The following is a 54970-nucleotide window of genomic DNA, read 5'->3' as shown; positions in this document are numbered from 1 at the left end:
AGACATCGTGCGCGAGGTGCTGACCCGCGTCACAGCCGAGCGGCGCACCAATCGAGACCCGGTCAACCAGCCCAGCCGCCGCAAGGTCGAATCCTTATGCTATGCGCTGATTTCGGATGACCCGGGCGAAGGGGCAGCCTTCGTGCAGGAGGTCAAGGACGACGGCGCCGCGCTCGAGTCGATCTATCTCAATTACCTTGCCGAAGCCGCGGCGATCCTCGGCGAGTGGTGGGACGACGACCATGTCAGTTTTCACGAGGTCACGATCGCCAGCAGCCGGATCTACGCGATTCTGCGCGAATACAGCTATCTCTTCGTCCCGCATCATCCGGTCGAGGTGAAGTCCGCGATCTTTGCGACGGTGCCCGGCGAAATTCATACCTTGGGCGTGCATATGGCGGCCGACCTCTTCGGCCAGGACGGCTGGAATGTGGACGTGCTGACGGGGCGCAGCCACGAGGAGCTGATGGCGGACATCACCGCGAGTCCCTGCCGGATCCTTGGCCTTTCGGCGGGCGGAGTGCATTCCGCCGCAGCGCTTGCACGCCTGGTCATGGCCCTGCGCGTCAGCCGGCCCGATCTGCGCATCGTTCTCAGCGGGCAGATCACGCGCGTCGCCGCCGATCTCGTGGCTATGATGGGGCTCGACGGAGTGGCGGCGGATATGCCGGAGGCTCAGCGGACACTGGAAGACCTCTGGTCCGACTTGAGCGCACCGGTCGGCCCGACCTGAGCGCCGAGACATAATCCGGACACGGCGCGCAGCCCTGCGCTGCGCGGCATCACTCTGGAACAGAGGCGCTCACTCCGGCGTTGCCTTCCTGATTTCGGGGACGATTGGCACGCATGTTCCAGGACAGCGACGAAAGTGACGGCGCCGAGCAAACCGAGACCGGCAAGCCGCGCAGCCTGCGCGCCCGCACGATCCGGCTGCGCGCCGCGCTCTTGCACACCACGCCGGCCCGTCTGTTGCTGCTGGGGTATCTGAGTTACATCCTGCTGGGCTGGCTTCTGCTCAGCCTGCCCTTCCCGCAGGACACAGCGATCAGTGCCGTCGACACCCTTTTCATCGCCACCTCGGCGGCCTCCACCACCGGGCTCGTTTCGGTCGATCCCGGCAGCAGCTATACGTTTTTCGGCGAGCTGGTGATCCTGCTCCTGATCCAGTTGGGCGGGCTTGGATACATGACCGTGGGCTCGTTCATCCTGATGACGGCGCAAGACCGCATGAGCAAACTGCGCCGCGAGGCAACAAAGAACGCCTTCAACCTGCCGGAGAACATCAGGCCGAAGCCGGTCATCCGCTCGGTGATCCGTTTCACCCTCATCTGCGAAGCGTTTGGTGCGGCAATCCTCTTTGTCTTCTTCCGCCAACAGGAGGTGGAAAACCCGCTCTGGAGCGCGATTTTTCATTCGATTTCAGCGTTCTGTACGGCGGGCTTCAGCCTTTTTTCGAATAGCTTCCAAGGCTTCTACGCGCATCCGGGCATCACCCTGACCATCAGCGCGCTGAGCATCTTGGGTGCATGGGCTTTCTGATCGTCGTGGATGCGTCGCGCACCTTGTCGGGCCGCGCTGCGCATCTGGGGTTCACCAGCAAGGTGATTATCCGGATGACACTGCTGTTCCTTCTGATCGGCACCGTGCTCCTCATGGTGGTGGAGCCCGGCATCGCTACGCTGCCCGCGAACGAACGGCTGCTCACCGCCTTCTTCCAGGTGATGTCGGCCTCGACCACCGCGGGCTTCGGCACCTACCCCATCGGCGCGCTGAGCCATGCGGTTCTGATCGTCTTTTTCTTCCTGATGGTCATCGGTGCCTCGCCCGCGGGCACCGGGGGTGGGCTCAAGACCACCTCCTTCGCGGCACTCATCGGGCTCGTCCGTTCGACCACCAAGGGCCGTGACCGCATCCGCTTCTTCAAGCGCGAGATCCCGCTGGAACGGTTGCAGAATGCCACGGCCGGGCTGGCGTACTATCTCGTGCTCATGGCGCTGGCGATGTTCCTTCTGTTTCTGACGGAGGCCGACGCGGCCTTCGATGTGGTCATGTTCGAGGTGATCTCGGCGCTTGGCTCCGTGGGGTTGAGCATGGGGCTGACCGGAGAGTTGAGCGATCTCGGCAAGCTCATCGTGATCGGGCTGATGACAGCAGGGCGTGTCGGCATCCTGACCTTCGGGATCGCCCTTGCCACCCATGACGAAAGCCGCGAAGAGGAAGAGGACAACGACCTCGTCCTCTGACCCCCGGAGCCCCCATGCACCTCGCCGCCCTCTCTGTCATCGTGCCCGACTACGAGGCGGGGATCGCGTTTTTCTGCGGCACGCTCGGCTTTGAGCTCTGCGAAGACATTCCGCAGGGCAACAAGCGTTGGGTCACCGTGGCAGCGCCGGGGTCACAGACGCGCATCGTGCTCGCGCGTGCCGCAACGCAGGCACAGCGCGCAGCGATCGGGCAACAGGGCGCGGGGCGTGTCTGGCTGTTTCTGGAGACCGACAACTTTGCCCGTGATCACGCCGCATTGATCGCCAGGGGGATCGTCTTCGAGGAGGCGCCGCGCGATGAGATCTACGGCACCGTTGCAGTCTTCCGGGACCCTTTCGGCAACCGATGGGATCTGATCCAGCGCGCCAGTTGAAGGGGGCTGTCCCGGCACTGTTTTTTTGATGAAACCTTTATTTTTCACTTGCAGGCTCGGGGCAGCAGAGGTATCTCACGCCTCACCCAAGGATGCGGGCGTAGCTCAGGGGTAGAGCATAACCTTGCCAAGGTTAGGGTCGTGAGTTCGAATCTCATCGCCCGCTCCAAGACACTCTCCAATCATAAGATCTGGATACGAACCGGGCCACCCTCGGGTGGCCCGTCGTGCACCTGTGGCATCTGCTGTACGACGGGCACCCGCAGCCGCAGGCCAGGCGCGACCGTTGCGCGGGGGGTTTGCGCTTTGCGGTGGTTGGAATTCACTGTAAGACGTGACCGCAGGCCGAACGAAAAACGACAAAAATCCGCAATGACCAATTTCATTCTGCCAGACCCGAAGATCGTCTTCATACACCTGCCAAAGACGGCTGGCACCTCGGTCAAGGCCGCTCTGGGGGGCCGGGTCGCGCAGCGGTTTTTCGGCCATATCCCCAAGCGCTATGCTGAATGGGCCCGGTTGGCGGTGATCCGCGAGCCGAAGGCGCGGTTTCTCTCGGCCTTTCGCATGTTCAAATACGGCAACGACGGCGTCGGAGACTACTACACGCAGCCCCGCTGGCCCGATCTGACCATCGCGAAGGCGCTCGACGTTCTCGAGGACCCATGGATCGGCCACGACCGCAGTGCCCGAAACCTCAGCTGGAACCTCAAACACCACCTCATTCCGCAGACCCATCCCTTCAATTGCCTGCATCTTGCCACGCGCGTTTTGCGGCTGGAGCAGCTCGACAGTGACTTTGCCCGGGCCTGTGCCGAGCTTGGGCTCACTGCGACGCTGCCCAAGTTGCGCCCCTCTCGCGGGCCAACCGATGGGAAGGACACTTGGACAGCGGAGGACGAAGCCCGGTTCCGCAGGCTGTTCGCGGCGGATTACGAGGTGCTGGGATACGGCGCGGACGGCAACGGCAAGATGCAGCTGCCGCCGCGCGCGGAGACGGATGAGACCGTGTATCAGCTCTGGTCTGCCTATTTTTCCAGCCGCGTGATCGGCACCGACCGCGCCGCGACGGCGCTGCCTGATCCCGATGTTGCGCTGGAGCCCTTCGTCGACTGTGTCATCCCGGGCCGCCCGGAGGCGAGCTGGGCGGGGCGCTCGAAGGATCTGAACGCACATTTTCACAAGTTGCAGCCGGAGTTCAGCGGCAGCTCGCGCCTGTCGCACTTGCTGGCTTGCACCATCGTCGTGATCCGGCGCGATCCGGCCTGTCTGCCGGCGCAGCGGCTCTTCTGGCGCATCCTCGACGAGCAGTTCGATGCGATCCGTGGCGAGCTCTCGCTGCGCTGGCTCGTTGCCATCGCCGACACGCTCACCGATCTTGGCCGCTCAGACGTCGAGCGCGCGACGGCCCTGAATGCCAGCGTCTTTGCCAACAGCTGCAAACTGTACGAAACCGAGCTTTCGGTCTTCTACCCCGAACGGCCCTGGCCACCGAAGGCACGCCTGTCACGCGGCGGGCCTCTATTTGATGGCATGATCACCTACTGGACCGAGAAAGGCGACATGGTCGAGAACATGTTTGCCCGAAGTGCCGCGATCGCGGAACGCACACCGGTCGCGGGGCAGGTCCTGATGGAGGTGATCGAACGGCTGCGCATCGGCCCCACCGTCTACCGGCGTTTCGGGCGGATCGCCGGGCAACCTGCCGTGCCGCTGGTCACGGACGAGGTCAGGACGCGGATGCAGCGCATGATGAAGCGCAGATTGTAGCGGAGCCGACCAGCAGATGGAGACAGCGTACGATCACAGACTGATCCTCGGGCCGCATTCGCCCATGTCGGTGCCCTTGCAGCGGCTTCTGTCCGGCAATCCCGGGATGCTGGCCGAGGTGCGGACCGAATTGCCGCAGGTCAAGCTACATCGCAATGTCATGGCAAAGACGCTGGCCCTGCCGATCGAAACCTTGGCGCAGCCGCGGATCCAGCAGGCCTACATCGATGCGGTGCGGACCCAGGAAACCACGCGCTGCCTGATCTACAACTACGACGCTTTCCTCGGCAGCCGGGAGAATGCGCTGCGCACAGGCATCCTTTACCGCGCGCTCGAGACGAAGATCGCGCCGCTGCGGCAGCTGACCCTTGGCCATCAGGTGACCGTCTTCCTCTGCCTGCAGCATATGACGCAGTTCTTCGAACGCGAGCTGATCCGCAACCCGCATATGCGCCACCTGACCGAGACCTATCCGGAGGGCACGGATTTTTCCTGGGTGCACTTCGTGCAGCGCCTGCAGGAGGTCTGGCCCGAAGCGCTGGTCGTCGTGCTTGACGCTGACACGCTGCCACAGAATTGGGCCGCCGTTGCCGCGCTGGTCACCGGCCATCCCGATGCGCACAAGTTCCATCGCCTCTTGCAGTTCCCGCTGGCCTGCCTGGCCGAAGAGGGGCACGCGCCCTGTCGTGAAGCGCTGCGGCGCACGCCGCCGGGCAGCGTGCCGGAGTGGACGGCGCTGATGTCGCAGGTCTTCGCCGAATACGGGACACATGTGCCGATCCTGCGCAAGGTCATTGCAAGCCCCTGGAGCGCCGAACAGGTGGCACATTCCAAGGAACGGTTTGCCTCCGACATGGAGACGCTGCGCGGCATGGAGAACGTGGCCCTCCTCGACGACGTCGAATGGGACGTGCAGTGACCGCGGCCCGCAAGCCCGACATTGTCTGTATCGGTGCGCAGAAAGCGGGCACCTCCTGGCTGCATGAGGTGCTTGGCGCGCGGCCCGATGTCTGGGTGCCCCCCTTCAAGGAGCTGCACTTCTTCGACCACAGGTTCGTACCGGAATGCCGCCGCTGGACCCCCTGGCATGTGCGCCGGGGCCTGAAGGCAGCGCGGGCGCGTCATTTGGAGCAGGTTATCCCACCCTGCCCGGCCTACCTTGCCTATATCGACCGGTTGGAACAGGGACCGCCGCTCAACGCCATCTGGTACGAATATGTTTTCTCGCGGGCGGAAGCGCAGCAGAACTGTCTCGACGTGACACCCGAGTATTGCTGCATTCCGGCAGCGGGCGTCGCCTTCTTTGCCCGGTTTCTGCCCCAAACACAGATCGTCTATATCATACGCGACCCTCTGGATCGGCTGAAATCGCAAGTGCGGATGATCGCGCAGCGGCGCAAAGACGCGAAGCTGACCGAGGCCGATTGGGCACAGATCCTGGAGATGCCGGCGCTGCGAAGCCGCGGCGACTATCTCAACAACGTGCCGCGCTGGGATGCGCATTTCGGCCCAGAACGGCTGCTCTACCTGCCGTTCGGCTTGATCCGCAGCGATCCCGGCGACGCGCTGCGGCAAGTCGAGGCGCATTGCGCGCTACCTGCACAGACCCCCGTTGCGGCGGGCCAGAAGGTGCACGCAACGGCGCCGCTGGATCTGCCCGAGGCCGTGCTGGGAGCACTCACCGCGCTGGCGCGCCCGCAGCAGCGATTCCTGGAAGACCGGTTCGGGGCCGGGTTCCTGCAGCAAATCGCCTGAAGCAGGGCCCGCTCCAACAGAAACGGACCCTCCGCAGTGTGCGATGATCGGCCCTCGGGACTGGCCGCTCAGTTGATCGGGAATTGCAGCAGGCACTGATTGGCAAAGCGTTGAAAATCGTCCAGCGTTTCGAGGACGTCACGACGGTCACGCACTACCCGCAGGGCTTCCTTTTTCTGGCGCCATGTCCCGCTCACATGCTCGGCCAGAATACGGACCGTGATGTCCAGCATCACGTCCTTTTCGAGGCTCGAAATACCACCCGAGGATTCCAGGGCGACAGCTGTAAAGGCCAGCGTGTTGGCGCAGCGCAGCGCGGCGGCCTCCTCACCCGTATAGGTTTTCTGCCCGGCCTGCGCCGCACCGGCGCCGACCACAAAAGCTAGCGCGCAGAGAAGCCGCGCGATACTCAAAAGACCTTGAACGTCATCGTCGTCAGCGATCGCTCAATCCCTTTGATATCAAGGAGGTTTTCATTGATGAACTTGCCCACATCCGCGTCCTTCGGAATGTAGAGCTTCATCAGCAGATCATAGTCGCCGCTCGTCGAGTAGAGCTCCGAGTGGATCTCCCGCAGGGCGATCTCTTCGGCCACGCTGTACGTCGTCCCCGGCGTGCAGCGGATCTGGATAAAGACACATGTGGCCATGGGTGCTCCTATCGGGCAATGCGCCCTGCCCCAAGCTGGCATATCCGGCACGGGCGCTGCAATCCCGAATGTCGCATCTTGGCCTGCCGGTAAGGGCTGGTATAAGGGCGCGCATCTTTCTTGGCCCGGAGAGCCCATGCGCAGCCACACCATCACCCGCGCCACCGCGGAAACCGACATCACCGTCACGCTCGATCTGGACGGGACCGGCGCCTATGACAACCAGACAGGGGTCGGGTTCTTCGACCACATGCTGGACCAGCTGGCGCGCCACGCGCTGATCGACCTCACGGTCCGCGCCAAGGGCGATCTGCACATCGACGACCACCACACGGTAGAGGACACGGGCATTGCCATCGGCCAGGCGCTGACCACGGCCCTCGGCGACAAGCGCGGCATCCGGCGTTACGGATCCTGCCTGCTGCCCATGGATGATGCCTTGGTGCGCTGTGCCCTCGACCTCTCCGCGCGGCCATATCTTATCTGGAACGTCCCCCTGCCGACGCCGAAGATCGGGACCTTCGATTCGGAGCTGGTACGTGAGTTCTTCCAGGCGCTCAGCACCCATGGCGGCATCACGCTGCATGTGGACATGTTGCACGGGCTGAACAGCCACCACATCGCCGAGGCGGCGTTCAAATCGGTCGCACGTGCGCTGCGCGACGCGGTCGAGCTCGACCCGCGCAAATCCGATGCGATCCCCTCAACCAAGGGTGCGCTCTGACGTGCTGACGGCCATTATCGACTATGAAAGCGGCAATCTGCACTCGGCGCAGAAAGCCTTCGAGCGCATGGCGGCGGAAACCGGCGGCGGCGAGATCGTGGTGACCGGAGATGCGGATGTCGTGGCCCGCGCCGACCGCATCGTGCTGCCCGGCGACGGCGCGTTCCCGGCCTGCATGGCCGAGCTCAAGGGCCATTCCGGTCTCTACGACGCCATGGTCGAGGCCGTCGAGGCCAAGGGCCGCCCCTTCATGGGCATCTGCGTCGGCATGCAGCTGATGGCGACCTGGGGGCGCGAGTATGCCGATACGCGCGGGCTCGACTGGGTGGCAGGCGAAGTGCGCAAGATCGAGCCCGCGGACCCGACCCTGAAGGTGCCGCACATGGGCTGGAACGATCTCGTTCTGGGTAGCGCGCACCCGGTGTTCGACGGTGTTGCGACAGGCGATCACGCCTATTTCGTGCACAGCTACCACATGGAGGTCCGGGACCGTGCCCAGCGCCTCGCGCATGTGGACTACGGCGGCGAGGTGACCGCGGTCATCGGCACCGGCACGATGATCGGGCTGCAGTTCCACCCCGAGAAAAGCCAGGCCACGGGGCTACGGATGATTGGCAATTTCCTGCTTTGGTCACCCTGAAACCAATGGGGCGGTTGGTCCGTGCCGGAGGCCAGCCGCGCGTCAGTCCTGCGCCTGCCGTGCGACGACCATGGGCCGGACCCCGAAGGACACCGTCTGCCCCGCCTCATCCAGAAAGGACCACCGCGCTGCGAAGAGATAGTAGCTGCGCGTCTCCCACCCGGTCTGATCGCGCTTGAAGCGCGGCCGCCAGGCGCCTTCTACGAGCACCGGCAAACGCATGTGATCGATGTCGGGCGGCGGCAGGCCTTTCTCGGCTGCCTCCTTGAGTGCCTTTGTCCGCACCGCACGCAGCCGCGCCTCGAGCGGGCCGACCTCTTTCACACGCCGCCCGGCAAAGGCCACCTCGATCTCGATGGTGCGGTTGACGAAGGCGCGCACGACCAGATCCTTGCGCGCGTTGTACATGCTCTGTGGAACCAGCTCGACGTGAAGCTGGCCGACCTTGTTCTTGAAGAGCCCCGAGTCCTCATACTCGGGCGTCACCTCTGAAGCTGGTTTGCGACGATGCGGCATGTTGTGGCCCAATAAGAAACACCCCGAAACAGCCCCGCGCGCCCGGCCGGACACACAAGGACGTTCGCGGACATTACCTTACACCGGTTAAGGAAGGGTTGCGTCGAACCCGCGCCAGACGGCACGCATGCCGCACGCCGTCGCCCTACTTGACGCGCGACCAGATCTGTTTGGAGCAGATCAACCCGCCTGCCACGCAGCCCGACAGCCGCATGCGATCTCCGCTCAGGTCGATCTTGCCGAGGTAAATCTTGTCATTCGACGGGCGCCACACCTTGCCGCGGTACTTGCCCGCGCCGTCCGGTGCCATGTCCATCACCAGCGTCTTGCCGATGTTCGGAGACGCGTATTCGCCATCCGCATTGAAGGTGCGATCGATGGTACCGCAGAAGTTCGCGCCGCACGGGGCCATGGTGACAAGCGCATAGGCGCCCTCGTCGGGTTCGGTTTGCCAGACGCCCTCGATCGGGTCGGCCTGCACGAGGCTTGCGGCCCCCACAAGCGCCACGGTCGTCATCAGTGTTTTCATCCTGTCCTCCCTGTCTGCAGAGCAGGCTTGGCCCGTGCCACCGCCCCACGCAAGCATGACCCTGCGTCGCGTTGCAAATCCTCGGCAAACCGTGCAAGAGACGGGCCGAGCCCCCGGGGCGCATCTCAGAAAAGGCAGCGCGGTCATGATCCTCTACCCCGCCATCGATCTGAAGGACGGACAGGCCGTACGCCTCGTGCACGGCGACATGGACCGCTCGACCGTCTTCAACGACGACCCGGCCGCGCAGGCGCGCAGCTTCGTCGAGGCGGGATGCCAATGGCTGCATCTGGTCGATCTGAACGGTGCGTTTGCCGGTGCGCCGGTCAACGCCACCCCGGTCGAGACGATCCTGCGGGAGTGTCCCGTCCCCGTCCAACTTGGCGGCGGTATCCGCGACATGACCACCATCGAGACCTGGCTGGACAAGGGGCTGAGCCGCGTGATCCTCGGCACGGTCGCCGTCGAAAACCCCGATCTGGTGCGCGAGGCCGCACGGGTCTTTCCCGGCCATGTGGCGGTGGGCATCGACGCGCGCAACGGGTTCGTGGCCACCAAGGGCTGGGCCGAAGAGACCGACGTGCAGGTGACTGACCTCGCGAAATCCTTCGAAGACGCAGGCGTCGCCGCGATCATCTACACCGATATCCTGCGCGACGGTGCCATGGGCGGGCCCAATATCGAGGCGACCGCCGCACTGGCGCGCGCCGTTTCGATCCCCGTGATCGCCTCGGGCGGCGTCTCATCGCTCGCCGACCTCATTGCCCTGCGCGATTGTGGCGCAGATTTGAATGGCGCAATCTCGGGCCGCGCGCTCTATGATGGGGCGATCGACCTCGCTGAGGCGCTCGCCGCCCTGAAAGACTGAGCCATGCCCGCAACCGTGATCAAGACAGATCTGCCCGCCCAGAGCCGGCTGCACGGGTACATGAGGCCCGGTGACTTTCTCGACTGCTACCGGGTCCAGAGCACCCTGCCCGCGCCAGACGCGGCCCAGATCATCGTGGCGTTTCCTCAGTGGGCCAAGGCGCTTGTCGCGCTGCGTGGAGTACTTGTCGCCCCCTTCGGCCTGAGGAACGATGCCCCGGGTGAGAGCAACAAACTTGGCCCCTTCCCGGTCGAACACACCAGCGACACCGAAGTGATCGCAGGCTTCAATGACAAGCACCTCGATTTCCGAGTTAGTGTCTACCGCGCCGACGGGCAGGTTTCGCTGGCCACCTGGGTGCACCCGCACAACATCGGCGGGCGGGCCTATCTGACAGCGATCCTGCCGTTCCACATCCTCATCGCGCGCAACGCGCTGGCGCGCGTCGCCGGGGCGGACCATCTGGCCGGAGCCGCCTGAACGTGCTGAAGACCCGGATCATCCCTTGCCTCGATGTTGCCGAAGGCCGCGTGGTCAAGGGCGTCAACTTCGTCGATCTGCGCGATGCAGGCGACCCGGTGGATGCCGCCATTGCCTATGACGCCGCCGGTGCGGACGAGCTTTGCTTTCTCGACATCACGGCCACACATGAGAATCGCGCCACCATGTTCGACGTGGTCACGCGCACGGCCGAGCATTGCTACATCCCGCTGACCGTGGGCGGCGGGGTCCGCACCGCCGCCGATGTCCGCGCTCTGCTGCTGGCGGGCGCCGACAAGGTCTCCTTCAACTCGGCTGCCGTCGCCAACCCCGATGTTGTGGCGGACGCCGCAGATCAGTTCGGCAGCCAATGCATCGTCGTGGCCATCGACGCCAAGACCGTGAGCCCCGGTAAATGGGAGATTTTCACCCATGGCGGGCGCAAACCCACAGGCATCGACGCGGTCGAATTCGCCGAAACCGTGACCCAAAAAGGCGCCGGAGAAATCTTGCTGACCTCGATGGATCGCGACGGCACACGCGCGGGCTTCAACCTGCCGCTCACGCGCGCGATCTCGGAGGCCGTCCCGGTGCCGGTGATCGCCTCGGGCGGGGTCGGCACGCTCGATCACCTCGTGGAAGGGGTGACCGAAGGGGGCGCCTCCGCCGTGCTCGCTGCCTCGATCTTCCATTTCGGAGACTACACCATCGCCGAAGCCAAGGCCCATATGGCGGCAGCCGGCATTCCGATGAGGCTCACATGACACTGGACGATCTCTTCCGCACCATCGAAGCACGCAAGACGGCCAACCCCGACACCAGCTGGACCGCCCAACTCCTCGCCGCGGGTCCAGAGAAATGTGCCGAAAAATTCGGGGAGGAGGCGATTGAAGCGATCATCGAGGCCACCAAGGGCGACAAGGCGCGGCTGACAGCCGAAGCCGCCGATGTGCTCTACCACCTGCTGGTCATGCTGGCCGCAAGCGACGTTCACCTTAAGGACGTTCTGATCGAACTCGGCCGCCGCCAGAGCCAATCCGGTCTCGCCGAAAAGGCAGCGCGCAGCCGCTAGGGTCGGCGGGCGGGCGCCTTTGGCCGCATGGCCAAACAGAGCCGCCCGACGCTCTCACAACTTGCTCGAAATCACACCCGTCGCGAAGCCACCCATCCGCAACTCTCCGTAAAGCCGCTGGTACTCGATCTTCGGACAGCGGTCCTGCACCACCGTCACACCCCGTGCCTCGGCCTTGGCCGCCGCCGCAGCATGGGTCACCCCGATCTGCATCCAGAGCGTCTGCAAACCCGCAAACCGCTCCAGCGCCTCGTCCACGATCGGCGGCACCGCATCCGAGCGCCTGAAGATGTCGACCATGTCGACCTCTCCCTCGATCTCCGAGAGCGAGGCAACAACCTTGCGCCCGAAAAGCATCTCGCCCGCGTGACCGGGGTTCACCGGCACCACCTCATAGCCCTTCAGATCGAGATAGCGCGCCACATAATAGCTCGGGCGCACCGGGTTCATCGACACGCCCACCACCGCGATACGGCGCGTCCGGCTCAGAATCGAACGGATCAGATCATCGGAGTAGCTCACCAGACCGTCCTAGCGGACCCTCTCGGCGAAAAAAAGCGCCCAATGCAGAAAGCAAAGGGCGCGAAGAGGTACGGAACGAGGGACAGTCATGAAATCAGAAGGCGTTCCGAGCCGTCTGACATGACACTTAAGTAAGCACGCAAGCGTGCTTAACCAGACTGTCTCGCAAATCTGTGAACGAAGTCTTAACATTTGCGGCCAAAACCTGCCGAACGGCTAGTCGAGGATGTCTTCGATCACATCGAACGCCTCTTCGATCAAATGGCGCATCAGCCCCTTGCGCCGCTTGTGGTGCTTTCGACGCTTCTTGGGCGACTTGTAGCTGCGATAAGCATCGGGCGGCGCGCTCTTGCGCACGGCCGAGGGGCGCACCAACTCGGTCTTGCCAGGATGCTCCTGCGGCAGGCGCTTGAGTTCATGAAGCGGGGCGCCGCAACTCGAGCACGCCAATTCGTGCCGGTTCCGTCCCAGAACCAGCGCCGCCCGTGTCCCACAGTAGCAACAGGTCGCGATCTTCGTTGAGTGAGGCATGCCCTTCCCCGGTTACCCGCCGCGCGTCAGGTCGGGGGTTTACTTGCATATAAGGCGATTGCCGCCGCATTCGAGACGTTGAGCGACCCGAAGCCGCCTCCCGCGTCGATCCGCACCAGTGCATCCACCGTCTCCTTGGTCTTGGCGCGCAGGCCCGGCCCCTCGGCTCCGAGTACGAGGGCCACGGCACGGTCCCGCTTGCCGTCCAGAGCCGCTTCGATGGTCTGTTCCGCGTCGCCGTCGAGGCCCAGAACCAGATAGCCCATGCGTTGAAGCGCCGTGATGGCATCTGCCAGATTGCGGACCCGCAGATAGGGCTGGCGCTCCAGCGCACCGCTCGCGGTCTTGGCGAGCGCTCCGGTCTCGGGGGCCGCGTGATGCCGCGTGCCGATCACCGCCGAAGCACCCAGCACCTCGGCCGAGCGCAGGATCGCGCCAACGTTGTGCGGGTCCGTCACCCGGTCGAGCAACACCACCCGCGGTGCTGCAGGCCCGATGCAGACCTGCTCGAGCGGCCCCCAGTCGAGCGGTTTCACTTCCAGCGCCGCGCCCTGATGCACCGATCCGGGATCCAGCGGTGCGGAGAACTTGCGCGCATCGACCACCTCCGCGCTCATGCCGCTCTCGGCGATGGCCTCGGACAGCTTGCTCTGCGCGTTGAGCGTCACCATCAGACGCAGCTTTTGCCGCGCCGGGTTGAGCAGCGCATCGCGCACCGCATGAAGCCCGAAGAGCCAGACCGTATCGCGGCCCTGCGCCTTCTTCTCCTGCTCCTTCTGCACGACCCACTTGGGTTTTTTCATCGCGCCTGCACCCCGCTTTGCGGCGTCAAAAAAGGGTGTGATTTCGCCTTGACGCCTCTCAGCACCGCTTGTAATCACGCCTTCACCGCAGGTGCAACCGCCCCTGCGGCGTGGGCGACAGGCCGCAAGGTGTGGCAGGGGACTGTAACTCCCTCGCGGAGACGCACGCCTGGTTCGATTCCAGGGTCGCCCACCATCATTCCAGAATTTCACTTTCAGTTTATCTCAAGGCGTCTCACAGCGACCCAAATCAACAATTTGCGCCTCAGCTGTCGCGTCTTGGTGGAATTGGTTCTTGGTTGAATTGTTAACCATCGGCTGAAGATCCTGGACAGTTTTGTGGCCGACCGCTGTCCACCAGATTTTCGAAAATCGAACCGGGGAACGATCAACTGCTTGGCCGCGATTGAGACTTTTTGCTCAAATCCAGCAAACGAGGATTGCGGTCAAAGCTTGGCAGCGGATCAGACAAGCTTGCCGGCAATTCCTTGATCAATATATCGCAAATGGTACCGGGCTACCCACCCGTCGGACTTCTCAAGACAACGGCTAGGCGGTCGCTTCGACAATCTGACGAACATGCGCGTCGATGCGCAGGATTTCCGGATTGGAGACCGCGTGGCGCTCCAGGTTGGCAAGCTGTGGCATTTCGGAATTGGTCTGCATGGGCTCCACGCGTTCGACTTTTTTGAAACCGGATTGACCAAGAGCGTCAGACAACTCTTCGAAGGTCCAGAGGTGTTGGTGTCCGTAGAGATAGAACTGCCCGTTCAGCCAATACTCCCGGCTCCAGTACGGATTTAGCCAGAAAGGCTCCCAGTGCTCGACATCGACATCGGGCACGCCGCCAGCAAAGACTTTGCAGATACCCAAGGCATCCGGCGTGGTCAGCCTCAGCACGCCGCCGGGCCGCAGCACGCGCTTCGCTTCCGAAAGGAATGCCCGGCCGGCTGGATTGGGGACGTGCTCCAATACTTCTTCAGCGTAGATCGCATCAAGGGAGTCGTCCGGATAAGGAAGCGGCTCCGTAATGTCGACATGCAGGTCGAGTTCACTTTCCTGCTTTGTGAAACCCCGGAAGAACGGACGGGGCATGAAAATGTCGCTGTTGTGCCAACCTGAATTGATATGCGGACCGCAGCCGACCTGAAGCCCCTTGAAGCCGTCCCGTTCCAGATATTCTGCAATACGCTTCCGACGTTCAGCCTTCAGCCGCGCCAACCGAAGAGCATGCATGGCAGCATTGAGCGGTTCGATCGCCCATTTTGCCCACCGCCGCATGTGTGACTTGCCGCGACTCGCACTCTGCTCGGCCGCTTTCCGATTGGCTTCGCGACGCACGCGGTTTTCCGCAACTTCTGCCTCTAACGTTTTCATAGTCAGATGTTCCAATATCAAAATGAAACCACTGCTGTCTCATGTCTATCTTTTCGCGGCGTGATACAAGTCCCACGACGGCACAAGATCGGACTTACCAGATATCGGAAAGGGCTTGATCATGTTCATGAGGTTTGCGGGGCGGCTCTTGTCAAAATTTGCAAAAATAGTAACCGGACCGGGTCAAAGGTTTCGCCATCTGTTGACGCCTAATCTGCTGTCGCGGGCGCTCTTGCGACACGTCTCGTCTCTCGATGCGTATCCGAGACCTAGGATTGCAACGCCGTCTTCATTTCGTCGGTTCTGCAAAGCCATCTGTCGGATGCTCGTCATCGGAGCTTGGCGCTGTCGTCAAGCGACCACTGCAACCCAAAGTTATGGAAAGACAAGATGGGCATTGGGTTGGGTCCTTCAAAAGATGTCGCGGCTTGGCGCGCCTAACTTGGTGGACGGGACGCGTGTCGGGCAAACCGGCTGTCCAACAGGTTTTGGATGAAGGTCTGACCTTTGACCAAGCTTTCCAGACGGTAGCGCGAAGGCAAACAAGAGAATATAACTTACTGTAAAGTAGAAGTGGTTTCTCTACGATCGCCCACCCCCTCACATCCGCCAATACTGATGCGTCCCAACCGCGCCCACCCATGCGCGGGCAGATGCCGATCAGTCGCTCCGAGCGCAGGCGCCGCCGCACGCAGGCCTCCAAAACACTTTTGCCGTCGGGCACTTACCCCTATAGTTGTAGAAAACCTTGGACAGACAGGCGCATATGGCCGACGAGGCGGAGACGCACCCGGACAGCTTCAACGTTGTGGTGGTCGCGCAAGGCGGGCGGCTGACCTATGAGGCGCTGCTCTTTGCCGCGTCTCTGCGCCGGATGAGCCCAGGGTTTTCGGGCCGCCTGCTGATCGCCGAGCCGCAGCCGGGCAAGCTCTGGCCCAAGGACCCCCGCATCTCGGATCACGCGGCGCGGGAGGCGTTGCAGGCGCTCGGCGCCGAGATTGTCCCTTTCGAAAGCCGCCACTTCGGGGCGGCTTATCCGCAAGGCAACAAGATCGAGATGCTGAAGGCCCTGCCAGAAGGCGCGCCCTTCGTCTTTTTCGACACCGATACGCTGATCACCGGCGATCTCGTGTCCGTCCCTTTCGACTTCGAGCGGCCGTCGGCGTCGCTGCGCCGCGAGGGGACTTGGCCGCAGCCTGCACTTTACGGACCCGGCTACGGGACCTTATGGAAATCGCTCTACGACAAGTTCGGGCTCGACTTCGACAGCTCGCTCGATCCGAGCCAGCCGGATGAGTATTGGAAGCGCTATCTCTACTTCAACGCCGGCTACTTCTTCTATCGCTGTCCGCGCCAGTTCGGCGCGCGCTTCGAAGACTATGCTCTGGCCATCCGCGACACCCCACCGCCCGAGCTCTGTGCCCAGGAGCTTTACCCGTGGCTCGACCAGATCGCTCTGCCGCTGGTGATCCATGCTCTGGGCGGGGGGCGCGACAGCCTGCCGCCGGGCCTGCTGGATGGGTCGGTGAGCTGTCATTACCGGCACTTTCCCCTGCTCTACGCACGGGAAAGCGACCATGTGATCGAGGTGTTGGAGGAGGTCGCCGCCCCCAATCGGCTGAAGAAGGTGCTCAAAGCCCACGAGCCGATCAAGCGCATGGTCTACCAGGGCCGCGGCGCAAAGGTGCGCGCGCTCTTTGACCGGGATCACCTGCCCCGGCGCGAGCAGGTCATCCGCAACCGCATCAAGTCGAATGGCTTCTGGATGCGGTGACCCCTGCCCTTGTATGCCTGACGGGCTTGGCCTAACGATACCGGCAAAACAGGTCCACCAGGAGGAACACCCATGACAGATGGCCCCGATTACGGCTTCGACACGCTGCAGATTCATGCAGGGGCCCGGCCCGACCCGGCCACGGGCGCGCGACAGACGCCGATCTACCAGACCACAGCCTACGTCTTTCGGGATGCAGATCATGCCGCCGCCCTCTTCAATCTGCAGGAAGTGGGCTTCATCTATTCGCGCCTGACCAACCCGACCGTCGCCGTCCTGCAGGAGCGGATTGCGACGCTCGAGGGCGGTGTGGGTGCGGCCTGCTGCTCGTCAGGGCACGCCGCGCAGATCATGGCGCTCTTCCCGCTGATGGGGCCCGGCAAGAACATCGTCGCCTCCACCCGGCTCTATGGCGGGACGGTCACGCAGTTCAGCCATACGATCAAGCGCTTCGGCTGGTCCTGCACCTTTGTCGACTTCGACGATCTGGATGCGGTAAAAGCGGCGATCGACGAGGACACGCGCGCCGTTTTCTGCGAGTCGATTGCGAACCCGGGCGGCTATATCACCGACCTCGATGCGATTGCGAAGATCTCGGATGCGGCGGGCCTCCCGCTGATCGTCGACAACACCTCGGCAACCCCCTACCTCTGCCGCCCCATCGAACATGGTGCGACTCTGGTCGTGCATTCGACCACCAAGTATCTGACGGGCAACGGCACCGTCACAGGCGGCTGTGTGGTGGATTCGGGCAAGTTCGATTGGTCGGCGAACGACAAGTTCCCCTCGCTCAGCCAGCCCGAGCCTGCCTATCACGGGCTGAAGTTCCACGAGACCTTCGGACCACTGGCCTTCACCTTCCACTCCATCGCCATCGGCCTGCGCGATCTGGGGCTGACCATGAACCCGCAGGCCGCCCATTACACGCTGATGGGCACGGAGACGCTGAGCCTGCGGATGCAGAAGCACGTGGAGAACGCGGAGACGGTCGCAGGCTGGCTCGAGAAGGACCCGCGGGTGGAGTATGTGACCTACGCCGGGCTGAAGTCCTCTCCCTATTTCGACCGGGTGAAGACAATCTGCCCGCGTGGGGCGGGCGGGCTTTTCACCTTCGCGATCAAGGGCGGCTACGAGGCCTGCGTGAAGTTCGTCAACGCGCTGGAGATCTTCAGCCATGTGGCCAACCTCGGCGATACGCGCAGCCTCGTGATCCACTCCGCCTCGACCACCCATCGCCAGCTGACAGCCGAGCAGCAGGAAGCGGCCGGGGCCGGGCCGGGGGTTGTGCGGATCTCCATCGGGATCGAGAATGCGCAGGATCTCATCGCCGATCTTGACCAGGCGCTCTCGAAAGCGACCAGCTGAGCGCCCCGGAACGTCCCAAACAAGGAAGGGCGCCGCACGGGCGCCCTTTTACGTCAGCGCGCCGGTGTTACTCGGCAATGGCAAAGACGATGTTCACCTGAGCGGAGGTCGAGACTTCGCCCTGCGCGATCGGCACATCCGCCGCCGCACGGGACAGCGCCATTTCCATCATCTGCGGCCGGGCGACACCCCCCTGTTCGCTGATGCTCTGGATCGGCCCAAGTGTCACACCGGCGGCAGCGGCAAGCTGCTCGGCGCGATCGACCGCATCGGCCACCGCGGCCGTGCGGGCGGCATCCTGCGCGGGTTTCGGCTCTTGCAGACCGAAGGAAAGCCCGTTGAAGGAATTCGCGCCATCACTGATCACCAGATCGAGCACCTGGCCCAGACCGTCGAGATCGCGCACGCGCACGATCAGAATATTGCTGGCCACGAAGCCGGTGATACGGCGCGTATTGGCGTCGTAGTCCGACCAGACCGGCTGCAGCGACAGCTGATCGGTCTGCATGTCGCGCGCCTCGATGCCCGCCTCTTCGAGACGGCTGAGAACCGCGGCGACACCCTCTGTCGTGGCCGCTATGGCATCCGTCGCCCGCTTGGCCTCATGCGTCACGCCGAGGCGCAGCGTCGCCATATCGGGCACCGTCTCCACGGACCCGATGCCGGTCACCGTGATGACGCGCTCGTCCTCCGCCAGGGCGACCCCGCTGGTGAAGATCACCATCAGCAGCGCCGTCAAAACATATCTCATCGTTATCCTCCTGATTGCATTGGCATCTGATACAGCGGGTCCAGGTTGCAGCACACGGTTAACGGCCCGTTCACTTTTCCTCGGCAAAGACCTGCTGTATGCTTCTCGCGCTTAGCAACGATCTGTGCAAGGTCCCTCATGACTGGTAAACGCACGACATGAAACCAAACTTCGCGCTGTCTCTGTCTGCCGAGAGTATTCGCCTTTTGCATCGCGTCACCGGCGGCTGGCGTATCGTCGGCGAGGTTTCGCCACAGGCGCAGGATCTGACGACGGAGCTGGCCGCCCTGCGCCGGACGGGAACGGCACTTGCACCCGATGGCCTGCGCTGCAAGGTGGTCATCCCGAACGAGCAGATCCGCTACCTGACAGTGGAGACGCCGGGGCTGGATCTGTCTGAAGCCCGCGATGCCGCACGTCAGGCGCTGAGCAAAGCGACCCCCTACCCGGTCGACGATCTCGCCTATGACGTGGTGCAGGTCGGCGAGACCACGCAGGTCGCCGCGGTCGCGCTAGAAACCTTGCGGGAGGCGGAACACTTCGCAACCACGCACCGCTTTCACCCGGTGAGCTTCGTCGCCTGCCCAGACGACAACCCGTTTGCGGCCGAGCCGTATTTCGGGCCGGCCCAGGCAGCCCGCGCCGTGCTGGAGCCCGGGCAGACGGTCGACCCGGATGCGGCCGCCATCGTCATCCTCGACGACATCGAAGAGGCCGCCGAGCCGGTGGCCGATGTGACCACGGACATCCCGGTGGTCGATGTCCCGGAGACCGCCTCGCCGGACCCAGTGGAACCCGAACTCCCGGCGTTCAGATCCGCCCGCGGCACCGTCGAGGCCGAGGATGTCCTGAGCGATGCGCTCGCCAGTTTGCGCTCGGAGGAGGCGACGCCGGCGGGCGTGACCGACCCCTCGCTGCCGCCGCGCGATGTCGATATCGTCAAGCCTTCGTTCGCGAGCCGCCGCACCTCAGCACCCCCTGTCTATGACACGGGCGCCGAGCAAGCAGCGACCGTCGGCGGCTTTGCCGAACCGGCGGAGCCTTTCGTTCCCAAACCGCGTGCACCGGCCAAGCCGCGCGCCGCCCGCCCGCCCGTGCCCGCAGCGCCGCCGGTGACCACCAAAGTCAGCAGCGAAGCCGAACGCATGACCGTTTTCGGCGCGCGCAACGCGGAACGCCCGCACCCGGCCACAGCCTGGCGGGTGCCGCTGGCCCTGACGGGGGTCCTGGTGCTTGCACTTGTCGCGATCGGCACATGGTCTGCGGGAAGCCTGCGGGACACGGTCGCTGGGTGGACCGGAGGGTCCGCCCCAGATGTGCCAGAACCCACGGCCATCGAAGTGGCGCCGCCGATTGATCCAACCGCCAGCACACCAGCACAGCGACAACCGGAGCTGGCATCGCTGCAGCCGGGGTTGAGCGATGAGGATGCGGCGGTTCTGGACGCACTGCGCACACCGCTGGCGGCGGACGAGGCGGCAGCACCTGCGCCCAATCTGGACGAGCTGCGCGCCAACTACGCGGTCACCGGCATCTGGCCGCTGGCGCCGACCGTGCCGTCACCGCCGCCCCTCGTCGATATCGAGGATCTCTATGTCACCAGTATCGACCCGATCGAGCCCGCCTTCGACGCGGTTGCGCTGCCAGATGTGGCCACCTTCGACCGGGATACCCTCTTTGATGCGCCGGTCTCGCCCGCCGCCGCCGGTACGACCTTCGCTCTGGACAGCCGCGGCCTCGTGGTGGCCAGTGCCGACGGCACGGTGAACCCGGATGGCATCCGCATCTTTGCGGGCGCGCCCCCCGCGCGCCCTGCCGCCTTCCCGAGCCGCAGCAGTGGCGAGAGGGTTGAATTGAGCCCGGTTCAAACGGAGCTGGCCGCCTTCCGCCCGCGCGCGCGCCCGGCCGATCTGGTCGAGAACACCGAGCGCGCGGTTCTGGACGGGCTGACCCGTGACGAGCTGGCCGAGTTGCGCCCGCCCGTCCGCCCGGTGCCCCCCGCAAGCGGCGCGCCCGCCGCCGGAGCCAGCCTCGTGCCGCTGGATGACGCAGAGCCGGAGACCATCGAGGCCAGCAACAGCCGCCTGGCGCTTGCCGCCTCGCTGCGCCCGGATGCACGGCCCAGCAACTTCAGCCAGATCGTGGCGCGCGCGCAGCAAACCGCAGCCTCGGCCGCAGCGGTCGGCACCGCAAGCATCGCGGCCCCCGCGCCCCGCGCGGCTGTGGCCCCGCAGATCCCCTCCAGCGCGTCCGTGGCCCGCGAGGCCACGCTGCGCAACGCGATCAACCTGCGCAAGGTCAACCTGATCGGCGTCTACGGCACGCCCTCGTCCCGGCGGGCCTTGGTGCGCCTCTCAAACGGGCGCTACAAGAAGGTGCAGGTCGGCGACCGGATCGACGGTGGCCGCGTCTCGGCCATTGGCGAGGGCGAGCTGCGCTACGAGAAGCGCGGCCGCAACATCGTTCTGAAGATGCCAAGAGGGTAGATCTCTCGGCGGCCACCGTCGTACCGGCAGGTTGGGCGGGCTTTCAGGCCGCCCCTACCCCGCCTTTAGTTCTCCGCTGTTGATCTGCTCCTGCTCGATGCTCTCGAACAGCGCCTTGAAGTTGCCCTCCCCGAAACCGTCATCGCCCTTGCGCTGGATGAACTCGAAGAAGATCGGACCGATCACCGTCTTGGAGAAGATCTGAAGCAGGATCTTGGTCTCACCGCCATCGACGACGCCTTCGCCGTCAATGAGGATGCCGTGTGTCTTCATGCGGTCAGTGGGCTCGTCATGGCCCACGACCCGTTCGTGGCTGAGTGCGTAGTAGGTATCGGGCGGTCCAGGCATGAAGGTCAGCCCGCGCGCGGCGATCTCGTCGGTGCTGTCGTAGATATTGCGCGCGCCGACTGCGATGTGCTGGATGCCCTCTCCCTTGTATTTCTTCAGATACGACACGATCTGGCCCGTCTCGCCCCGGTCCTCGTTGATCGGGATCCGGATCCGCCCGCATGGCGAGGTCAGCGCCCGGCTCAACAGCCCGGTGTACTTCCCCTCGATGTCGAAGAACCGGACCTCGCGGAAATTGAAGAGATCCCCGTAGAACTTGAACCAGGTGTCCATATTCCCCTTGTGCACGTTGTGCGTCAGGTGATCGAGGTAATAGAACCCCACACCGTCAGGCTTGGACTGCGCGATCCAGTCGTATTCCTCGTTGTAGGGGCTGGTGTCGTAGTACTGATCCACGAAGTAGAGCAGCGACCCGCCGATGCCGATGATCGCAGGCACATCCAGCACCTTGTCCGCGCCTTCGTAGGGCTCTGCCCCCTTGGCCACCGCCTGATCGAAGGCGTGCCGCGCATCGACCACACGCCACCCCATCGCGGGGGCACAGGGGCCATGTGCCTCGACGAACCGCGCCCCGAAACTGTCGGGCTCTGCATTCAGGATGTAGGTGATGTCGCCCTGCTGCCACAGCTCGATCATCTTGGTCTTGTGATTGGCCACATGGGCATAGCCCATACGCGCGAAAAGCACGCGCAGCTCCTCTGGCTCGGGGTGGGCAAACTCCACAAATTCGAACCCGTCCGTCCCGGCCGGGTTCTCTGGCGTGATGGTCGACTTCGGTGCGTCATGCGGGAAAGGACCCATTTTGGCCTCCAATATGCTGAGTGAGTCGCGTCTGTCGGGGTGCTTTTGCCTAAATTATGGCATGATGCGCGTTAATTCCGCGCAAATGGGGTCTCCATCATGGCGTCTGATGCGCGAACACCGCAAGATATGCACATTCAGATCAAAAAGGACGCATCGTGCTGGACGAGACCGACACCCGCCTGCTGCAAGCCCTGCAACGCGATGCGCATCTGACCGCGCAACAGTTGGGCGAGCTTCTCAATCTCTCGCCCAGCCAGGCCGGGCGCCGCCGGCAGCGGTTGGAGAGCGCGGGCTATATTCGGTCCTATGTAGCACGGCTCGACCCTGTCCGCCTGGGGCTGCAGGTTCAGGGGTTCGTGCAGGTTCACCTCAGCACGCACGGGCCGGAGCATTCCAAGAGCTTCGCGCGGCTGGTGAACACACGGCCCGAGATCACCAGCGCATGGACAATGACCGGCGATGCGGACTATCTGTTGAGGGTGTACTGCGCCGATCTACCCGCACTCAACGTTCTGATCCACGAGATACTGCTTCCGCACCCGGCGGTGGCCCGCGTCCAGAGCCAGATCGTCATGGATCAGCTGAAATCCGACGGGCCACTGCCCACATGACCTCGCCTAGGAGACCCGATCGCCATGGATAGCTTCCTGTTTCAGGCCTCGATCTATCTCGCGGCCGCGGTGATCGCCGTGCCCTTTGCCTCGCGGCTGGGGCTCGGCTCGGTTTTGGGCTATCTCGCGGCGGGCATCATCATTGGCCCGCTGCTCGGGCTGGTTGGCTCGGAAACCGAGGACCTGCAGCACTTTGCCGAGTTCGGCGTCGTGATGATGCTGTTCCTGATCGGGCTGGAGCTGGAACCGCGGGCTCTCTGGGACATGCGGCACAGGCTCGTTGGCCTTGGCGGGCTTCAGATCGTTCTGAGCGCATTGGCGCTGATGGCCATCGCCATGGCCTACAATCAGCCCTGGGGCGTGGCCCTTGCCATCGGACTTGCGCTGTCGCTCAGCTCGACGGCGATTGTGCTGCAAACCCTCTCGGAGAAAGGGCTGATGCAGACGAGCGGAGGGCGCTCGGTCTTCTCGGTGCTGCTGACCCAGGACATCGCGGTGATCCCGATCCTCGCCTTCCTGCCGCTGCTGGTCGCGACCGTTCCGGCCCAGATCGCAGGAGACGGCTCGATCCAGCGCGCCGGCGCAGACACCCACGACAAGGCACATCACAGCCTCTCGCTGGTCGAAGGCTTGCCCGGCTGGGGCGTCACGCTGGTCACGATTGCGGCCATCGCCGCGGTGATCCTTGCCGGCGTCTTCCTCACGCGCCCGGTCTTTCGCTACATCCACTCCGCGCGGTTGCGCGAGATGTATACCGCGCTCGCCCTGCTCATTGTCGTCGGCATTTCATTCCTGATGACCCTTGTGGGCCTCTCGCCTGCGCTTGGTGCCTTCCTTGCGGGTGTGGTGCTTGCCAGCTCCGAGTTCCGCCACGAGCTGGAAACCGACCTCGAGCCGTTCAAGGGGCTGCTGCTGGGCCTCTTCTTCATCACCGTCGGCGCAGGCATCAACTTCACCCTGCTCTTCGACAATGTGCTGAACATCATCGGCATGGCCCTGCTGGTGATCGTGCTGAAAGGGGTGATCCTCTATGGCCTGGGGCGCGCGTTCAAGCTGAAAGGCAAGGATCACTGGCTCTTTACACTCGCCTTGGCGCAGGCCGGGGAATTCGGCTTTGTGCTGGTCTCCTTCTCGGTGGTCCAAGGCGTCATCCCGCGCGGCGTCGCCGAAACCCTGCTGCTGGTCATCTCCATCTCGATGCTGATCACGCCACTGCTGTTCATCATCTATGACTACCTCTCCAAACGCGCGCCCGAGACCAAGGAACAGCACCCAGATGACGAGATCGACATCGAAGGGCCGGTGATCATCGCGGGCATTGGCCGCTTCGGGCAGATCGTGAACCGGCTGGTTCAGGCGAGCGGTTTCGATACCGTCGTGCTGGACCATGACATGGAAACCATCGCGGTGATGCGGCGGTTTGGCTTCAAGGGCTTCCTGGGCGATCCGACGCGGCCCGACATCTTGCGCGCCGCCGGGCTGCAAAACGCGCGCGTGCTGGTGGTTGCGCTGGACGATCCGGAGGCCGCGATCAAACTCGTCACCTATGCCCGCAAGCTGCGCCCCGATCTGCACATCGTGGCGCGGGCGCGCGACCGCACGCATGTCTACCGCCTCTATCAGGCCGGGGCTGATGATATCGTGCGCGAGATGTTCGACAGTTCGCTGCGCGCCGGGCGCTACGTGCTCGAAAACATCGGGCTGAGCGAGTTCGAGGCCGCGGAGGCCGAGCGGATCTTCTACCACCACGACCGCTACTCGGTGCAAGAGCTGGCGCAGCTCTGGGACCCGGAAGTCCCCGCAAGCCAGAACCCGGCCTACCTCGCTCGCGCCAAAGAGCTGCAGAAAGAGCTGGAAACGGCCATTCTCAGCCGGGAGTCGGAAGAAAAGCGCGCCTGATCAGGCGTCGGAGACGCCCGCCTCCGCAAAAGTGGCCATGCCGCTCAGGCAGGCCACTGCCCCTTTCAGCACGCCGATGGCCAGAGCTGCCCCCGACCCTTCGCCAAGCCGCAGGTCGAGTGACATGAGGGGGGTCTTGCCAAGCGCCGCGAGCATCGGGGCGTGGGCGTGCTCGGCGCTGACGTGGCTGGCTGCGCAGTGATCGAGCGCGCCCGCCTGCGTCTTCTCCAGCGTGAGTGCCGCCGCGGTGCAGATGAACCCATCGAGCAGTACGGGCAAGCGCAGGCTGCGCGCCCGCGCAATCGCTCCTGCCATGGCTGCCAGCTCGCGCCCGCCGAGGCGGCGCAGCATCTCAAGCCCATCGCCCTTTTGCGCATGCAGGGCGACGCCGTCGCGCACCACCCGCGTCTTGATCTCAAGGCCCGCATCGTCGACGCCGGTGCCGCGCCCGGTCCACTCCGCTGCGTCACCGCCCACCAGGGCTGCCGCCAGAGCCGCGGCGGAGGTCGTGTTGCCGATCCCCATCTCACCCACCACCAGCACATCCGCCTCCGGATCGACGGCCGCCCAGCCGGTGGAGAGCGCCGCGACAAGCTCTGCCTCGGTCATCGCGGGTGCCGTGGTGAAATCCGCCGTCGGATGGTCAAGGGACAGCGCATGCACATCGAGCGTCGCGCCGAAGGTCTTCGCCAGCTGGTTGATCGCTGCACCGCCGTGCTGGAAGTTCAGAACCATCTGCGCGGTCACCTCCGCCGGAAACGCCGAGACACCCTGGGCTGCGACACCGTGATTGCCGGCAAAGACGATGATCTGCGGGTGCGTGACAGCGGGCCGCTCGGTGCCGCGCCAGCCGGCATACCAGATCGCGAGCTCCTCAAGCCGCCCCAGCGCGCCCGGCGGCTTGGTCAGCTGACCGTTCCGTGCACGGGCTGCCGCGAGGGCCACGTCATCCGCCTCCGGCTGCGCGGCAAGGGCTGCCCGAAACCCGGCCATATCGGAAAAAGCTGCTGTCATCGGTGCCCCCGGTTGTAACCTTGCCCGCACCTGATTACCCAATGGACGGGCACCTACAAGTCAGGAACGACCGACCGCGCGATGAAAACCGACAGTTTCCCGTCCTGGTTCACCGACCTGCTCGTGGCCGCCACGCTGTTGAGCCGGATTCCTCTGCCGCAGCTGCCCGAAGCAGCCTTCGCGCGTGCGCCAAACGCCTGTTGGACCTACCCTATCGTCGGCGCGGTTTTGGGCGCGCTCGCCGCCTGTGCAGCGGGCCTGAGCCTCGCGCTCGGTCTGCCGGCCGTCTTCGCAGCCGGCGTGCTGCTCGCAGCGCTGATGCTGCTGACCGGCGCGATGCACGAGGACGGCCTCGGCGACACGGCTGACGGGTTCTGGGGCGGGGTCGATCATGCGCGGCGGCTGGACATCATGCGCGACAGCCACATCGGCAGCTTCGGTGTTCTCGCGCTGATCCTGATCACCGGTCTGCGGTGGAGCGCCTATGCCGCGCTGTTGCCGCTTGGGCTGTTGCAGGTGATCGCGGTGGCTGCGCTTTCACGCGCCGGGATGGCCTGCGTTATGGCAGCCCTGCCGCATTCAAGAGACGATGGGCTATCCAAAAGCGTCGGTCGGCCGGATGCGCCCACAGCGGTCCTTGGCCTCGGGATTGCCCTGCTGATCGGTGGTCTGTGCGTGGGGGGCGCCGCCATCGGTGGCCTGCTCGCGATGCTGGCCGGCACCGCTGTGGTCGGGATGCTCGCCCGGCGCAAGATCGGCGGTCAGACCGGCGATGTTCTGGGCGCAGCGCAGCAGATCAGCGAGGTCTGCACCCTGGGTGCCTTCGTAGTTCTGCTGGCGTGAAAAAACCGCGCCCTCACAGGCGCGGCCATCTCTGTGAAAATCGGCTGTTGGTCAGGCCGCGACGCGGCTTTCCAGTACGTCGCCCACCTGTTTTGCCGCGGCCAGCTCGTCGCCTCCGCCAACAGCAGCCACTTCGCGGGTCAGCCGTTCGAGGGCCGCTTCATAGAGCTGCCGCTCCGAATAGCTCTGCTCGCGCTGATCGTCCGTCCGGTGCAGGTCGCGCACGACCTCCGCAATCGCGATCAGATCGCCCGAGTTGATCTTCTGCTCATACTCCTGCGCGCGGCGCGACCACATGGCCCGCTTGACCTTCGCCTTGCCCTTGAGCGTCTTCATCGCATGCCCGATCACATCCGGAGAGCTCAACGCGCGCATCCCGATCTCCGTCGCCTTGTGCGTCGGCACCCGCAGGGTCATCTTGTCCTTCTCGAAGGAGATCACGAAGAGCTCGAGCGAGATGCCTGCGACTTCCTGCTCCTCGATCGACAGGATCTGGCCCACACCATGGGCGGGGTAGACGACAAACTCATTGGGACGGAAATCAAGTTTCTTCGATTTGGTCATTCAGTGTTCCTTACACCTGGGCGCGCACCTTGGGGGATTCGACAGTCAAAACCACACCAAGCGTCGCCGTTTCGGCCGCGCGTCCGAGTGTGACTGATCCGAATTTTCCGTGCCGGCGTCCTCTACCACGCGCGGCAATGTGCGGTCCCGTTACTACTTTATGATGGCAATATAACACAAAAACGGGTGCCAAAAAAGCGGACCCTGCGTCAGATTCGAAAAAACACCGTAAAACAGGCCGGTTAACAGCCAAAGCCCGGCCCGATCAGAGTCGAATCGGGGGTTATCCCCCCTCGCCAGGCGCCTCCGAGAAGTATTTTTCGAGCTTCCCGGTCTCACCATCACGTTCTTCGGCGCCCGGCAACGGGTCCTTCTTGGTGATGATGACCGGCCAGAGTTCGGAGTACTTGCGATTGAACTCGACCCATTTCTCCGTGTCGGGCTCGGTGTCCGGGCGGATCGCATCCGCCGGGCACTCCGGCTCGCAGACACCGCAGTCGATGCATTCGTCGGGGTGGATCACCAGCATGTTCTCGCCTTCATAGAAACAATCCACCGGGCAGACTTCGACGCAGTCGGTGTATTTGCAGGCAATGCAGCTGTCGTTCACGATGTAGGTCATCGGACCCTCATTTAACCCCTATCTCTTGCGGTTAGCTAAATGAGCCACGAGGATCATTCAAGAGATCGGGCCTTAGAAAGATCAAGGATGCGGCGATCGCGCTTGGTCGGGCGACCTTTTCCTTCAAAAGCAGGGTTTTCCGGTGTGGTTTTTCGAGATTTGGGCTGAGGCGGGGACAAATCCGTGTAGAGCGTCTGCGCTTCGGTGGCCGGTCCGCGCCGTGTTCCGACCGCCTCGATGCGTATCACTCGAATGTGATCGCCCTGGGCGAAGGTCAGAACATCCTGCGGTCCCACCATCTGGCTGCGCTTTTCGGTCCGCGCACCGTTGACCCGCACCTCCCCCGCCGTGACCCGCGTGGCCGCCAGCGAGCGGGTTTTGAAGAACCGCGCGTGCCAGAGCCATTTGTCGAGACGGAGTTTCTCAGCCAATCACTTCGTGTCCTTCAGCCCCATGAGAGCCGCCGCAAAGGGGTTGTCGGGGTCGATCTTTTTCTCGGATTTGGGCGGCCGGGCGGAGAATTTCTGCGCACCCGTGTCACCACGCGGACCACTGCGCTTGCCCTTGCCACCGGGTTTGCCCTTGCCTTTGGGCCGGTCGCCACCCGATTTGCGGCCCGCGCCATGGGCGCGCGGCGCTCGACCCCAGGTGAAAGTGTAAAAGACCTCCACCTCCGGGCCTGCTTCTTCTGCGTCGGGGGCTGCGCCTATCGCAGTCTCTTCGGCGGGTGTCTCAGGCACCCCGGCTTCGGCCTCCGGCGCATCAGATGTGGCGCCCGCAGCAGGGGCTGCGCCTTGCTCTGTCTGATCCACGACAGGCCCGTCATCGGCGGCTGCGGGCGCTTCCGCCACGACCGCATCAACAGGTTTCACCTTCTCGCGCTCGCCGCGCTCGGCCTTGTAGCCCAGGCCCTGCATGAGATCCGCGAACTGCTCGAGCGTCATGCCCGTGATCGAAAGCATGTCGGCACTGGCCTCGAAACCCGCCCGCGAATTCTCGCCGCGCAGCATATCGGCGAGCCGTTCCAGCATGTCGATGCGGATCGCCCGCGCGCCGGCGTTACGGTAGCCCGACATCGTATCGGCACCGGCGGGCGCGCCGGCATCGGCGGGGATGGTGACCAACCCCGGTGGCGGGGCTTCCGGGAAATCGCTGAGCCCCTTGGAGAGCGACCACAGAACAAGGCGCAGCCGCGTGGGCGCGGGTTTCAGCAGAAGCGGCATGAAGATCGTGAACTGACCAAACCGGATGCCGTGTTTGCGCAGAGCGCCCCGCGCCTCCTGATCCAGCGCCTTGACCTCGTCGGCCACGGCGGATCGGGGCAGAACACCAAACGCCTCGACCATCTGGAACGCAAAGCCGCGTGCCAGCCCCGTTAGCGTCTCGTCCCGGCTGAGGGTCATCAGCGGCTCGAACAGCGCCGCGATCTTGCGGTCAATGAAGTGCTGGAGACGCCGCTGCACCTTCTGCGCCACTTCTGGTCCCGCCACATCGTCGACAAAGACCTCGACCTGCGGCTTGAGCGCCTCGGGCCCGGCCACGAGCTTGCCGACCGCGTCCTTGCCCCACATCAGGCCGCCTTGCTCGGTGAAGTCGATCTCGGTGTCGGGTGCATTGTAGAAGCGGTCGGCCCGGAGGTGGAATTGCGGCGCAAGCGCCTGCAGGGCCGCGGACTTGATCGTCTTGGCCTCGGCGCCGCTGGCGCTCTTGTCCTGGCTGAAGCGGAATCCCTCCAGCCGTCCTACAAATTCCCCTTCGACGGTTACTTCGCCGGTCGTCGATACGTCTGCCACCATGGCTTCCTTCTGGCCGAGCCGGCGCAAAAGCACGGATGTGCGCCGGTCTACAAATCTCTGGGTCAAGCGCTCGTGCAGCGCGTCTGACAATCGGTCTTCTACAGAACGCGCTTCCTCTCGCCAATGGCTTTCGTCGCCGGTCCAGCCCTTGCGCTGCGCGACATACGTCCATGTGCGGATAAACGCCAACCTCTTCGATAACGCATCAATGTCGCCATCGGTTCGATCAATTCTTTGTATTTGTCGCGCCAGCCAATCGTCGGGAATTTGTCCGCGCTCATGCAGATGGGTGAAGATCACCTCCAGGAGACCCGCGTGTTCGGCATGGCTGATGCCGCGGAAATCGGGAATGCGGCAGACGTCCCAGAGCAGGCGGATCGAGGGCGCGTCGGTGCAGCGGGCCGTGACCTCAGCATCCTGCGCCAGCGCCTTCAACGCGCGCAGATCATCGGCCTCTCGCGCCTTGACCAGCATCTCGTGATCCGGGCTTGCCTCGAGCGTCGCGATCAGCCGGTCGATGGAGCCGAACTGCAGCGCGGGGTTGCGCCAGTTGAGTTTCTTCAGCGGGGTGAAGCGGTGCGACGTGATGGCTTCGGCGACACCCTCCTCGAGCGGAGCGGCATCGCCGGTCACGCCAAAGGTTCCGTTTTTCATCCCCCGCCCTGCACGACCCGCGATTTGTGCCAACTCGTTCGGCGCCAGCGGCCGCATCCGCCGCCCGTCGAACTTGGCAAGCGCCGAGAAAGCCACGTGATCCACATCGAGGTTGAGGCCCATGCCGATGGCATCGGTCGCAACCAGATAGTCCACATCGCCGGTCTGGTATATGTCGACCTGCGCGTTGCGCGTGCGCGGGCTCAATGCCCCCATGACCACCGCGGCGCCACCTTTCTGGCGGCGGATGAGCTCGGCGATCGCATATACATTTTCAACCGAAAAGCCCACGATAGCGCTGCGCGGCCTCATCCGGCTTATCTTTTTCGCACCAACGTAGGTCAGCTCGGACATGCGCTCGCGCTGGATGAACTGTGCCTGCGGCACGAGCTCCCGGATCGGCCCACGCATGGTGTCCGAGCCGAGAAAGAGCGTCTCGTGCAGCCCGCGCGCCCGCAGCAGACGGTCGGTGAAGACATGCCCGCGCTCAGGGTCCGCGCAGAGCTGGATTTCATCCACCGCAAGAAAATCACAGCCCATGCCCTCGGGCATCGCCTCCACCGTGCAGACCCAGTACTGCGTGCGTGGCGGCACGATCCGCTCCTCACCGGTGACGAGCGCCACCACCGAAGGCCCGCGCGCAGCCACGACGCGGTCATAGACTTCCCGCGCGAGCAGCCGCAGCGGCAGGCCCATTACCCCGGTCCGATGGCCCAGCATCCGCTCGATCGCATAGGTGGTCTTGCCTGTGTTGGTGGGGCCCAGAACGGCCACCACCCGCTTGTCACCTGTCACGGCGCTGTCCTTCGTGTCCGGTGTTCAGAGCGTGCGGCCGATACCGTTGCGCTCGAGCTGCTCCATGGCAGTTTTCGCGTTCTCGTGATGCGGGTTCAAGGCCAGAACCCGGTCGAAAGCCTCTGCGGCCCGCTCCAGGTCGCCGAACTCCCGCAGCATCACGCCAAGGCCGAAGATTGCGTTGTAGTTATTGGGGTTGAGCGCCAGCGCGCGCTCCAGATCGTCGAGTGCAGGGCCATAGAGCCCCGCCTGATAGTAGGCCGTGGCGCGCGCGTGCCAGCCTTCGGCAAACTCAGGCGCGTGGTCCGTCAGCGCCGTCAGATGATCGATGGCCTTCTCGGTCTCTTCCTCTTTCAGCGCGTCCCGGCCACGCTTCAGCAGCAGGTTCATGGCCGGCGAGCCGGAGTTGTCCCAGATCAGCGACAGCGCGCGGTCCAGCCGGGCCGCCTCGGTCTCCGGCGCCTCGCGCAACTGCTCGAGCAGCGCCTCTTCGGCGTGCTGTGCAGACACAGGTCCTGTGAAAACAAGCGCTGCAACAAATGCCGTAACGACATATTTGAGGAAATAGAGTTTCATCGCCATAACACTCTTGAATGTAACAGGCCGTCCCGGCAATTCCAGACCCCGCGACTGCCCGCAACCCAAAAGGCTTGAAGATGAGCGATATTGTGAACGAGGCCGTGGCCGCATTGAACGAAAAACTGGCCGGAGCCGACTTCGGTGGCACTGCAAAATTCGACATCGCGGGTGAAGGCTGCGTGATGATGGACAGCAGCGGTGCCCGCGCGGGCGATGAGGCCGCGGATGTGACGCTCTCGGCGGACGCGGAGACGTTCAAATCGATCCTCGACGGCGACACCAACCCCACGAGCGCCTTCATGACCGGCAAGCTGAGCGTCGACGGCGATATGGGCATGGCAATGCAGCTGGCCTCTGCGCTGGCCTGATGAGCCCGACTTCTGCGCCCTTTCTGAGCGACATCGCCTTCGGAGAACCGGGCGGTGCCGCGCACTGGGCGCAGACCTCGGATGGGCATCGCGTGCGCCTCGGCGTGTGGGAACGACCCGAGGCCAAGGGCACGGTTCTGATCTTTCCCGGCCGCACGGAGTTCATCGAGAAATACGATGTCTGCGCCGCGCAGCTGACCAGGCGTGGCTTTGCCAGCATGGCCATCGACTGGCGCGGCCAGGGGCTCGCGGACCGGCTGCTCGACAACCCGCTGATCGGCCATGTGGAGCACTTCCCGGACTACCAGAAGGACGTGAACGCGCTGGTGCGCGCGGCCCGGACGCTCGAGATGCCGCGGCCGTTCTTTCTGCTTGCCCATTCGATGGGCGGTGCCATCGGTTTGCGGGCGGCAATGGAGGGGCTGTCGGTGCAGGCCACGGCTTTCACCGGGCCGATGTGGGGCATCAAGCTTGCACCTCACCTGCGCCCGGTCGCCTGGCTGCTCAGCCATGTGATGCCGCATGTGGGGCGTGGCGACCGCCTGCCGCCCGGCACGACGATCGAGCACCACGTGCTGACCGATGGATTCGAAGGCAATCTGCTCACCCGGGATCAGACACAGTTCGAGCAAATGCGCCGGCAGCTCGAGGCCCATCCCGAGCTGGCGCTGGGAGGCCCGAGCTTTGTCTGGCTGCGGGAAGCCTTGCGGGAAACGCGGCACCTCGCGGGCCGCCCCTCGCCCAACCTGCCCTGCCTGACCTTCGTCGGCACGAACGAACGCATCGTCGAGGTGTCTGCCATTCAGGCCCGCATGGCCGCGTGGAAACGCAGCTCCCTGGAATTGGTGGAGGACGGCGAACACGAGGTGCTGATGGAGAGCGAAGCCGTCGCGGGGCCGCTTTTCGATCAGATCGCTGCTCTCTTTCTCAGCGGCGGCCACGGCTGACGTCTGGGCAAATCGGCTGGAGCCTCTAGTTTGGGAGCCATGAGCCCCGCCCTGACCTTCACCGACCGCGGTATCTACTGCGCCGCGGGCGATTTCTACATCGACCCCTGGCGCCCCGTAGAGCGCGCGCTGATCACCCACGGCCACGCGGATCACGCGCGGCATGGGCATCAGCACTACCTTGCCACCCATGCGGCACTGCCCGTGATGCGCCACCGTCTGGGGGAGATTACCGCCGAGGGCATCGGTTTTGGCGCGCCTTTGCAGATCGGCGACGCCACGGTGTCCTTCCACCCCGCCGGACACGTGCCTGGATCGGCGCAGATCAGGGTCGAGGTCGGCGGAGAGGTCTGGGTGGCCTCGGGCGACTACAAGGTCGAGGCGGATGGGCTGTCGGAGGCCTTTGAGCCACAGCGCTGCCACCACTTCATCACCGAATCGACCTTTGGTCTACCGGTCTTCCGCTGGCAGCCACAGGCGAGGGTCGCGGACGAGATCAACGCCTGGTGGGCGCGCTGTGCCGCCGCCGGGAAGACGGCCTTCCTGGGGGCCTATGCGCTTGGCAAGGCGCAGCGGCTACTCACGTTGCTCGACCCCGAGATCGGGCCGATCCTGACACATGCAGCGGTGGAGAACACCAACGCGGTGTTGCGCGGGCAAGGCCTCACGCTGCCTGACACCATCGCTGCAACTGCTGAGATCGATCCAAAGGCGCACAAAGGCGCGCTTGTGCTGGCGCCTCCGTCAGCTCTGGGCAGTGCCTGGGCCAAGAAATTCGGCGCGCAGGAGACCGCCTTTGCCAGCGGCTGGATGCAGCTGCGCGGTGTGCGGCGCAGGCGTGCGGGGGACCGCGGCTTCGTCATTTCCGATCATGCGGACTGGAACGGGCTCTTGAGCACCATCAAGGAGACGGGCGCGGAGCATATCTATGTCACCCATGGCTACACGGATATCTTCGCGCGCTACCTGACGGAAAACGGCTGGTCTGCAGAGGTGGTGCCGACGGAGTTCGAAGGGGAAACGCTGGATGCGGAGCCCGCCGCGTGAAACGCTTCGCCGCCCTCTTCAACGCCATTGACCAGAGCACGAAGACCACCGTGAAGGTGGCAGCCCTCGCTGATTACTTCGGCGCGGCGCCGGATACGGACCGGATGTGGACCATCGCGCTCTTCTCCGGGCGGCGGCCCAAGCGGGCGGTAACGACGACGAAGCTGCGCGAATGGGCAGCCGAGCAGGCCGGCATTCCGCTCTGGCTCTTCGAGGAAAGCTACCCCATCGTCGGCGATCTGGCCGAAACCATCGCGCTGGTGCTACCGCCGGTGGAGACCACGTCGGACCGAAGCCTGTCGGACTGGATTCTCTTTGTCCGCAGCCTGGGTGACGTGGAAGAAGACGCCCGCAAGGCGGCCATCCTCGACGCCTGGGCGCAGCTTGGCGGCACCGAGCGCTTCGTCTTCAACAAGCTGATCACCGGCGGGTTCCGCATGGGTGTGAGCCAGAAGCTGATGACTCGCGCGCTCGCCAAATCCACCGGCAAACCCGAGGCAGAACTGGCGCATCGGCTCATGGGCAACTGGCACCCGGATGACACCACATGGGAGGCGCTGATCGAGGCCGAGGATGCCTCCGCCGATGCCTCACGGCCGTATCCGTTCTATCTGGCCTACGCGCTGGAGGACGGGCCGGAGGCTCTGGGCGCGCCTGACGACTGGCGCGCGGAGTGGAAGTGGGACGGCATCCGGGGGCAGTTGATCCTGCGCGACGGGCAGCATTTCGTCTGGTCGCGGGGCGAGGAGCTGATGACCGACCGCTTCCCGGAACTGGCGCGCGCAGTGGACTTTCTGCCGCCGGGCACTGTTCTGGACGGGGAGCTTCTGGTCTGGCACCCCCGGACCGAAAGCCCCGCTAGTTTCAATGCGCTGCAACGCCGGATCGGGCGCAAGACGGTGCCGAAAAAGCTGCTCACCGAGGCGCCTGTCGTCCTGCACGCCTATGACCTGCTCGAATGGCAAGGCGAGGACCTTCGCGATACGCCGTTTGCCGAACGCCGCGCACTGCTCGAAGAGGCCTGCGCCGACCTGCCACCCGAGGCGCCTGTGCGCCTATCCCCTCAGCTTGATTTCGACGACTGGGAGGATCTGGGCGAGATCCGCTCCGTAGCGCGGGACGAGAACGCCGAAGGGCTGATGCTGAAACGCGCCGACAGCCCCTATCTGGTCGGGCGCAAGAAAGGCGACTGGTGGAAGTGGAAGCTCGACCCGCTGACCATCGACGCGGTGATGATCTATGCCCAGGCGGGGCACGGGCGGCGCGCAAACCTCTTCACCGATTTCACATTTGCGGTCTGGAACGGCAACGATCTGGTGCCCTTCACCAAGGCCTACTCCGGCCTGACGGATTCCGAGTTCCGCGAGATCACCAAATGGGTGCGCAAGAACACGCTGCAGCGCTTTGGACCGGTGCGGCAGGTCACGCCGCACCACGTGTTCGAGATCGCATTTGAGGGCATTCAAGCCAGCCCGCGCCACAAGTCTGGCGTCGCCCTGCGGTTTCCGCGTATGTCGCGCTGGCGGCAGGACAAACCGCTGCAAGAGGCGAATACGCTGGAGGATTTGAACGACATGCTGCGGATCTATGGATAAGCCCGACGCGTTGATGCCGCCCACCCCGCAGGCACCGCTCCGTCGCGCGCCAGAGGGCGCGTGTGACGCGCATGTGCATCTGATGGCGGGGCGCGGCGAATTCCCGCTTTGGGACGGTCGGGTCGAGAACCCCGCGCCCGGCCCCGACCTCGATGGCTGGCTCAAGATGTTCCGCACGCAATGCGACACGCTTGGGGTGTCGCGCGGGGTGATCGTGCATTCGATCCTCTACGGCACCGACAACAGCGTGACAGTCGAGGCTGTGCGCCGTATGGGTGCGGGCTTCCGCGGTGTGGGGTTGCTGGCAGATGGCGCCTCCGAGGCCGAGATGGACCAGTTCGTGGAGTGGAACATGGCGGCGGTGCGGCTCAACTACGTGCACGGCGGGGTGCTAAGCTGGGACGGCGCAAAGGCCATGGCGCCCCTGCTGGCCGAGCGCGGATTGCACATTCAGATGCTCTGCCACGCGGATCAGCATATGACCGATCTTGCCGAGGATGTGCGCGGCCTGCCCACCGACGTGGTCTTCGACCATATCGGCTGGCCGAAGGATGCGCTGACCACGCAGAGCGCCGGGTTTCAGGCGCTCTGCGCTCTGCTGGCCGAGGGTAAGGCGTGGGTCAAACTCTCCGCGCTCTACCGGATGTGCCCCGCCCCTTACACCCAGGCCGATCCGCTCGTCGCGGCGCTGATCGCGGCCAATCCGGAGCGCTGTCTCTGGGGCTCGGACTGGCCGCATCTGATGCTGGCCGATGCGGAGATGCCGCAGGCGGCTGACCTGCTCGATGCGTTCGATCGCGTCGTGCCCGATGACCGGACACGGGCCCGAATTCTCGTGGAGAACCCGGCCGCGCTGTTTGGCTTCGGAGCGTCCGGCAAAGAGTGACGCCGCGGGCGTCAGACCGCCGCCTGATGCCCTTGCTGCAAACTAGGAGCAGTTGCCCTCCAGGCCGACCATGCCCGCGCCAACCCCGGTGACCGTGAGAGTGCAAGTCTGATCGCCGGCTGTGACCTCGATCGAAGACCCGGACGCGACCGTGACCGTCTCGATGCCGTTCACGGCGAGGCGCGCGGACGACCCATCTGCGGCCAATGCCGAGACGAACACGCGCAACGCCCCGTCTGCCAGCGACACGGTTGTGCCCGGAGTGTGACCGTCTTCCGGCGCGGGCGGAACATCTGCCGCCGCTGCTTGCGGGGTCTCGGTGCCGCAGTCAAAGCCAATAACGGCACCCGCATCCGTCACACCGGCCAGCGCCACAGCGCACTCCGCCTCGTCAACAGTGACGGGCGCAGAGGCACCCACCGCCAGGCTATGGGCAGTGCCGTTCACACTCAGGCGCGCGCTCTGACCGTCTTGATCGAGCGCGGAGACAAACACGCGCACCGCGCCATCGGCAAAGATCGCCGTCTCGCCCACAGCGCGCGCATCGGCCGTCGGCATGTCGAGGTTGGCGGCCGCGTTCGCCGGATCAGCGCTGGCCCCGGGCGCCTCAGCCATTTGCTCGGCCAGGGCCGCCAGATCGCTCGCCTGTGCCTCCGCGGCCTCGGAGACCGCGGCCAATTGGCCAGCCACATCCGCTTGCAGCGCCGCCAGTTTGTCGTCCACTTCCGCAGCGGCCGCCGCAGCACTTTCGCTCAAGCGCGCCTCAAGCTCCGTGATCCGGGCCTCGAGCGCCTCTGTCGCAGCGCTCATAGCTGCCTCCGAGGCCTCATCCGCCTCACCCATGGCGCGTTCTATCTTGCCGTCCGCCAATGTCCCGCTGATCGCCACGGCGAGCAAAACGCCAAAGAGCAGCCCGCCTCCCACGCCAACGGCCAATTGATTTTGCATGTCACTTCCCCTCCATCTCAAACTCCCAATGCCACGGTTTTATTCGATCCGCGCGACATCCGGGAGTCTAGAACAATCGGAAAGCTCCCCGCGAATTATGTGCGCTTCTGCGGTTGCGAAGCCCGCGCGAGGGTTTTACCTCGACCGAACAGCGCTAGGTCACGCATATCGATGCGGCCACCGCGTCCCAGACGGATCAGGAGACCACCATGTTCAACCGCCCGCTTTACGATGCCAATGCCAACGGAGGGTCCGGCCCGCTCGGCGACCTGCCCGAATGGGACCTGAGCGATCTCTACACCAGCGAAGATGCGACCGAGCTCAAGCGCGATCTGGACTGGCTGGAGCAGGCTTGCGCGAGCTTTGCCGCAGACTATGAAGGCAAGCTGGCGGAGCTCGACGCGGCGGGTTTCCTCGACTGCGTGCTGCGGAACGAGAAGATCAACCAGATCGCCGGGCGCATCATGTCCTTCGCAGGCCTGCGCTACTACCAGCTGACGACAGACGCGGGCCGGGCCAAGTTCATGGCCGATCTGCAGGAGAAGATCACCAATTTCACGACGCCGCTGGTGTTCTTCACGCTCGAGATCAACCGGCTGGCCGACGACCACCTCGATACGCTCTACGCGCAGAACGCGGATCTGGCGCGCTACAAGCCCGTCTTCGATCGCATCCGCGCGATGAAGCCCTATCAGCTCAGCGATGAGCTGGAGAAGTTCCTGCACGATCTGGGCGTGGTCGGCGACGCCTGGGAGCGGCTCTTTGATGAGACCATCGCGGGGCTGGAATTCGAGGTGGACGGCGAGACCCTGAACATCGAAGGCACGCTGAACCTGTTGACCGAGCAGGACCGCGCCAAGCGGGAAGCCGCGGCACGCGAGCTGGCCTCGGTCTTTGCCGAGAACATCAAGATCTTCGCGCGCGTACACAACACGCAAGCGAAGGAAAAAGAGATCATCGACCGCTGGCGCGGCATGGAGACGGCGCAGCTGGGCCGTCACCTCAGCAACCAGGTGGAGCCCGAAGTGGTCGAGGCCCTGCGCAATGCCGTGGTCGGGGCCTACCCCAAGCTCAGCCACCGCTACTATGACCTCAAGCGCAAGTGGCTGGGCCTCGACAAGATGCAGGTCTGGGACCGCAACGCACCGCTGCCGATGGAGGACACGCGCATCGTGAATTGGGCCGAAGCCGAGAAGACGGTGATGGACGCCTATTCCGCCTTCGATCCGCGGATGTCCGAGATTGCGGAGCCCTTCTTCCGCAAAGGCTGGATCGACGCCGAGGTGAAGCCGGGCAAGGCACCGGGCGCCTTTGCGCATCCGACGGTGACCAATGTGCATCCTTACGTGATGCTGAACTACCTGGGCAAACCGCGCGATGTGATGACATTGGCCCATGAGCTGGGTCATGGCGTGCATCAGGTGCTCGCTGCCGAACAGGGCGAGATGCTATCGTCCACCCCCTTGACGCTGGCTGAGACCGCAAGTGTGTTCGGCGAGATGCTGACCTTCCGCAAGATGCTCGACGGGGCGGCGGATGACACGCAACGCAAGGTGCTGCTCGCCGGCAAGGTCGAAGACATGATCAACACGGTGGTGCGTCAGATCGCGTTTTATGATTTCGAATGCAAGCTACACGCCGCGCGGCGCGGCGGTGAGCTGACGCCCGACGACATCAACGCGCTCTGGATGTCGGTGCAGGCCGAAAGCCTTGGGCCCGCGTTCGAGTTCATGGAGGGCTACGAGACCTTCTGGGCCTACATCCCACACTTCGTGCATTCGCCCTTCTACGTCTACGCTTATGCCTTCGGTGACGGGCTGGTGAACGCGCTCTATGCGGTCTACGCGGAAGGAGATGCGGGCTTCGAGGACAAGTACTTCGAGATGCTGAAAGCCGGAGGGTCGAAGCACCACAAGGAGCTTCTGGCGCCCTTCGGCCTCAATGCCTCCGACCCTGCCTTCTGGGACAAGGGGCTGAGCATGATCTCGGGGTTCATCGACGAGCTGGAGGCGATGGAGGGCTGATCCCGCCTGGACGTCAGGTCAGCGCCATATCGTCTTTCGCCGACAGCACGCCCTTGACGATCTGATGAATGCCATCGGATCCCCCTGCAAGGATGAGTGCGGTGAACAACACGTCCACAGCCACGAAGAGTTGCAGCTGATCGAAGAGGCCCAGGAACTTGTTCGCCGCCGAGATCGTGGTGACATCCACGAACTCGGCCAGAACTGTCGTCCCGGTCAGCGCAACGAGCCCACCCAGCACCGTGGCGGTGCTCGCCGCAAAGGCCGCCTTTTCGGTCCCGAGCTCTTCGCGCAGCGGCATAGCCTGCTGATCCGCGGCGATCTTGTCTTTCTTTGCGGCCGTGATCTGCTCGCGCAGCCGTTCGATGGTGTCGTTCTTGGCCGCATTGGCCGCAGCGAGGGCGGCCTGGTCGGTCATCGCCGGGACGGGCTGTTGCAGTTCCATATCCAGAGCGGACTGCAGAATTGCACACTTGCGCCGGAGCTTGACGACCTCGGCGTCGACGCTCAGTTCCCGCTTTATGAACTTGTTGTTGACGATGACTTCGACGGCGCGCTCGATCAGCAGGGCAAAGAACGTCAGTGCCAGCAAATGGGTCACGACCCGTTCTGCGAGACCCTCCTCGAACGATATGCTGCCGAAGCCGATGGCCGCGGCGTAGGCCGCAACGGCCGCCACGATGAATATCGCAAAATATGGGCCATATCTCATTTTAATCTCCTGAATCAATAAATTATATATAATACTTCAACTAAAAAAACGGGGGTCGGCACCCGCGACACTGCCATAGGTCAGCAAACCGCGGTAAATATAATATCAATACCGCGACCGCCTCCGTCTCGATGCCATCCGACGGCAGCAAGTGCGATGATACCTCATCTGGGGCGGTCAAGCCAGAAAGGTTGTATCAGGCCCATTGCGGCTGGGCCTGAGGCCACCTCCCGGCGGCATCGGTTCGGGCTCGATTGGCCGGGCTGGGGTGTCGGGCATCGCCGCACCGGGCAAGGCCGGAACGGTGCGGCGCGATGTGATCAGGCGCTGGTCAGCATACCCTTCTCACGGGCCAGATCGCGCATCTTCTTCTGCAGTTTCTCGAAGGCGCGGACTTCGATCTGGCGGATCCGCTCGCGGCTGACATCGTATTCAGCGCTGAGATCCTCCAGCGTGACGGTCTGGTCGGACAGGCGGCGCTGCGTCAGGATATCCTTCTCGCGCTCGTTCAGGACACTCATGGCCTCAGTCAGCAACTCGCGGCGCGCTTCGAGCTCGTTGCGCTCTTCATAGTCGCCCGCCTGGTCGGCATCCTCATCTTCGAGCCAATCCTGCCACTGCATCGCGCCTTCGGCTTCCGAGCCCACCGTCGCGTTAAGCGACGCGTCCCCACCCGACATCCGGCGATTCATGGAAATGACCTCTTCCTCGGTCACGCCCAGATCGGTGGCGATCTTCTTGACGTTGTCGGGGTGCAGGTCGCCCTCTTCCAATGCGCCGATCCGGCTCTTGGCCTTGCGCAGGTTGAAGAACAGCTTCTTCTGGCCAGAGGTTGTGCCAAGCTTGACCAAGCTCCAGCTGCGCAGGATATACTCCTGAATCGACGCACGAATCCACCACATGGCGTAGGTGGCCAAACGAAACCCCTTTTCAGGGTCAAAGCGCTTGACCGCCTGCATGAGGCCCACGTTGGCCTCGGAAATGACCTCGGCTTGCGGCAGGCCATACCCGCGATACCCCATGGCGATCTTGGCCGCGAGACGCAGGTGTGAGGTCACCATCTTGTGGGCGGCCTCGGTATCCTGTTCTTCGACCCAACGCTTGGCCAGCATGTACTCCTCTTCCGGTTCCAGAAGCGGAAATTTGCGGATCTCCTGCATATAGCGGTTCAACCCGCCCTCTGGCGTCGGTGCCGGAAGATTTGCGTAATTTGCCATCAAGAGCCTCCCAATGTTTAAGGGCTTAACATGAAATATGGTGTCTGAACCGATCAGTTCAAGTCAGCTGCTGCGAAATTGTTAATGCCAAGTGTATCGCCGCCGCGTTAACGAAAGACTGACACGAAGCGCCAGCGTTAACACTTCACATGACGGTGCGCTCACGCAGGTTTGTGGAATGTGTCGGTCAGGCGCGAACACTCCCGAGCAGTTCGGACAGATCCTGTGGCAAGGGTGCCTCGAACCGCAGATTGGCGCCAGTGACGGGGTGTTCAAAGCCCAACACGGCAGCATGCAAGGCCTGGCGCGGGAATGCGGCCACCGCCTGAGCGGCCGCCGCGTCGAGAGACTTTGCGGGCAATTTACGCTTGCCACCATAAGTTGGATCGCCAACAAGCCCATGGCCCGCATGGGCAAGATGCACGCGAATCTGATGGGTGCGTCCCGTCTCGAGCCAGCATTCCAGCAGTGCAAGGACAGGTGGCCGTCCAAAGCGTTCGACAGTCCGCGCCCGTGTCACCGCATGCCGCCCGCCCTCGAACAGCACCGCCTGGCGCTGGCGATCCGTCTTGTGGCGCGCGAGTTGCGTTGTGATCTTCAGGATGTGGCCGGGCTCGAAACTCACGCCCTTGACGCCGCGCAGCCGCGGGTCGTTCCCGTCCGGCACACCATAGACGACCGCGTTGTAGTAGCGCTCGACCCGATGCGCCTCGAATTGGGCGGCCAGCCCATGATGCGCCGCGTCGGATTTCGCAACCACCAGCAGACCAGACGTGTCCTTGTCGATCCGGTGCACGATGCCCGGGCGTTTCAGACCGCCAACACCAGAGAGGTCATCGCCACAATGCGCCAGCAGCGCGTTGACAAGCGTGCCCGACGGCGTCCCCGGCGCAGGATGCACCACGAGGCCCGCGGGCTTGTTGACCACGATGAGATCCGCATCCTCATGCACAACATCGAGGGCTATGTCTTCGGGCAGGATATGGCTCTCCCGCGCCTCCTCCACGTCAATGGTGATTTCGGCCCCGGCGTCGACGCGCGCCTTCGGGTCGGTTTGCGGCTGGCCATTGACCTGCACAACGCCCTCCGAGATCAGCCGGGCGAGGCGCGTACGCGAGAGCGACGCCTCCTCTGGCACATCGCGGGCAAGCGCCTTATCAAGGCGCGACGGCGGCGAGGCGTCGATGGTGAAGCGGATTTGGCGAGACGGCATGGACAACCCAGAAACAGATGCGGACGCAGCGCGACCCGAGCCCGCCAACCTGCGGTTTCTGCGCCGGCTGGTCACGGTGCTCACCGCCACGATGATCGGCGGTGTCTTACTGATCATCGCGCTGATTGTCATGCGTTTCAACGGGCCGGCCCCCGATTTGCCCGAAACAATCGCGCTGCCCGATGGCGCAAGGGCCGTGAGCTTCACGCAAGGGCCGGAGTGGTACGCGGTGACAACCGATGCCGACGAGATCCTGATCTTCGATCGCGTGACCGGGCAGCTGCGGCAGACCATCGCGGTCGAGAGATAATCTTTCTCACAAAAGCAAAGCATTACGCGACATACTTCAACCTGAGGACGCGCTTTGGATCTTGCCCTGAAAGTCATCGAAATCACGGCGCCTGTGTTCCTGCTGGCCGGTATCGGGTTTCTGTGGGTCCGCCTGGGCTTTGAGTATCGCGTCCAGTTCGTCACGCGGCTGTCGATGACGCTCGCGGTCCCCGCGCTCATCTTCGTGGCGCTGATGCAAACGAAAATTCCCGCGCAATCGCTCTCGCAGATCAGCCTCGCTGCGATGGCAGGATATGCCTGTGCCGCCTTCGGGGCTTGGTGCTTTGTGCGTCTTACCGGCCTCGAAGTCCGCACCTATCTCGCGCCGATCATGATGGGCAACACCGGTAACATCGGCTTGCCGCTGGCGTTCTTTGCTTATGGAGACGAAGGGTTCGGCTATGCGGTGGTGGTCTTCGCCGTCTCGTCGATCTTCGCCTTCACCTTCGGCGTCTGGACCGTCGCGCGGACGAACTCGCCGCTTACGATGTTCAAGGAACCGATGGTCGCGGCCACGCTTCTCGGCGCCCTCTTTCTCTGGCAGGGGTGGCAAACGCCTCCCCTCGTCACCAACACGCTCTCGCTGCTCGGCCAGATGGCCATTCCGCTCATGCTGATCACCCTTGGCGTCGCCGTCGCGCGGCTGAGCCCGCAGAACTTCGGCCGCTCGCTGTGGATTGCACTGGTCAAGATCACCCTCTGCGTCAGCATCGGCTGGAGCTTGGGGCTCTGGTTCGAGCTGCCGCATGTGGCCTTCGGCATCCTGGTGTTGCAATTGGCGGCACCGGCGGCAGTCACCAGCTATCTGATCGCCGAAAAATACGGCGCAGATGCCGAGGCGGTCGCCGGTCTCGTGGTGGTTTCGACACTGCTGTCGGTGATCACCCTGCCGGTTCTGCTCGGCATTGTGCTCTGAGGGCGATCTGCACGGAGGATGGTACCACCTCCTGGGCTCGAACCAGGGACCTCCTGATCCACAATCAGGCGCTCTAACCAACTGAGCTAAGGCGGCACAAATCTGGATGTATCCGCCCGGTTTGCGGAATGCAAGAGGCTTAGAAACGATAGGCCCAGCTCTGTTCCACAAGGTCCTGACCGAAGGAATGCACGGGCTTTGCGCTCAGCAAGTCCCAGCCTTCGGCGCGATAGAGCGCGCAGGCCGCCGCATGGCTTTCGTGAGTCCAGAGTTGCATGTCGCGGTAGCCTTGCGCCTTCGCAAAGCCCATGCAGGTGCGCAAAAGGCGCTTGCCGAGGCCCTTGCCCCGCGCCTCGGGCACCAGCAGGAAGAGACGCAGTTTGGCCGTCGTCTCTGACAGTCTGACACAGAAGATCGAACCCAGTCGGCGGCCCGCGTCCTCGGCGATCCAGCCGCGCTCGGCCACACTGTCGTGATGTACGATGAACTGGTCCAGAATCTCTGCCACCAACGCACCGAAGCTCGCATCAAAGCCCTCAGCTTGCGCATAGAGCGTGCCGTGCTGGGCGACCAGCCAATCGCGGTCGTGCGGTGTGAAAGGTCGAATGCGCACCCTGTCCATAAACCTAGCAAACCGCATGCCCGCTTGCCTTTCAAGCCCGTGCAGGCTAGCGATTGATCGGATCAGACAGGAGACTACGGATGGGCATCGATACCGAGCGCGAGATCGAGGCAAACCTCCAGATCGGGCCGACGGACAAGGGCATGGTTCGCATTTATGTCGAATCAGAAGGCGTTGAAATTCCTATGGATTTCTCGCCGGACGATGCGGACGAGATCGCCGAGGAAATCACCGCCGCAGCCAACCGCGCCCGCAATATGGGCCGCAAGCGCCGCTAGCCCCACTCCAGCGCCATCTCCGGATCGCGCAGCCCCTGCAGCCGCCGTGCGGCTGTCGTCGCTACCTTCTGAATCAGCACCTTGCGCCGCGCCGCCGCGAGCTTGGTCTCGGGACCCATGCGAACGACCTCGCCACCGTAGGCATCGGCGATGATCAGCCCCGTGTGATCGGGCAACAGTTCCGTCGGAAAATATTCGTCCACCGCCCAGAAGAAGCGATCGCACCACTCAAGGTAGCCTTCCCACTTGTGGTCGGAGCAAAAGTCCGCCCGGCTCGATTTGCATTCGATCACCCAAATCTCGCCTTTCGGGCCGAGCCCCATGACGTCCACGCGCAGCCCGCGCGCGGGGATGAGCTCTTCCACACTGACAAACCCATAGCTCGACAGCAGGCGCCCCGCGCCGCGCGCCAGCAGTTGGCCGGGCTGGACAGATGAAAGATCGGGCACAGTCATGGCCAAACTATGAACAGATCGGGAACATCGTTCAAGAATATTTTGCCGCATCGCCCATGCGCACTTGTCGCTGGGACCACAGGCGATTAAGTGCTTTGATGACGGGTGCTGCTCTTCGCGTGACTGGTTACGTTCCAGTGGCCTTAAGCAAATCCGAGGGAGCTGGCTCTGTCCTGGCCCTGGCCAAGTTACCTGGCGCCCACCTGTATATACAGGTCCTCGGGAATAAATACCAAACGGTTGCAGCGGGCCCGTCACCCGAACCCGCTTCCCTCAGCGATATCAGCTTTTTCGGTCGGCTCAGCGACGCTTGTGAAGCGTGCGTTTCTCTTCGACACGGACCGGTACCAGCAATTCTTCCTGCTGGGGCTGGCTAAAGACACTGCGGATCAAACGAAGAATGTACTCAAACATTGCCGGTCTCCTTTGTACCAAAGATGGCATCTGAGGCCGAAATGTCCAGAGGGTTTTGCTGAATATTAGCGCTAACGGCGCGGTTTGGGGGCTGGTGACGCAACCAGAACGGGCACCGCTTGCCGCGGACCACCGCCACTGTCGTCATTGCGATCGTCGCGCGCGGCCATGGCGGTGATCGCCCAGGCGAACTGAACGCCGGAGAAGACGATTCCGTTCAGCACCCAGAACACCGCGACCGCCATCACCGCGACATCCGAGGTTGCCACCAGATGTCCGAGATTCGCGACGTTGAGCCATAAAACAAGGGCCACGAAGGCCCCGGCTGCGAAAAAGCCGGTGAAAGCGCTCTTCATGTACAGTCTGACGACTCGCGGCATGTCGGTCTCCTTTGATCAAAAGATAGCGCAGATCGGGCGCGTTTCAAAAGGCCTCGGGTTGCGCCTCGCGGGCCATGTGGTCGAGCACCGCATTCACGAACTTCGGCTCCTTTCCCTCGGGGAAAAAGGCGCGCGCGACGTCGACATACTCGGTAATCACAACTTTGGGAGGCGTCTCTTTGGCTTGCATTTCGGCGCCGGCCGCGCGGAACAGCGCCCGCAGCGTCGGATCGATGCGTGCGATGGGCCATTTCGCAACCAGCGCCCGGTCCGTCATCTGATCGATCGGCGCCTGATAGTTCACCGCCCGGTCCAGCACCTCGCCAAAGAGCTCCATATCGCCATCGAGCATCTCCTCGCCATCATAGACTGCGCCGAACCGGTGATCGAGAAACTCCGCCCGCACGGACTCCACCGTTTGCCCGGAATGCTCCATCTGGAAGAGCGCCTGCACGGCATAAAGCCGTGCGGCGGATTTCATCTTCCGGCGCTGATTACCCGAGAGGTTGCCATGCAGCGATGTCATGCGGTCTTGGATCCGTCACTTGAACCGGCGATCAGCGTATCCTGCCCTGCGGGCTTGAAGCCGATGCCTTTGGATTGGTTGGCCCACTTACGGGCCATCGCCACCAGATGCAAGGCCGCTGCCGCTGCGCCGCCCCCCTTGTTTTGGCCTTCTACATCCGCCCGCGCCTCCGCCTGCGCGCGGGTCTCCACCGTCAGGATGCCGTTGCCGATACAAAGCCCCTGCAGGCCCAGCAGCTGCAGCGCGCGGCTGCTGTCGTTGCAGACCGTTTCGTAATGCGTCGTCTCACCGCGGATGACGCAACCAAGCGCCACATAGCCGTCGAAATTGCTGCCCCGGTCGGAGATCCCGATGGCCGTGGGCACTTCAAGCGCGCCGGGCATCTCGATCAGATCCCAAGTTGCTCCGGCCGCCTCGATCTCGGCCTTGGCGCCGGCCACCAGACTGTCGGCGATGTCCTTGTAGTAGGGCGCCACGACAATCAGGATTTTCACCGGCTTGTCGAATTCCGGGCGCGGCAGGACGTAATGCTCTTGATTGGCCGCCATGGCTACTCCTTGGTGATCGGGCGCGTGCCCACGATGGAGAGGTTGTAGGCCTTGAGGCCCAGGTATTTGGTCTGCGGGCTGTCTGTCAGCAGGATCAGGTCGCGGAACCCAAGGCTCGACATGATTTGTGCACCGACACCCGTGCGCTTGATGGTGCGCGGACCGTCATCCTCATCGCCATCGAGGCGCAGCTTCGGGTGCGGTTCGCGGAAGAGCAGCACCGCCCCGCGCCCTTCTTCGGCAATGATCTGCATCGCGCGGGGCAGCTCGTCCGCCGGGCTGGGGCCGAGGCCCAGCACATCCTCCAGAGCATTCAGCGCATGGGTCCGCACGAGGATCGGTGCGTTGTCGTTGAGATCGCCCTTGCTCAACACTACGTGATCCGTGCCGGTGATCTCATCGGCAAAGACGCGCATATGCCACTCGCCGCCGTAGGCTGAGGTGACGGTGCGTTCGTCTCGCAAGCGCAGCAGGTTGTCGTGCTGCAGCCGGTAGGAGATGAGATCGCTGATCGTGCCGATCTTCATCCCGTGCTCGGCGGCGAAGGCGACCAGATCCGGCAGCCGTGCCATCTCGCCATCGGGCTTCATGATCTCGCAGATCACGCCCGAAGGATGCAGCCCAGCAAGGCGACTGATGTCGACGGCCGCTTCCGTATGGCCCGCGCGCACCAGAACGCCGCCGCGTCGCGCGCGCAGTGGGAAGATGTGGCCCGGCGTCGCAATGTCGGCCGCCCCGGCCTGCTCGCTGATGGCCACGGCGACGGTCAACGCCCGATCGGCAGCAGAGATGCCGGTTGTCACCCCTTCGCGTGCTTCGATCGAGACGGTGAAGGCGGTCTCGTGCCGCGAGGAGTTATTCACCGCCATCATCGGCAGGCCCAATGTCTCCACCCGCTCTGCCGTCAGCGGCATGCAGATCAGGCCCCGACCATGCGTCGCCATGAAATTGATCGCTTCGGCATCGGCGAACTGAGCGGGGATCACCAGGTCACCCTCATTCTCGCGATCCTCGTGGTCGACGAGGATGAACATTCGCCCCTGCCGGGCCTCTTCGATGATCTCCTCCACCGGCGCAATCTTGGCGCGCAGATCGGTCTCGATGGGCCCGGGGGTTTCAAAGCTCATGGCGCGCGTGCCTTTCTCTTCACCTGGGACGGCTCTTATCGCAGCGGCGATGGCTTGACCAGATGCGCCCCGCGCTCAGGGCTCGTGCATCTCTGCAAGGCGCGCAACGTAACGGGCGAGCGTATCGATCTCCAGATTGACCCGGTCGCCCACCGCCACGTCGCCCCAGGTGGTGGCCTTTTTGGTGTGCGGGATGAAGTTGATCCCGAAGTCCGCGCCGTCAACCTCGTTCACGGTGAGCGAGGTACCGTTGAGCGCGACCGAACCCTTGGGTGCGATGAACCGCGCCAGATCTGCGGGCGCGCGCAGCAGAACACGCGTGCTGTCACCTTCGTCAGTGACCGAGATCACCTCGGCCACGCCGTCCACATGACCCGAGACGATGTGCCCGCCAAGCTCATCGCCCACGCGCAGCGCGCGTTCGAGGTTGACCCGCTTGCCGACCGCCCATGCGCCGAGGTTGGTCTTGTCGACTGTCTCAGCGCTGACCTGCACCTCGTACCAGTCGGGCCCGAGATCGACGACAGTGAGGCACACGCCATCCGAGGCGATGGAAGCGCCCATGTCGATACCCTGCGTGTCGTAACCCGTCCGGATCCGCGCGCGCAGATCGCCCTCCTGCGTCAGCGCCAGAACCTCGCCGATATCGGTGACAATGCCAGTGAACATGGGTCCGCTTTCCTGTGATGCCTGAGGGGGAGGTAGCCGCCGCTCGGCCTGCGCGCAAGCCCCGGCGCTTGCCGGATCGTGCGCAAAATGCCATAAGCCGCGCGGGGTGACAGAAAAGAGTGAAGCGCGAACGTGACGACCCGCCCGGCCGCGACAGAGGCCCCTCCCCCGCAAGACCGCGTCTTTCTGTTCCTGCAAGGGCCGCATGGGCCGTTCTTTTTCCAACTCGGGCAGAAGCTCGCCAAAACCGGTGCTACGGTCTGGCGCATCGGGTTCAATATGGGTGACAGCGCCTTTTGGCCGCAGCGCCGGAGCTATGTTCCATTTCGCGCGGACCCGGCGGACTGGTCAGGATTTCTGTGCCAAATACTGGACGAGAGAGGCATCACCGATCTGGTCCTCTATGGCGATACGCGGTGGATGCACGCCGAGGCGGTCACCGCCGCCAAGGCCCGCGGCCTCCGGGTGCATGTCTTCGAAGAAGGCTATCTGCGCCCCTACTGGGTCAGCTACGAGCGCGGCGGCTCGAACGGTCATTCGCCCCTTATGGAGATGCCGCTCGACCGAATGCGCGCCGCGCAGGCTGATCCGGCGCGTGAGGCGCCCGTGCCGCCCTGCCACTGGGGAGACATGCGTCAGCATGTGTTCTACGGCGCCGCCTACCATGGGTTCGTCATGTTCCTGAACCAGCGATATCGCCGCTTCCGGCCGCACCGGGCCCTCAACGTCGCGCAGGAGTTTCGGCTCTACCTGCGCCGTCTGGTGCTGATGCCGTTTCAGGGGCTCGAGCGGCGTCTGGCGACCTTTCGCATCCAGCAGGGCGGGTTCCCCTACCATCTCGCGCTGTTGCAGCTCGAGCACGACAGCGCCTTTCAGAACCATGCGCCGTTTGAGTCTCAGGCGGAATTCCTTGAGCTGGTGATCACGGAATTCGCCTCGGGCGCCCCTGGCCACCATCACCTCGTGTTCAAGGCGCATCCCCTCGAGGATGGCCGCGCACCCCTGCGGCGCGACATCCGGCGCTTTGCGCGTGCCGCCGGGATCGCGGACCGGGTGCACTACCTGCGCGGCGGAAAACTCGCTGGCATTCTGGACGAAGCGCGCAGTGCGGTGACCGTGAACTCGACGTCCGGACAACAGGCGCTCTGGCGCGGCATCCCGCTGAAGGCCTTCGGCGCGGCTGTCTACAACAAGCCCGAACTGGTCTCGGACCAGCCCTTGTCAGAGTTCTTCCGTGCCCCGATCCGACCGAACCGGACGGCCTATCAGGAGTTTCGGACCTATCTGCTGCAAACCAGCCAGCTGCCGGGAAGCTTCTACGCCAGCCGCGGGCGGCGCCAATTGCTGCGCACGGTCGTCGATCTGATACTGGCCGAGCGCGATCCCTACGCGCTTGAGCCGCCGAGAACCGCGGCTGATCCGCAACAGTTGCGGCTGGTGAAATAGCCAACACACGTCCAAGTGCTGGATTTTCAAGCGAGATGTCACTATTCTGCCGCGAATAGTCCGGGACAAACCGGCGAGACGAGGCAGAGTTCGAACGGTCGAGGAGACCACGCAGTGACACCATCCGGCTTTCGGTGGGCACGCCCCATCGCCCTTGTGACGGCCTTGGCCGTCCTTGCGTCGTGCGGTTTACCTCATGTCGGACCGAACAAACGGCAGATCTACCAGGGCTCCGTGGAAAAACAGGGCGACGCCTTCGTCGTCTCGGTCAACGATCGCGTCACCCGTGCCATCGCCGTCGTCCCCGCGCTCGGCTTCTCGGACAGCTTCAAGAATGCCGCACCCATCGGATCAGACACGATCCGGCCCGGCGACCTCCTGGGGCTCACGATCTGGGAGAACGTGGATGACGGGCTGCTGGCGGCTGAGACCACCAATGCCACGCTGCTCGAAACCGTTCAGGTTGACGGCGACGGGTTCATCTTCGTCCCCTACGCAGGGCGCATCCGTGCGGCCGGAAACTCGCCCGAGGCGATCCGCCGGATCATCACCACCCGGCTCGAAGACCAGACCCCGGACCCACAGGTCGAGGTGCGCCGCGAAGCGGGTGACGGCTCGACCGTATCGCTCATCGGAGCGGTGGGGGGCCAGGGTGTCTACGCCATCGAGCGGCCCACGCGCACCCTCTCGAGCATGCTGGCCCGCGCCGGCGGGGTGACCATCGAACCCGAGATCGCCCAGATCACCGTGATCCGCGGGCATGAGCGCAGTCGCATCTGGTTCCAGGATCTCTACGATCACCCCGAGCTCGATATCGCACTGCGCGGTGGCGACCGCATTCTCGTGGAGGAGGACACACGCTCCTTCACCGCTCTGGGCGCCACCGGGGCCCAGGCGCGGGTGCCTTTCCAGTCGCAGAACCTCTCGGCGCTGGAAGCGATCGCGCAGGTCGGCGGCCTGGTCTCGTCGACCTCTGACGCGACGGGCGTCTTTGTGTTCCGCAATGAACCTGCTGAGGTCGCCGCCGAGGTGCTTGGGCGCAACGATCTGGTGGGCGCGCAGCGGATGATCTACCTGCTCGATCTGACGGAGCCCAACGGCATGTTCATGGCACGCGATTTCGTGGTCCGTGATGGCGACACGATCTATGTCACCGAAGCGCCGCTCGCACAGTGGAACAAGGCGGTCGCGGCCGTCTTCGGTTCGCTTGTCAGCCCCGCGGCCTCCATCGACCAACTGGCCAACTAGCCCTCCGAATGGTCGCCCCGCCTGAGCCCGAGGCCGCCGGACAGACTGCTGACCGGCGGCTCTTTGTATACAATGGCGGATTTCTGACCCAGCCCCGCATCCGGCGCATTCTCGAACTCAGCGGATATCGGATCAAGCTCGGCGCGCCGGGCCCCGAGGATCTGGTGGGCGTCTGGGGGATGAGCCCGACCGCCCATCGCGGCGAGGCTATAGCTCAGAGGGCTGGCAAGGGTCTGGTGCGGGTGGAGGACGCCTGGTTGCGCTCGCTGCACCCCGGCCGGATGAAGGAACCGCCGCTTGGCCTGCTGATCGATCACGGCGGTGTCCACTACGACCCCGCGACCGCCTCGGATCTCGAGACGCTGCTTGCCACACACCCGCTTGACGACACAGCGCTGCTCGATACTGCGCGTGGGCTGATGGCGCGGATCCAAGAGGCGCATCTGACCAAGTTCAGCGCCGTCGATCCCGCCCGCCCCGCACCGCCACCGGGGTACGTGCTGGTGCTCGACCAGACCCGTGGCGATGCTTCGGTCACCGCCTGCGGCGCCGATCGGAACCGGTTTCTGGAAATGCTCTTCGTCGCGCAGGAGGAGCACCCGGGCGCGCCCATCGTGATCAAGTCGCACCCGGAGTCGGTTGCAGGTTTCCGGCCCGGGTATTTCGAGGCGCAGGACCTCTCGGCCCGCATCACGCTGCTCACCGATCCGGTCAGCCCCTGGGTGCTCTTCGAGGGGGCCGTCGGCGTCTATACCGTCTCGTCACAACTGGGGTTCGAGGCGATCTTTGCGGGCCACAAGCCGCGTGTCTTCGGACAGCCGTTCTACGCAGGCTGGGGCCTGTCGCAGGACGAATTCCCTGTCCAGCGTCGCCAGCGCAAGCTCACCCGCGCCCAGCTCTTTGCCGCCGCGATGATGCTCTATCCGAAGTGGTACGATCCCTATCGGGATCAGCTCTGTGAGCCGAGCAAGGTCGTTGAAACTCTCGCGGCGCAGGCCCGAAGCTGGCGCGATGACCACCGCGGCTGGGTCGCCTCGGGCATGCGACTATGGAAGCGCAAGCCGCTTCAACAGGTCTTCGGGATGCACCGGCCCGTGATCTTTGAAGACGATCCCGAGAAGGCGCGGGCGCTCGACCGGCCTTGGATGGTCTGGGCGGCGAAAGCTCAGAGCGCGCAATCGGATGCGGTGCGCGTGGAAGACGGCTTCCTGCGCTCGCGCGGGCTCGGGGCCGATCTGGTACCGCCGCTCTCGCTGGTGCTCGACGATCTGGGCATCTACTACGACCCGACGCGCCCGAGCCGCCTGGAGGCTCTGATCGACCAACGTTCAGAGCTGCGACCGGATCAGGAGGCACGGGCGCAGGCGCTCGTCACCCGGCTGGTTCAAGAGCGCTTGACCAAGTACAACCTCGGCGGTGAGCCCGCGGCTCTCCCGGACGGGCACCGTATTCTCGTGGTGGGTCAGGTCGAAGACGATGCCTCCGTCACAACCGGGACGACCGAGGTGCGCAGCAATCTCGCTTTGCTGCAGGCCGCGCGCGCGGCGCATCCCACCGCCACGCTCATCTACAAACCCCACCCGGATGTCGAGGCGGGGCTGCGCGACGGTGCCTGCGACGCCACCGGGCTGGCGGATTATGTCGCGGACCGCGCCGATCCGCTGGCGCTGGTCGATCAGGTGCAGGCGGTGTGGACGATGACCTCGCTTCTGGGCTTCGAGGCGCTCCTGCGGCAGGTGCCGGTCACCACGCTTGGCGCGCCCTTCTACGCGGGCTGGGGGCTGACGCGGGATCTGGGCGAGGTGCCGCCGCGCCGCCGGGCCCGCCCGACGCTGGCGGGATTGGTGCACGCAGCCCTGATCGACTATCCGCGCTACATCGACCCGAAGACCGGGCTGCCCTGCCCTGTCGAAGTGGTGGTCGACCGGCTTGCCAGCGGCCATGTGCAGCGGCGCACCGCAACCAACCGGCTGCTCGCGAAGCTGCAAGGTCTGCTGGCCGGTCACACTGGGCTTTGGCGGCGCTAACTCAGGGCGCCCTGCGCCACACATGCAGCACATCGCCGCCCAGCGGCGTGCTCCGGACCAAGGCGAACCGCGCCGCGTCATCGAGATGCTCCAGCCCAAGCGCGCCGATGCAGGGCAATCCTTCGGCCCCGATTGCGACGCCGGCGGTAAAGCCGACCAACTCGTCAACTAGATCCGCCTCGATCAGGCTCGCGGCCAGCGCGCTGCCACCTTCACAGAACACGCGGGTCAGGCCGTGGCCCGCCAACTGCCGAAGGATATCTGCCGGGTCGAGTTGCCCGCGCGCCGCCGCGCACGGCAGCAGCGTGGCGCCGAGGTCCTCCCAGGTCTGCATCAGCGTCGCATCGGCATCATGGCCGTGACACAGGATGACAGGCACCTCCCGCGCGGTGCGCGCGAAGGTGCCCATCAGCGGCAGATCGAGCCGCCGGCTGATCACGACGCGCGCCGGTTGCCAGGAGGTCCCGAGCCCCCGCACGGTCAAGCTCGGATCGTCCTTGCGCGCGGTTCCGCCGCCCACCATGACCGCGTCATGACGGGCTCGCAGACCGTGCACATATCTTCGCGCCCACAGCCCGGTGATCCATTGGCTTTCGCCCGTCGCCGTGGCGATGCGCCCGTCAAAGCTGCTGGCAAGCTTCAGCGTGACAAAGGGCCGATCCAGCTCGACCCGCGCAAAGAACCCAGCGTTGTCCTGCAACGCGTCGTCCTCCAACAGCCCGACGTCGACCGCGATGCCGGCGGCACGCAGCATCTCAAGCCCCTGACCGCTGACGCGCGGGTCGGGATCCTGCGTCGCGGCCACCACGCGGGCCACACCAGCGTCGATCAGCGCCTGCGCGCAAGGCGGCGTCTCGCCCTGATGCGCACAAGGCTCGAGCGTGACATAGACGTCAGCGCCACGCGCAGCAGGACCCGCCTGCGTCAAGGCCGCCGTCTCGGCATGGGGCCGCCCGCCCGGCTGGGTCCAGCCGCGGCCCACGATCCGGCCCTCTTTCACGATCACGCAGCCCACGGCGGGGTTTGGCGCCGTGCGTCCGAGCCCGCGCCGCCCCAGCGACAGCGCCAACGCCATGTATCGCGCCTCGGCGCTCACTCTTCTTTTTTGACGTCGGGCCGCAACTCGCTGACGAATTTATCGAAATCGTCCGCTGCCTGGAAATTCTTGTAGACGCTGGCAAAACGGACATACGCCACCGTATCGATCCGCGCGAGCGCTTCCATCACGATCTCACCGATGGTCTTAGA

The 54970-nt window shown here is 64.2% G+C and carries 60 protein-coding genes and 3 tRNA genes (2 of these 63 running past the window's edge); 33 read left to right on the top strand and 30 right to left on the bottom strand.

Going from position 1 to position 54970, the window contains the following annotated elements:
- The 8 genes from MUB52_RS14705 to MUB52_RS14670 form a co-directional block, all read left to right on the top strand.
- A protein-coding gene (locus MUB52_RS14705) for a cobalamin B12-binding domain-containing protein (protein WP_263844991.1) crosses the window boundary here: on the top strand, nt 1-733 show its 3' portion. The gene continues 107 nt to the left of window position 1, outside the view; the window shows 733 of its 840 coding nt (coding positions 108-840); its start codon lies off the left edge, out of view; its stop codon occupies nt 731-733.
- A 113-nt stretch (nt 734-846) separates the two neighbouring features.
- Nucleotides 847-1539 (top strand): potassium transporter TrkG, encoded by a 693-nt coding sequence (locus MUB52_RS14700; RefSeq protein ID WP_263844990.1) that lies wholly within the window; start codon nt 847-849, stop codon nt 1537-1539.
- Nucleotides 1527-2243, top strand: coding sequence for a potassium transporter TrkG (locus MUB52_RS14695; RefSeq protein ID WP_263844989.1), 717 nt, complete (start codon nt 1527-1529; stop codon nt 2241-2243). Before MUB52_RS14700 ends, MUB52_RS14695 begins: the two co-directional genes overlap by 13 nt.
- A 14-nt stretch (nt 2244-2257) precedes the next feature.
- Entirely contained in the window at nt 2258-2638 is a 381-nt protein-coding gene (locus tag MUB52_RS14690; protein ID WP_263844988.1) for a VOC family protein, read from the top strand.
- A 94-nt stretch (nt 2639-2732) separates the two neighbouring features.
- A tRNA-Gly gene (locus MUB52_RS14685) sits at nt 2733-2807 on the top strand.
- A 203-nt stretch (nt 2808-3010) separates the two neighbouring features.
- Entirely contained in the window at nt 3011-4408 is a 1398-nt protein-coding gene (locus tag MUB52_RS14680) for a sulfotransferase family protein (protein WP_263844987.1), read from the top strand.
- Nucleotides 4409-4424: 16 nt separating this feature from the next.
- Nucleotides 4425-5327: a hypothetical protein gene (locus MUB52_RS14675; protein WP_263844986.1), complete on the top strand. Its 903-nt coding sequence runs from the start codon at nt 4425-4427 to the stop codon at nt 5325-5327.
- On the top strand, nt 5312-6163 hold the full coding sequence (locus tag MUB52_RS14670) for a sulfotransferase family protein (RefSeq protein ID WP_263844985.1): 852 nt from the start codon (nt 5312-5314) through the stop codon (nt 6161-6163). Before MUB52_RS14675 ends, MUB52_RS14670 begins: the two co-directional genes overlap by 16 nt.
- A 68-nt stretch (nt 6164-6231) precedes the next feature.
- Here the strand turns inward: MUB52_RS14670 and MUB52_RS14665 are convergent, their stop codons facing one another.
- Nucleotides 6232-6576, bottom strand: a complete 345-nt coding sequence (locus tag MUB52_RS14665; RefSeq protein WP_263844984.1) for a hypothetical protein — start codon at nt 6574-6576, stop codon at nt 6232-6234.
- The gene (locus MUB52_RS14660; protein ID WP_263844983.1) at nt 6573-6812 is read right to left on the bottom strand and encodes an Lrp/AsnC ligand binding domain-containing protein; all 240 of its coding nucleotides are present in this window, start codon (nt 6810-6812) and stop codon (nt 6573-6575) included. The genes MUB52_RS14665 and MUB52_RS14660 overlap by 4 nt, the downstream gene beginning before the upstream one ends.
- A 136-nt stretch (nt 6813-6948) precedes the next feature.
- Here MUB52_RS14660 and hisB point away from each other — a divergent pair, with 136 nt between their 5' ends.
- Both hisB and hisH read left to right on the top strand, forming a co-directional pair.
- Nucleotides 6949-7536, top strand: a complete 588-nt coding sequence (gene hisB / locus MUB52_RS14655) for an imidazoleglycerol-phosphate dehydratase HisB (RefSeq protein ID WP_263844982.1) — start codon at nt 6949-6951, stop codon at nt 7534-7536.
- Nucleotide 7537: 1 nt separating this feature from the next.
- On the top strand, nt 7538-8176 hold the full coding sequence (hisH, locus tag MUB52_RS14650; RefSeq protein WP_263844981.1) for an imidazole glycerol phosphate synthase subunit HisH: 639 nt from the start codon (nt 7538-7540) through the stop codon (nt 8174-8176).
- 42 nt (nt 8177-8218) lie between these two features.
- On the opposite strand, the gene MUB52_RS14645 is transcribed toward hisH, so the two are convergent.
- The gene (locus MUB52_RS14645; protein ID WP_263844980.1) at nt 8219-8692 is read right to left on the bottom strand and encodes a hypothetical protein; all 474 of its coding nucleotides are present in this window, start codon (nt 8690-8692) and stop codon (nt 8219-8221) included.
- A gap of 145 nt (nt 8693-8837) precedes the next feature.
- Nucleotides 8838-9221 carry a DUF2147 domain-containing protein gene (locus MUB52_RS14640; protein ID WP_263844979.1) on the bottom strand — a complete coding sequence of 128 codons (384 nt, stop codon included), beginning with the start codon at nt 9219-9221 and terminating at the stop codon, nt 8838-8840.
- 145 nt (nt 9222-9366) lie between these two features.
- On the opposite strand from MUB52_RS14640, the gene hisA reads away from it, so the two are divergent.
- From hisA to MUB52_RS14620, 4 genes are read left to right on the top strand one after another with little or no spacing between them, the layout of a single operon-like run.
- Complete coding sequence (hisA, locus tag MUB52_RS14635; RefSeq protein ID WP_263844978.1) at nt 9367-10089, top strand: 1-(5-phosphoribosyl)-5-[(5-phosphoribosylamino)methylideneamino]imidazole-4-carboxamide isomerase; 723 nt, start codon at nt 9367-9369, stop codon at nt 10087-10089.
- Between the two features lie 3 nt (nt 10090-10092).
- A complete protein-coding gene (locus MUB52_RS14630) occupies nt 10093-10569 on the top strand; it encodes a DUF2867 domain-containing protein (RefSeq protein WP_263844977.1) in 477 nt (158 codons plus the stop codon).
- Nucleotides 10570-10571: 2 nt separating this feature from the next.
- The gene (hisF, locus tag MUB52_RS14625; RefSeq protein WP_263844976.1) at nt 10572-11333 is read left to right on the top strand and encodes an imidazole glycerol phosphate synthase subunit HisF; all 762 of its coding nucleotides are present in this window, start codon (nt 10572-10574) and stop codon (nt 11331-11333) included.
- Nucleotides 11330-11641: a phosphoribosyl-ATP diphosphatase gene (locus MUB52_RS14620; protein ID WP_263844975.1), complete on the top strand. Its 312-nt coding sequence runs from the start codon at nt 11330-11332 to the stop codon at nt 11639-11641. Before hisF ends, MUB52_RS14620 begins: the two co-directional genes overlap by 4 nt.
- A gap of 54 nt (nt 11642-11695) precedes the next feature.
- On the opposite strand, the gene MUB52_RS14615 is transcribed toward MUB52_RS14620, so the two are convergent.
- The 3 genes from MUB52_RS14615 to rlmB all read right to left on the bottom strand — a co-directional run bounded on the left by MUB52_RS14615 (nt 11696) and on the right by rlmB (nt 13497).
- Complete coding sequence (locus MUB52_RS14615) at nt 11696-12166, bottom strand: CoA-binding protein (protein WP_263845014.1); 471 nt, start codon at nt 12164-12166, stop codon at nt 11696-11698.
- A 213-nt stretch (nt 12167-12379) separates the two neighbouring features.
- Nucleotides 12380-12694, bottom strand: a complete 315-nt coding sequence (locus MUB52_RS14610; protein ID WP_263844974.1) for a hypothetical protein — start codon at nt 12692-12694, stop codon at nt 12380-12382.
- Nucleotides 12695-12720: 26 nt separating this feature from the next.
- Entirely contained in the window at nt 12721-13497 is a 777-nt protein-coding gene (gene rlmB, locus MUB52_RS14605; RefSeq protein ID WP_263844973.1) for a 23S rRNA (guanosine(2251)-2'-O)-methyltransferase RlmB, read from the bottom strand.
- Nucleotides 13498-13609: 112 nt separating this feature from the next.
- On the opposite strand from rlmB, the gene MUB52_RS14600 reads away from it, so the two are divergent.
- Nucleotides 13610-13693: transfer RNA gene (locus tag MUB52_RS14600), tRNA-Tyr, on the top strand.
- Nucleotides 13694-14046: 353 nt separating this feature from the next.
- Here the strand turns inward: MUB52_RS14600 and MUB52_RS14595 are convergent.
- On the bottom strand, nt 14047-14874 hold the full coding sequence (locus MUB52_RS14595) for a class I SAM-dependent methyltransferase (RefSeq protein WP_263844972.1): 828 nt from the start codon (nt 14872-14874) through the stop codon (nt 14047-14049).
- Between the two features lie 766 nt (nt 14875-15640).
- On the opposite strand from MUB52_RS14595, the gene MUB52_RS14590 reads away from it, so the two are divergent.
- Nucleotides 15641-16648 (top strand): hypothetical protein, encoded by a 1008-nt coding sequence (locus MUB52_RS14590; protein WP_263844971.1) that lies wholly within the window; start codon nt 15641-15643, stop codon nt 16646-16648.
- A 72-nt stretch (nt 16649-16720) separates the two neighbouring features.
- Entirely contained in the window at nt 16721-18013 is a 1293-nt protein-coding gene (locus MUB52_RS14585; RefSeq protein WP_263844970.1) for an O-acetylhomoserine aminocarboxypropyltransferase/cysteine synthase family protein, read from the top strand.
- Between the two features lie 67 nt (nt 18014-18080).
- Here MUB52_RS14585 and MUB52_RS14580 read toward each other — a convergent pair whose 3' ends face one another.
- Entirely contained in the window at nt 18081-18764 is a 684-nt protein-coding gene (locus tag MUB52_RS14580; protein WP_263844969.1) for an SIMPL domain-containing protein, read from the bottom strand.
- A 158-nt stretch (nt 18765-18922) separates the two neighbouring features.
- On the opposite strand from MUB52_RS14580, the gene MUB52_RS14575 reads away from it, so the two are divergent.
- Nucleotides 18923-21250 (top strand): hypothetical protein, encoded by a 2328-nt coding sequence (locus MUB52_RS14575; protein ID WP_263844968.1) that lies wholly within the window; start codon nt 18923-18925, stop codon nt 21248-21250.
- Nucleotides 21251-21304: 54 nt separating this feature from the next.
- Here MUB52_RS14575 and hppD read toward each other — a convergent pair whose 3' ends face one another.
- Complete coding sequence (hppD, locus tag MUB52_RS14570) at nt 21305-22399, bottom strand: 4-hydroxyphenylpyruvate dioxygenase (protein WP_263844967.1); 1095 nt, start codon at nt 22397-22399, stop codon at nt 21305-21307.
- 158 nt (nt 22400-22557) lie between these two features.
- On the opposite strand from hppD, the gene MUB52_RS14565 reads away from it, so the two are divergent.
- Together MUB52_RS14565 and MUB52_RS14560 are read left to right on the top strand one after the other, a co-directional pair.
- Complete coding sequence (locus tag MUB52_RS14565) at nt 22558-23013, top strand: Lrp/AsnC family transcriptional regulator (protein WP_263844966.1); 456 nt, start codon at nt 22558-22560, stop codon at nt 23011-23013.
- A 24-nt stretch (nt 23014-23037) separates the two neighbouring features.
- On the top strand, nt 23038-24912 hold the full coding sequence (locus MUB52_RS14560; RefSeq protein WP_263844965.1) for a monovalent cation:proton antiporter-2 (CPA2) family protein: 1875 nt from the start codon (nt 23038-23040) through the stop codon (nt 24910-24912).
- On the opposite strand, the gene cobT is transcribed toward MUB52_RS14560, so the two are convergent.
- Nucleotides 24913-25926 (bottom strand): nicotinate-nucleotide--dimethylbenzimidazole phosphoribosyltransferase, encoded by a 1014-nt coding sequence (gene cobT, locus MUB52_RS14555; RefSeq protein ID WP_263844964.1) that lies wholly within the window; start codon nt 25924-25926, stop codon nt 24913-24915.
- A gap of 81 nt (nt 25927-26007) precedes the next feature.
- On the opposite strand from cobT, the gene MUB52_RS14550 reads away from it, so the two are divergent.
- Nucleotides 26008-26769 (top strand): adenosylcobinamide-GDP ribazoletransferase, encoded by a 762-nt coding sequence (locus MUB52_RS14550; RefSeq protein ID WP_263844963.1) that lies wholly within the window; start codon nt 26008-26010, stop codon nt 26767-26769.
- 51 nt (nt 26770-26820) lie between these two features.
- Here the strand turns inward: MUB52_RS14550 and MUB52_RS14545 are convergent, their stop codons facing one another.
- The 5 genes from MUB52_RS14545 to MUB52_RS14525 all read right to left on the bottom strand — a co-directional run bounded on the left by MUB52_RS14545 (nt 26821) and on the right by MUB52_RS14525 (nt 31776).
- Nucleotides 26821-27333: a CarD family transcriptional regulator gene (locus MUB52_RS14545; protein ID WP_263844962.1), complete on the bottom strand. Its 513-nt coding sequence runs from the start codon at nt 27331-27333 to the stop codon at nt 26821-26823.
- A 283-nt stretch (nt 27334-27616) separates the two neighbouring features.
- Nucleotides 27617-27955 carry a ferredoxin FdxA gene (fdxA, locus tag MUB52_RS14540; protein ID WP_263844961.1) on the bottom strand — a complete coding sequence of 113 codons (339 nt, stop codon included), beginning with the start codon at nt 27953-27955 and terminating at the stop codon, nt 27617-27619.
- 53 nt (nt 27956-28008) lie between these two features.
- Entirely contained in the window at nt 28009-28386 is a 378-nt protein-coding gene (locus tag MUB52_RS14535; RefSeq protein ID WP_263844960.1) for an RNA-binding S4 domain-containing protein, read from the bottom strand.
- Entirely contained in the window at nt 28387-31200 is a 2814-nt protein-coding gene (locus MUB52_RS14530; RefSeq protein ID WP_263844959.1) for a helicase-related protein, read from the bottom strand.
- 24 nt (nt 31201-31224) lie between these two features.
- Complete coding sequence (locus MUB52_RS14525) at nt 31225-31776, bottom strand: tetratricopeptide repeat protein (RefSeq protein ID WP_318527433.1); 552 nt, start codon at nt 31774-31776, stop codon at nt 31225-31227.
- An 80-nt stretch (nt 31777-31856) separates the two neighbouring features.
- Between MUB52_RS14525 and MUB52_RS14520 the strand changes: the two genes are divergently transcribed.
- Genes MUB52_RS14520 through MUB52_RS14500 form a run of 5 tightly spaced genes read left to right on the top strand, consistent with a single transcriptional unit; the run spans nt 31857 to nt 36622 of the window.
- Entirely contained in the window at nt 31857-32147 is a 291-nt protein-coding gene (locus MUB52_RS14520; RefSeq protein ID WP_263844957.1) for an SCP2 sterol-binding domain-containing protein, read from the top strand.
- Entirely contained in the window at nt 32147-33094 is a 948-nt protein-coding gene (locus MUB52_RS14515; RefSeq protein ID WP_263844956.1) for an alpha/beta fold hydrolase, read from the top strand. Before MUB52_RS14520 ends, MUB52_RS14515 begins: the two co-directional genes overlap by 1 nt.
- Nucleotides 33095-33133: 39 nt before the next feature.
- Entirely contained in the window at nt 33134-34141 is a 1008-nt protein-coding gene (locus tag MUB52_RS14510) for a ligase-associated DNA damage response exonuclease (protein ID WP_263844955.1), read from the top strand.
- A complete protein-coding gene (locus MUB52_RS14505; protein WP_263844954.1) occupies nt 34138-35736 on the top strand; it encodes an ATP-dependent DNA ligase in 1599 nt (532 codons plus the stop codon). Before MUB52_RS14510 ends, MUB52_RS14505 begins: the two co-directional genes overlap by 4 nt.
- On the top strand, nt 35729-36622 hold the full coding sequence (locus tag MUB52_RS14500; RefSeq protein ID WP_263844953.1) for an amidohydrolase family protein: 894 nt from the start codon (nt 35729-35731) through the stop codon (nt 36620-36622). The genes MUB52_RS14505 and MUB52_RS14500 overlap by 8 nt, the downstream gene beginning before the upstream one ends.
- Nucleotides 36623-36664: 42 nt before the next feature.
- Here the strand turns inward: MUB52_RS14500 and MUB52_RS14495 are convergent, their stop codons facing one another.
- Nucleotides 36665-37570 (bottom strand): hypothetical protein, encoded by a 906-nt coding sequence (locus MUB52_RS14495; protein WP_263844952.1) that lies wholly within the window; start codon nt 37568-37570, stop codon nt 36665-36667.
- Nucleotides 37571-37779: 209 nt separating this feature from the next.
- On the opposite strand from MUB52_RS14495, the gene MUB52_RS14490 reads away from it, so the two are divergent.
- Nucleotides 37780-39594: a M3 family oligoendopeptidase gene (locus MUB52_RS14490; RefSeq protein ID WP_263844951.1), complete on the top strand. Its 1815-nt coding sequence runs from the start codon at nt 37780-37782 to the stop codon at nt 39592-39594.
- Nucleotides 39595-39607: 13 nt separating this feature from the next.
- Here the strand turns inward: MUB52_RS14490 and MUB52_RS14485 are convergent, their stop codons facing one another.
- From MUB52_RS14485 to MUB52_RS14475, 3 genes are all read right to left on the bottom strand, one after another.
- Nucleotides 39608-40306, bottom strand: a complete 699-nt coding sequence (locus tag MUB52_RS14485) for a hypothetical protein (protein ID WP_263844950.1) — start codon at nt 40304-40306, stop codon at nt 39608-39610.
- Between the two features lie 320 nt (nt 40307-40626).
- Nucleotides 40627-41523, bottom strand: a complete 897-nt coding sequence (gene rpoH, locus MUB52_RS14480; protein WP_263844949.1) for an RNA polymerase sigma factor RpoH — start codon at nt 41521-41523, stop codon at nt 40627-40629.
- Nucleotides 41524-41710: 187 nt separating this feature from the next.
- Complete coding sequence (locus tag MUB52_RS14475; protein WP_263844948.1) at nt 41711-42736, bottom strand: RluA family pseudouridine synthase; 1026 nt, start codon at nt 42734-42736, stop codon at nt 41711-41713.
- On the opposite strand from MUB52_RS14475, the gene MUB52_RS14470 reads away from it, so the two are divergent.
- The gene (locus tag MUB52_RS14470) at nt 42735-43046 is read left to right on the top strand and encodes a DUF6476 family protein (RefSeq protein WP_263844947.1); all 312 of its coding nucleotides are present in this window, start codon (nt 42735-42737) and stop codon (nt 43044-43046) included. The two genes, MUB52_RS14475 and MUB52_RS14470, sit on opposite strands and share 2 nt — an antisense overlap.
- Before the next feature lie 54 nt (nt 43047-43100).
- Nucleotides 43101-43982 carry an AEC family transporter gene (locus MUB52_RS14465; RefSeq protein WP_263844946.1) on the top strand — a complete coding sequence of 294 codons (882 nt, stop codon included), beginning with the start codon at nt 43101-43103 and terminating at the stop codon, nt 43980-43982.
- Nucleotides 43983-44001: 19 nt separating this feature from the next.
- Here the strand turns inward: MUB52_RS14465 and MUB52_RS14460 are convergent.
- Together MUB52_RS14460 and MUB52_RS14455 are read right to left on the bottom strand one after the other, a co-directional pair.
- Nucleotides 44002-44078: transfer RNA gene (locus MUB52_RS14460), tRNA-His, on the bottom strand.
- A gap of 43 nt (nt 44079-44121) precedes the next feature.
- Nucleotides 44122-44604 carry a GNAT family N-acetyltransferase gene (locus MUB52_RS14455; RefSeq protein WP_263845013.1) on the bottom strand — a complete coding sequence of 161 codons (483 nt, stop codon included), beginning with the start codon at nt 44602-44604 and terminating at the stop codon, nt 44122-44124.
- Between the two features lie 80 nt (nt 44605-44684).
- On the opposite strand from MUB52_RS14455, the gene MUB52_RS14450 reads away from it, so the two are divergent.
- Complete coding sequence (locus MUB52_RS14450) at nt 44685-44882, top strand: DUF6324 family protein (RefSeq protein WP_263844945.1); 198 nt, start codon at nt 44685-44687, stop codon at nt 44880-44882.
- Here the strand turns inward: MUB52_RS14450 and MUB52_RS14445 are convergent.
- The 6 genes from MUB52_RS14445 to MUB52_RS14420 all read right to left on the bottom strand — a co-directional run bounded on the left by MUB52_RS14445 (nt 44879) and on the right by MUB52_RS14420 (nt 49001).
- Nucleotides 44879-45337: an MmcB family DNA repair protein gene (locus tag MUB52_RS14445; protein ID WP_263844944.1), complete on the bottom strand. Its 459-nt coding sequence runs from the start codon at nt 45335-45337 to the stop codon at nt 44879-44881. The two genes, MUB52_RS14450 and MUB52_RS14445, sit on opposite strands and share 4 nt — an antisense overlap.
- A gap of 485 nt (nt 45338-45822) precedes the next feature.
- Complete coding sequence (locus tag MUB52_RS14440; RefSeq protein WP_263844943.1) at nt 45823-46131, bottom strand: hypothetical protein; 309 nt, start codon at nt 46129-46131, stop codon at nt 45823-45825.
- 43 nt (nt 46132-46174) lie between these two features.
- Nucleotides 46175-46657, bottom strand: a complete 483-nt coding sequence (gene nusB / locus MUB52_RS14435; protein WP_263844942.1) for a transcription antitermination factor NusB — start codon at nt 46655-46657, stop codon at nt 46175-46177.
- Nucleotides 46654-47205 carry a 6,7-dimethyl-8-ribityllumazine synthase gene (locus MUB52_RS14430; protein WP_263844941.1) on the bottom strand — a complete coding sequence of 184 codons (552 nt, stop codon included), beginning with the start codon at nt 47203-47205 and terminating at the stop codon, nt 46654-46656. The genes nusB and MUB52_RS14430 overlap by 4 nt, the downstream gene beginning before the upstream one ends.
- A 2-nt stretch (nt 47206-47207) precedes the next feature.
- Entirely contained in the window at nt 47208-48332 is a 1125-nt protein-coding gene (gene ribB, locus MUB52_RS14425; RefSeq protein ID WP_263844940.1) for a 3,4-dihydroxy-2-butanone-4-phosphate synthase, read from the bottom strand.
- 75 nt (nt 48333-48407) lie between these two features.
- The gene (locus tag MUB52_RS14420) at nt 48408-49001 is read right to left on the bottom strand and encodes a riboflavin synthase (protein WP_263844939.1); all 594 of its coding nucleotides are present in this window, start codon (nt 48999-49001) and stop codon (nt 48408-48410) included.
- 132 nt (nt 49002-49133) lie between these two features.
- On the opposite strand from MUB52_RS14420, the gene MUB52_RS14415 reads away from it, so the two are divergent.
- From MUB52_RS14415 to MUB52_RS14405, 3 genes are all read left to right on the top strand, one after another.
- Complete coding sequence (locus MUB52_RS14415) at nt 49134-50447, top strand: capsule biosynthesis protein (protein ID WP_263844938.1); 1314 nt, start codon at nt 49134-49136, stop codon at nt 50445-50447.
- 114 nt (nt 50448-50561) lie between these two features.
- Nucleotides 50562-51695: a polysaccharide biosynthesis/export family protein gene (locus MUB52_RS14410; RefSeq protein ID WP_263844937.1), complete on the top strand. Its 1134-nt coding sequence runs from the start codon at nt 50562-50564 to the stop codon at nt 51693-51695.
- An 8-nt stretch (nt 51696-51703) separates the two neighbouring features.
- Nucleotides 51704-53722 (top strand): capsular polysaccharide biosynthesis protein, encoded by a 2019-nt coding sequence (locus MUB52_RS14405; RefSeq protein WP_263844936.1) that lies wholly within the window; start codon nt 51704-51706, stop codon nt 53720-53722.
- 1 nt (nt 53723) lies between these two features.
- Here MUB52_RS14405 and ribD read toward each other — a convergent pair whose 3' ends face one another.
- Both ribD and nrdR read right to left on the bottom strand, forming a co-directional pair.
- A complete protein-coding gene (gene ribD, locus MUB52_RS14400) occupies nt 53724-54797 on the bottom strand; it encodes a bifunctional diaminohydroxyphosphoribosylaminopyrimidine deaminase/5-amino-6-(5-phosphoribosylamino)uracil reductase RibD (RefSeq protein ID WP_263844935.1) in 1074 nt (357 codons plus the stop codon).
- A gap of 17 nt (nt 54798-54814) precedes the next feature.
- On the bottom strand, nt 54815-54970 hold the 3' portion of the coding sequence (nrdR, locus tag MUB52_RS14395) for a transcriptional regulator NrdR (protein ID WP_263844934.1). Its footprint extends 312 nt past the window's final position; the window shows 156 of its 468 coding nt (coding positions 313-468); its start codon lies beyond the right edge, outside the window; its stop codon occupies nt 54815-54817.

This window comes from Roseobacter sinensis (genome assembly GCF_025755255.1).
Lineage (GTDB): Bacteria > Pseudomonadota > Alphaproteobacteria > Rhodobacterales > Rhodobacteraceae > Roseobacter > Roseobacter sinensis.
Note: the sequence above shows the minus strand (reverse complement) of the source record. Positions and strands in the feature narration are given on the sequence as shown.

Excerpts from the sequence above, each read along its gene's own strand:
- MUB52_RS14700 (WP_263844990.1), top strand. The coding sequence starts at position 847 with ATGTTCCAGGACAGCGACGAAAGTGACGGCGCCGAGCAAACCGAGACC.
- MUB52_RS14695 (WP_263844989.1), top strand. The coding sequence starts at position 1,527 with ATGGGCTTTCTGATCGTCGTGGATGCGTCGCGCACCTTGTCGGGCCGC.
- MUB52_RS14690 (WP_263844988.1), top strand. The coding sequence starts at position 2,258 with ATGCACCTCGCCGCCCTCTCTGTCATCGTGCCCGACTACGAGGCGGGG.
- MUB52_RS14680 (WP_263844987.1), top strand. The coding sequence starts at position 3,011 with ATGACCAATTTCATTCTGCCAGACCCGAAGATCGTCTTCATACACCTG.
- MUB52_RS14675 (WP_263844986.1), top strand. The coding sequence starts at position 4,425 with ATGGAGACAGCGTACGATCACAGACTGATCCTCGGGCCGCATTCGCCC.
- MUB52_RS14670 (WP_263844985.1), top strand. The coding sequence starts at position 5,312 with ATGGGACGTGCAGTGACCGCGGCCCGCAAGCCCGACATTGTCTGTATC.
- MUB52_RS14660 (WP_263844983.1), bottom strand. The coding sequence starts at position 6,812 with ATGGCCACATGTGTCTTTATCCAGATCCGCTGCACGCCGGGGACGACG.
- hisB (WP_263844982.1), top strand. The coding sequence starts at position 6,949 with ATGCGCAGCCACACCATCACCCGCGCCACCGCGGAAACCGACATCACC.
- MUB52_RS14645 (WP_263844980.1), bottom strand. The coding sequence starts at position 8,692 with ATGCCGCATCGTCGCAAACCAGCTTCAGAGGTGACGCCCGAGTATGAG.
- MUB52_RS14640 (WP_263844979.1), bottom strand. The coding sequence starts at position 9,221 with ATGAAAACACTGATGACGACCGTGGCGCTTGTGGGGGCCGCAAGCCTC.
- hisA (WP_263844978.1), top strand. The coding sequence starts at position 9,367 with ATGATCCTCTACCCCGCCATCGATCTGAAGGACGGACAGGCCGTACGC.
- MUB52_RS14630 (WP_263844977.1), top strand. The coding sequence starts at position 10,093 with ATGCCCGCAACCGTGATCAAGACAGATCTGCCCGCCCAGAGCCGGCTG.
- MUB52_RS14620 (WP_263844975.1), top strand. The coding sequence starts at position 11,330 with ATGACACTGGACGATCTCTTCCGCACCATCGAAGCACGCAAGACGGCC.
- MUB52_RS14610 (WP_263844974.1), bottom strand. The coding sequence starts at position 12,694 with ATGCCTCACTCAACGAAGATCGCGACCTGTTGCTACTGTGGGACACGG.
- rlmB (WP_263844973.1), bottom strand. The coding sequence starts at position 13,497 with ATGAAAAAACCCAAGTGGGTCGTGCAGAAGGAGCAGGAGAAGAAGGCG.
- MUB52_RS14595 (WP_263844972.1), bottom strand. The coding sequence starts at position 14,874 with ATGAAAACGTTAGAGGCAGAAGTTGCGGAAAACCGCGTGCGTCGCGAA.
- MUB52_RS14590 (WP_263844971.1), top strand. The coding sequence starts at position 15,641 with ATGGCCGACGAGGCGGAGACGCACCCGGACAGCTTCAACGTTGTGGTG.
- MUB52_RS14585 (WP_263844970.1), top strand. The coding sequence starts at position 16,721 with ATGACAGATGGCCCCGATTACGGCTTCGACACGCTGCAGATTCATGCA.
- MUB52_RS14580 (WP_263844969.1), bottom strand. The coding sequence starts at position 18,764 with ATGAGATATGTTTTGACGGCGCTGCTGATGGTGATCTTCACCAGCGGG.
- MUB52_RS14575 (WP_263844968.1), top strand. The coding sequence starts at position 18,923 with ATGAAACCAAACTTCGCGCTGTCTCTGTCTGCCGAGAGTATTCGCCTT.
- hppD (WP_263844967.1), bottom strand. The coding sequence starts at position 22,399 with ATGGGTCCTTTCCCGCATGACGCACCGAAGTCGACCATCACGCCAGAG.
- MUB52_RS14560 (WP_263844965.1), top strand. The coding sequence starts at position 23,038 with ATGGATAGCTTCCTGTTTCAGGCCTCGATCTATCTCGCGGCCGCGGTG.
- cobT (WP_263844964.1), bottom strand. The coding sequence starts at position 25,926 with ATGACAGCAGCTTTTTCCGATATGGCCGGGTTTCGGGCAGCCCTTGCC.
- MUB52_RS14550 (WP_263844963.1), top strand. The coding sequence starts at position 26,008 with ATGAAAACCGACAGTTTCCCGTCCTGGTTCACCGACCTGCTCGTGGCC.
- MUB52_RS14545 (WP_263844962.1), bottom strand. The coding sequence starts at position 27,333 with ATGACCAAATCGAAGAAACTTGATTTCCGTCCCAATGAGTTTGTCGTC.
- fdxA (WP_263844961.1), bottom strand. The coding sequence starts at position 27,955 with ATGACCTACATCGTGAACGACAGCTGCATTGCCTGCAAATACACCGAC.
- MUB52_RS14525 (WP_318527433.1), bottom strand. The coding sequence starts at position 31,776 with ATGAAACTCTATTTCCTCAAATATGTCGTTACGGCATTTGTTGCAGCG.
- MUB52_RS14520 (WP_263844957.1), top strand. The coding sequence starts at position 31,857 with ATGAGCGATATTGTGAACGAGGCCGTGGCCGCATTGAACGAAAAACTG.
- MUB52_RS14515 (WP_263844956.1), top strand. The coding sequence starts at position 32,147 with ATGAGCCCGACTTCTGCGCCCTTTCTGAGCGACATCGCCTTCGGAGAA.
- MUB52_RS14510 (WP_263844955.1), top strand. The coding sequence starts at position 33,134 with ATGAGCCCCGCCCTGACCTTCACCGACCGCGGTATCTACTGCGCCGCG.
- MUB52_RS14500 (WP_263844953.1), top strand. The coding sequence starts at position 35,729 with ATGGATAAGCCCGACGCGTTGATGCCGCCCACCCCGCAGGCACCGCTC.
- MUB52_RS14495 (WP_263844952.1), bottom strand. The coding sequence starts at position 37,570 with ATGCAAAATCAATTGGCCGTTGGCGTGGGAGGCGGGCTGCTCTTTGGC.
- MUB52_RS14490 (WP_263844951.1), top strand. The coding sequence starts at position 37,780 with ATGTTCAACCGCCCGCTTTACGATGCCAATGCCAACGGAGGGTCCGGC.
- MUB52_RS14485 (WP_263844950.1), bottom strand. The coding sequence starts at position 40,306 with ATGAGATATGGCCCATATTTTGCGATATTCATCGTGGCGGCCGTTGCG.
- rpoH (WP_263844949.1), bottom strand. The coding sequence starts at position 41,523 with ATGGCAAATTACGCAAATCTTCCGGCACCGACGCCAGAGGGCGGGTTG.
- MUB52_RS14470 (WP_263844947.1), top strand. The coding sequence starts at position 42,735 with ATGGACAACCCAGAAACAGATGCGGACGCAGCGCGACCCGAGCCCGCC.
- MUB52_RS14475 (WP_263844948.1), bottom strand. The coding sequence starts at position 42,736 with ATGCCGTCTCGCCAAATCCGCTTCACCATCGACGCCTCGCCGCCGTCG.
- MUB52_RS14455 (WP_263845013.1), bottom strand. The coding sequence starts at position 44,604 with ATGGACAGGGTGCGCATTCGACCTTTCACACCGCACGACCGCGATTGG.
- MUB52_RS14450 (WP_263844945.1), top strand. The coding sequence starts at position 44,685 with ATGGGCATCGATACCGAGCGCGAGATCGAGGCAAACCTCCAGATCGGG.
- MUB52_RS14445 (WP_263844944.1), bottom strand. The coding sequence starts at position 45,337 with ATGACTGTGCCCGATCTTTCATCTGTCCAGCCCGGCCAACTGCTGGCG.
- MUB52_RS14440 (WP_263844943.1), bottom strand. The coding sequence starts at position 46,131 with ATGCCGCGAGTCGTCAGACTGTACATGAAGAGCGCTTTCACCGGCTTT.
- nusB (WP_263844942.1), bottom strand. The coding sequence starts at position 46,657 with ATGACATCGCTGCATGGCAACCTCTCGGGTAATCAGCGCCGGAAGATG.
- MUB52_RS14430 (WP_263844941.1), bottom strand. The coding sequence starts at position 47,205 with ATGGCGGCCAATCAAGAGCATTACGTCCTGCCGCGCCCGGAATTCGAC.
- ribB (WP_263844940.1), bottom strand. The coding sequence starts at position 48,332 with ATGAGCTTTGAAACCCCCGGGCCCATCGAGACCGATCTGCGCGCCAAG.
- MUB52_RS14420 (WP_263844939.1), bottom strand. The coding sequence starts at position 49,001 with ATGTTCACTGGCATTGTCACCGATATCGGCGAGGTTCTGGCGCTGACG.
- MUB52_RS14405 (WP_263844936.1), top strand. The coding sequence starts at position 51,704 with ATGGTCGCCCCGCCTGAGCCCGAGGCCGCCGGACAGACTGCTGACCGG.
- ribD (WP_263844935.1), bottom strand. The coding sequence starts at position 54,797 with ATGGCGTTGGCGCTGTCGCTGGGGCGGCGCGGGCTCGGACGCACGGCG.